Below are 57671 nucleotides of genomic sequence, written 5' to 3'. Positions count from 1 at the left end.
AGGGCCGCTCGGCCCGCACCGCCCCGTCGTCACCCCACCGCCCGCACATGATCGAGCAGCGCCTGCAACGGATGGCGCACCTGTTTCGACGACAGGCGCTTCACCTGGCTGCGGCACGAATACCCGGTCGCGAGCGCTTCGCCTTCCTCGTCCGGCGCATCGACGTGCGCGGCCCACGACTGCGCATAGATCGTCTTCGACGTCGCGAGATTGCGCGCCTCGTGCCCGTACGTGCCCGACATCCCGCAACACCCGGCCGCCTGAACCTGCAGGCGCAACCCGCGACGCGCGAACACCTGCGCCCATTGCTTGCCGCTGTCCGGCGCATTGGTTTTCTCGGTGCAGTGCGGCAACAACCGATATGAAACCGTCGCCCCTCCCGCACCGGCTTCCGGTAGCGCATCCAGCAGCCACTCCTGCGGCAGCGCGACCTTCGGCACGTCGGCGAGCCCCGTCACCTTCAGATATTCCTGCCGATACGTGAGCGTCATCGCCGGATCGAGGCCGACCAGCGCGACGCCCGAGCGCGCCAGCGCGGCCAGTTGCGTCGCGTTGCGGATCGCCGCCTTCGCGAAGGCTTGCAGAAAGCCCTGCACGTGCAGCGCCTTGCCGTTCGGCGCGAGCGGCGCGAGCCACACCTGATAGCCCAGGCGCGCCGCCAGCTCGATCAGCGTCGCCAGTTGCTCGGTATCGAAATAGCGCGTGAACGTATCCTGCACGATGACGACGCTGCGCGCCCGCTGCGCATCGCTCAGCGCGGCGAGCGCATGCGGGTCGGCCGGCTTCACGCGCCACGCGCGGATCACGGCCGCGAGATCGAAGCGGCTCAGCAGCGGGCTGTCGACCATGCCGACCTGACGCTCGAGCAGCGCCCGCACCCAGCCGGATCCCATCAGCCCGTTGTAAAGCGCGGGCACGCGCGCCATCCACGGCATCGTGAATTCGAGCGAGCCGATCAGGTAGTCGCGCAGCGGCCGCCGGTAGCGCTGGTGATACAGCTCGAGAAAGCGCGAGCGGAACTCGGGCACGTTGACCTTGACCGGACACTGTCCCGCGCACGACTTGCATGCGAGACATCCGGCCATCGCGTCGTACACCTCGTGCGAGAAATCCGTGTCGCCACGACGGGCGTGGCGGCTGTTGCGCCAGCGCTCGACCAGACCGCGCAGGAGCGGCTGCCGCGTGCGCGCCGCCGCGACGACGTCGACGCCGGCCTGCCCTTGCAGGCGCAACCATTCGCGCATCAGCGACGCACGCCCTTTCGGCGACTGCACGCGTTCGCGCGTCGCCTTCCACGACGGGCACATCGCGTCGTCCGGATCGAAGTTGTAGCACGCGCCGTTGCCGTTGCAATGCATCGCGGTGCCGTAGCTCTGCCACACGCGCTCGTCGATCTGCCGGTCGTGATCGCCGCGCGTCGGCACTTCGTCGATCTTCAGCAACCGCAGCGTGCGATCCGGCGGCGTCGCGATCTTGCCCGGGTTGAACTGGTTGTGCGGATCGAATGCGGCCTTCAACTGCTGCAGCGACGGATACAGCTCGCCGAAAAACGCCGGCGCATATTCGGAGCGCACGCCCTTGCCGTGCTCGCCCCACAGCAGGCCGCCGTGACGTTGCGTGAGTTCGGCCACCGCGTCCGACACGGGCCGCACCAGCGCCGCCTGCTTCGGATCCTTCATGTCGAGCGCCGGACGCACGTGCAGCACGCCCGCATCGACGTGGCCGAACATCCCGTACTGCAGCCCGTGGCCATCGAGCAGCGCGCGGAATTCGGCGATGTACGCGGCGAGGTTCTCGGGCGGCACCGCCGTGTCCTCGACGAACGGTTGCGGGCGCGCCTCGCCCTGCACGTTGCCGAGCAGGCCGACCGCGCGCTTGCGCATCGCATACACGCGCTTCACCGCATCGTCGCCGGCCGCCAGCGTATGGCCGAGACGCGTCACGCTCGTATCGGTGCGCAGATGCTCGACGAACGCGCGCACGCGCGCATCGACGTCGTGTTCGTCGTCGCCGCTGAATTCGATCAGGTTGATGCCGAGCGTCGGATGCGCGTCGTCCTGCGGGAAATACTCGGCCACGCTGCTCCACACGAAGTCCTTCATCGCGAGCATCAGCACTTTCGAGTCGACCGTCTCGATCGACAGCGGCCGGTGTTCGAGCAGCGCGCGCGCATCGCGCAGCGCGTCCATGAAGCCTGCATAACGCACGTTGACCAGCACCGAAAACTTCGGGATCGGCAGCACGTTGAGCTTCGCCTCGACGACGAAGCCGAGCGACCCTTCCGCGCCGCACAGTACGCTGTTCAGGTTGAAACGGCCGTCCGGTTCGCGCAGGTGCGCGAGGTCGTAGCCGGTCAGACAGCGGTTGAGCTTCGGAAACTTCGCGTCGATCAGCGCCGCCTTGTCGTCGCTGATGCGCCGCGCGGTGCGATACACGTGGCCGACGCGGTCCTGCCGCGCACAGCGGCGTTCCAGCTCCTCATCGTCGAGCGCGTCGCTGTGCAGCCGTTCGCCGCCCATCAGCACGAAATCGAGCGCGATCACGTGATCGCGCGTCTTGCCGTACGTGCAGCTACCCTGCCCGCTCGCGTCGGTGTTGATCATCCCGCCGACGGTCGCACGGTTCGACGTGGACAGCTCCGGCGCGAAGAACAGCCCGTACGGCTTCAGCGCCGCATTGAGCTGATCCTTGACGACGCCCGCCTCCACGCGCACCCAGCGCTGCGCGACGTCGATTTCGAGGATCCGGTTCATGTTCCGCGACAGGTCGACGACGATGCCGTCGGTCAGCGACTGCCCGTTGGTGCCGGTACCGCCGCCGCGCGCGGCCACCGCGACGTCGCGGTGCGCGGGCTCGGCCAGCAGCCGGGCCAGTAACTGGACGTCGTCCGCATGCGCGGGGCAGATCACCGCCTGCGGCAGGCGCTGGTAGATCGAGTTGTCGGTGGCCTGCACGGTCCGGTTCGCGTGATCCGCGCGGATTTCGCCGGCGAAGCCGGCCGCCTGCAGCGCGGCGAGAAAATCGCGGTAGACGTTCGCGGACGGGCTGGCGGGACGAGGCAACGGGACGATCGACATGGGGCGAAAACGCAATGTGGGTGGAGCAGGCCGGTTCGCGCGCACCAAAACATGATTTTTTGGCAAGTTTCCGCGCAACCGGGAATTCCAGTATCTTTCGATAATCCTCTATAAACAAACGAATTCTTCCCCGGCTAAACTTGCATAAAACTCATGAATTACCGCCGCCTCACCCCGTCGATGTCGCTGCTGCTCGTGTTCGAGGCCGCCGCGCGGCATGAAAGCTATACGCGCGCGGCCGAGGAGCTGTCGCTGAGCCAGAGCGCGATCAGCCGGCAGGTGCAGACGCTCGAGGATCAGCTCGGCGTGCCGCTGTTCCGGCGCGAGGGCCGCTCGGTCAAGCTGACCGACGTCGGCCGCCGCTACTTCGGCGAGCTGACCGGCGCGCTCGGACGCATCCGCGGCGCGACGTTGCAGGCGATGTCGCATCGGGCGGGCGCCGGCTCGCTCCGGCTGGCCACGTTGCCGACCTTCGGGTCGAAATGGCTGCTGCCGCACCTGCACGGCTTCTATGCCGCACATCCGGGCGTGACCGTGCACCTTCATTCGCGAATCGGCGCGATCGATTTCCTCAACGACGACCTCGACGCGGCGATCACCGTCGGCGCCGGCGACTGGCCGGGCCTGCATGCGCATCGGCTGTACAACGAGTTCCTGATCGCGATCGCGCCGCCCGTCGCGGGCAGCGGCCGCAAGGCCGACGCGCGCACGCCGGCCTGGGCCGCGAAGCAGACGCTGCTGGGCGTGACGAGCAATCAGCAGGCCTGGGCCGAGTGGTTCTCGCACTATCGGCTCGATCATCGCAAGATGCGCATCGGCCCGAGCTTCGAGCTGACGTCGCATCTGATCCAGGCCGTGCATGCCGGAATGGGGATCGGGCTGGTGCCGAAGGTGCTCGTGGAGGACGAATTGAGCCGTGGCGAGCTCGACTCGATCGGCGACGCGATCACCAGCCAGCGCAGCTATTACCTCGTCTACCCGCCGGGCAACGAAACGCTGCCGTCGCTCGTCGCCTTCCGCGAATGGCTGCTGACGTCGTGCTGACGCGCCGCCGGCGACGGGCCGGTCAGGCGCGCCATTCGCCGAGAATCTGCTCGGCGAGGTAGTCGCACGGCGGGCGCGCGGACTGCGCGCTGCGGGCGAGCACGACCTCGAGTTCACCGAGCGACGGTAGCCCGTGGCTCTCCGTCAGCTGCAACAGGTGATCGGGCACGCAGCAGCGCGCGAGCGGCGCGACGGCGAGGCCGGCCTCGACCATGCTGAGCAGGCCGAGAAAGCTCGGGCTTTCGTATGACATCCGGTACGGAATCTTCCGCCGGTTCAGCGCCCTGACCGCGTGATCGCGGGCCATGCTGCCGCCGTGCGTGAAAAACGCCACCGGCAGCGGCCGCTCTTCCCACACGTCGCGTGTCGGCGAGCCGGCCCAGACGAGCGGCTCCATCCGGATCAGCTCGCCCGTCACGCCCTTGATTCGCGTGAGGCACGCGAGGTCGACCGTGTTGTCCTTCAGCATCGGCACGAGCGCGCTGCTCGGCTGGCCGATCACGCGCACTTCCACGCGCGGATGCATCGCGGCGAACTTGCCGAGCACCTGTGGCAGCAGCGACGAGATGTAGTCGTCGGGCACGCCGATCGTCACGCGGCCGCGCATCTCCGGACGCACGACCGACGCCCACGCCTCGTCGCGCATCGCGAGCATCCGGCGGCCGTAATCGGCGAGCATCCTGCCGTCGTCGGTCGCCGTCACGTTGCGCGTGTCGCGGATGAACAGCGGCTTGCCGAGCGCGTCTTCGAGCGTCTTGATCTGCATGCTCACCGCCGACGGCGACCGGTGCACGGCCTGGGCGCCCTGCGCGAACGATCCGGATTCCGCGACGGCCACCACCATCGCGAGCACATCGAGGTCGAGCTTCTTCATGTCGATTCAGAAAAACTGATCAATCGATTCAGTTTATCCCGTTTTACTGTTCACCTCCATCGCCGGACAATCGACGCCATCGGCACTCATTCGATGCAGGAAGCGGAAAACATGCACACGTCCGGATCGCTCTACGGGTTTCTCGTCATCGGCGGCATGCTCGCGGTCACGCCAGGGCCGAACATGGTCTACGTGATGTCGCGCTCGATCGCGCAGGGGCGGGCGGCCGGGCTCATTTCGCTCGCCGGCGTGATGATCGGCTACCTGTTCTACATGTTCGCCGCCGCGTTCGGCATCACGACGCTGTTCATGAGCGTGCCCTATGCGGGCAGCGTGCTGGGCGCGGTCGGCGCAACCTATCTGCTGTACCTCGCATGGCAGGCGGTGCGGCCCGGCGGCCGCTCGCCGTTCGAGGTGAAGGCGCTGCCGGCCGAGCAACCGCTGCGGCTGCTCGCGATGGGCGCGACGACCAGCGTGCTGAACCCGAAGCTCGCGATGCTGTTCGTATCGCTGCTGCCGCAGTTCATCGACTACGGACGAGGCAGCGTGTTCGGCCAGTCGCTGTTTCTCGGCTCGCTGCTGATCGCCGCGTTCGCGTCGGCCAACGGGCTGGTGGCGCTCTGCTCGAGCGGCCTCGCGACGTTCCTGCACGGCCGCCCGACGCTGCTGCTCGCGCAGCGCTGGGCGATGGGCATCATCCTCGGCAGTCTCGGCGTGCAGATGGTGATCGAGGCATCGAGGCTGGCGGGCGTCGCGTGAACGTCACGCCGCCGCGCGGTCCTGCGCGATCGCGGACCACGCGCGTGCGTCGGACGGGCGTCACGCGGCAACGGCCTGCCGCCGCGCCTCCAGTTCGCGCACGAGCGGCAGCACGCGCCGGCCGAAGTATTCCACTTCCTCGATGAAGTGCAGGAAGCCGGCCAGCACGAGATCGACGCCGATCGCCTTCAGCGCGACGATCCGCTCGGCGATCTGCTGCGGCGTGCCGATCAGGTTCGTGCGAAAGCCGTCGTTGTACTGAACGAGATCCTCGAACGTCGATTTCGCCCAGTTGCCCTCGCCTTCGGGCGACGCCTTGCCGGCCTCCTTCACCGCATCGCCGAACGCGTGCACCGCTTCGACGTGCGCATGCCGGATGATGTCGTCGAGCACGGCCCGCGCTTCTTCCTCGGTGTCGCGCGCGATCACGAACGCATTGACGCCGATGCGCACGCGATGGCCGTTCGCGGCCGCCTTCGCGCGAATGTCGTCGATCTGCGCCTTCAGGTTCTCCGGCGTATTGCCGTTCGTGAAATACCAGTCCGACACGCTCGCCGCGTTGTCGCGCGCCGCGCGCGAGCTGCCGCCCTGGAAGATTTCCGGATGCGGCTTCTGCACCGGCTTCGGGCTCAGCGTGTAATCGTTGAAGCGGTAGAAGTCGCCCTTGAACGTGAAGTTGTCCTGCGTCCAGATGCCCTTGAGCGCCTGGATGAATTCCTTCGAGCGCCGATAGCGTTCGTCGTGCTCGAGCCACGGCTCGCCGATCGCGGTGAATTCGCCCTTGAACCAGCCGCTCACGACGTTGATCGCGATGCGCCCGTTCGAGATGTGGTCGATCGTCGCGAGCTGCTTCGCGACCACGGCCGGATGCCACGGCCCCGGCAGGATCGCCGCGAGCACCTTGAGCTTGGTCGTCGCATGCAGCAGCGCCTGGCTGAACGACACCGATTCGTGCTGGTATTCGGCGCCGTAGCCGGCCGTGAAGCGGATCTGGCTCAGCGCATAGTCGAAGCCGGCCGCTTCGGCCGTGCGCGCGAGCTTCTGGTTGTATTCGAGGCTCCAGTCGGTGCGCTGCTCGATCGTGCTGACGACGAGGCCGCCGCTGACGTTCGGCACCCAGTACGCGAATTTGACGCCGTCGGCGGAAGAGTCGGAAAGGCTCATGAAAGTGTCCTGGTCGAAGGGGAAACGAAAAAGCGGCTTACGCGGCCGCGGCGGAAAGCGCGTGCTGGCGCAGTTGCGGCACCGCGCGGTCGACGGCGAGCGCGATGCGCTCGCGCAACGCCGGGCTCGCGATCTGGTACCGGTCGAAATCGCTTTCGGATGCGTACACGCCGATCGGCAGCGTGCGCGCCTGGAAGAAGCTGAACAGCGGGCGCAGCTGGTGGTCGATCACGAGCGCATGACGCTCGCTGCCGCCGGTGGCCGCGAGCAGCACCGGCACGTCGACCAGCGCGTCGTGGCGCACGAGGTCGAACAGATGCTTGAAGAGGCCCGTGTACGACGCGCGATACACCGGGCTCGCGACGACGAGCGCATCGGCCGTCTCGATCGCGCGGATCAGCGCGTCGAGATCGGCCGGCACCTGCGCGCGCGTGAGCGCGCCGGCCAGCCGGCTGCCGATCTCGCCGAGTTCGATCAGCCGCGCGTCGATCGACAGCGCGGCGCCGAGCGCCGTGACGATCGCGTCGGTCAGCGCCAGCGTGCGCGACGGCCGCTGCAGGCTGCCCGATATCGCGACGACGTTGAGAGGGTGGCTCATGCGATGCGTTCCCGTGGTGAAGCCGCGTGCAGTGCGGCGATACCGGTTCGGGTCAGCAAGGAGCGTGCCATTGGCGCGGATGCGTGAAGGAAATTTCATCCGGATGACGAAATTTTTTGCCATCGCCCGCCGGCACTGGCGTTCCGCCAAATGCGCGATAGTGGCAAGCATCCCGGCTCACGCGTCACATCGATATTCCGCGCCACGATGAACCGGGCGCAGCGGATTTGCTGATGCACTGCTGATCAGGCAGCAACGCATCGCGCGCGCCAGCGTCGAATTCGACGCTTCGACGTCGTCGCACCGCCGCTCTTGCTCGCCATTGCAGGTTCCGCAGCAATCGCGCTTTGGTTATCAGAAATCGATGCTTTTCGCGCGCGGCGAAACGTTCAACACTCTGCTGACTACGCAGCAGCCACACCGCGGCGCCCGCCGGCACGGGCCCGCTTTGCCCGGCCATCCAACGGTTCATCGCCATGACTTCCATTTCCGCATCGCCGCGCCCGTTCAATCTTCGCGTCGTCGCCGCGTCCCGCGACCCGGCCGGACTTCAGCCCGCCGGGCACGCGGCGCCGGTGCTCACGTTGCCCGAACGTCACGCGCCGGCCCGCGCGCATGCGCAGGTGTTCGCCGATCCGCATTCGCTCGCGCTGCTCGAACAGGTTCGCCGCGTCGCGCCGAGCGACGCGAACGTGCTGATCGTCGGCGAGACGGGCACCGGCAAGGAGCTGATCGCGCGCCACGTGCACGCGCTCGGCGCGCGTCGCGACGGGCCGTTCGTCGCGGTGAACTGCGGCGCATTCTCCGACACGCTCGTCGACAGCGAACTGTTCGGTCACGAGAAAGGCGCGTTTACGGGCGCGTTCAGCGCGAAGCCCGGCTGGTTCGAAGCCGCGCACGGCGGCACGCTGTTTCTCGACGAAATCGGCGACTTGCCGCTCGCGATGCAGGTCAAGCTGCTGCGCGTGCTGCAGGAGCGCGAGGTCGTGCGGCTCGGTTCGCGCACGGGCATTCCGGTCGACGTCCGGGTGGTCGCGGCCACCAACGTCGACCTGCAGCAGGCGGTTGCGGCCGGGCGGTTTCGCGGCGACCTGTTCTACCGGCTCAACGTCGTGCAGCTCGCGGTCCCGCCGTTGCGCGAGCGCCCGGGCGACATCCTGCCGCTCGCGCGCCACTTCTTCGACATTTACCGCGACCGGCTCGGCGGCGGGCCACGCCGCATCGATGCGCGCGCCGAGCGCCGGCTCGAGGCACACGGCTGGCCCGGCAATATCCGCGAACTCGAGAACGTGATCCATCACGCGCTGCTGGTGAGCCGGCACGACGCGCTGCAGGACACCGACCTGCACATCGCGCCGTCGTGCCTGCCGACCGCTGCCGCGCCCGCAGCCGGTTCGTCCACCGACGCGCAGGCAGCGCTCGAACACGCGCTGCGCGACCTGTTCGACGAAGGGCACGGCAATCTGTTCGAACGTATCGAGGACACGGTGATGCGTGTCGCGTTCGAATTCAGTCACCGCAACCAGATCCGGGCCGCGCAGTTGCTCGGCATCAGCCGTAACGTGCTGCGTGCGCGGCTGATTCGCGCGAAGGCGATTTCCGCGCTGAAATAGCGGCGCCGCCGCTGCGCCCCCGGGCGCCATCGCGTCGCGATCTGCGCCGCGACGTCCGAACCTGATGTATCGTGGCGCGAAGCGCACGCTTCGTTGCCCGCCCCGCGTCCGGTCGCCCGTCATGCGACCGTCGGCGACCGGCAACGGGTCACGCACGATCCTCCGCAACACGAAAACGAAAGTCGTCCGGCGCCCGTGCGCGCCCGGCCGAACCCCGTTCACCCGTCCGGAATCCGTCGCCATGAAAAAGCTTGTGAACCGCCCGTCCGACGTCGTGCGAGAAATGCTGGAAGGCATCGCGCGGCAATCGCCGCATCTCGCGATCCTCGGCGACGAGCACGTGCTCGTCCGCCAGCCGCTGCCCGAGCCGTCGCAGCGGCCGGTCGCGATCCTGTCCGGCGGCGGCAGCGGCCATGAGCCCGCGCACGGCGGCTATGTCGGCGAAGGGATGCTGAGCGCGGCCGTGTGCGGCGAAGTGTTCACGTCGCCGTCGACCGACGCCGTGCTCGCCGCGATCCGCGCGAGCGCCGGCCCGAACGGCGCGTTGCTGATCGTGAAGAACTACACCGGCGACCGGCTCAATTTCGGGCTCGCCGCCGAGCTTGCGCGCGCGGAAGGCATTCCGGTCGAAACCGTCATCGTCGCCGACGACGTGTCGCTGCGCGGCCGCGTCGAGCGCGGCCAGCGACGCGGGATCGCCGGTACCGTGCTGATCCACAAGCTCGCGGGCGCTGCCGCCGCGCGCGGGCTGCCGCTCGCCCGCGTCGCGAGCATCGCGCGCGACGCGGCGGCCGAGCTCGGCACGATGGGCGTCGCGCTCGACGGCTGCACGATCCCGGGCGCCGACAAGTCCGGCTTCAGCCTCGCCGATCACGAGATCGAGCTGGGCCTCGGCATCCACGGCGAGAAAGGCGTCGAGCGCCGCGCGCCGCTGCCGGCCGATGCGCTGGCCGACACGCTGCTGTCGAGCATCGTCGCCGATCTCGTGCTCGACCGCGACGAACGCGTTGCGCTGTTCGTCAACGGCCTCGGCGCGACGCCGGACATGGAACTCGCGATCGTGCTGCGCGCCGCGTTCGACAACCTGAGCCGGCGCGGCATCGTCGTCGCCCGCGCGTGGGCCGGCACGTTCCTGTCCGCGCTGAACATGCCCGGCTGTTCGATCTCGGTGCTGCGGCTGAACGACGAGCGCGCGGCGCTGCTCGATGCGCCGACGCAGGCGCGCGCATGGCCGGGCGGCGGCCTCGTGAACACGCGGATCCGCGTGGCCGCGGCCGCGTCGCAGGACGCGCCACCGCCGCCGCTCGATGCGGCCGGTCGCGCGTGGGCCGCGCGCCTGCAACCGGCGCTGCACGCGGTCGCGCAGACGCTGATCGATCACGAGCAGACGCTGACGGATCTCGATGCGGCAGCCGGCGACGGCGATCTCGGCGCGAGCATGCGGCGCGCCGCGCAGACGATCCTCGAATTGCCCGACACCGCGTACGGCACGCCATCGGGTGCGCTCGCGGCGCTCGGCGCCGCGTTGCGCCGCGCGATCGCCGGCAGTTCCGGGCCGTTCTACGCGACCGCGCTGCTGCGCGCGTCGCGCCGGCTGGCCGACATCGCCGAGCCGTCGCCGCGCGACTGGGCAGCGGCATTCCGCGCGGCGGTGGATTCGATCGGCGAACTCGGCGGCGCGCGGGCGGGCGACCGGACGATGCTCGATGCACTGGTGCCGGCCGTCGACGCATTCAGCCGCGCGCTGGACGGCGATCGCGATCCCGCGAGCGCATGGATGGCGGCCGTCGAAGCGGCCGAGCAAGGTGCGCAGGAAACGGCGCGCATGACGCCGCGCGCGGGGCGGGCAAGCTATCTGGGCGAGCGGGCGATCGGTACGCCGGACGGCGGGGCGGTGGCCGTCGCGTACTGGTTGCGGGCGTTGCAGCCGCACGTCCGGTAACGACGCGCGGCCGCGTTCAGACGCCCTCGACCAGCACCGCGCGATAGCGGGCGCCCTTGAACCGATGCTGGACGACCCGCTGGTATTCGGGGCCGTGATACCACGCGTGCGCGGCCTCCTTCGACGGGAACTCGACGATCACGACGCCTTCCGGGCCGTCCCCCTCGAGAATTTCCTGCGGCCCGTATGCGGCGAGCACCTTCACCGGATGGCCGGCAAGGGTCGCACCGACCTGGCTCGAATAGGTGTCGAGCTCATGCTGGTCCTGCGTGCTTTCCCGCGTAAAAACGATGTAGGTCGCCACGATACGCGCTCCTGATGGAAGGTGAAAAAAGGGACGCCACGCGCTGCACGGTCCGATCGACCTGCATGGCAGCGTGCAGCTTACCGCCGTTCGCCGCCCGGCGCCGCGAAGCGCCAGCCGCGGCCCGCGCCAGCCCCCAGCCCGGCACGGGAAAACCCCGATCCCCACATCGTCCTATGACATCCGGCATCGCAAATTGGCGGGATTACTTTGATCCTCGTCGGCGCCCGCCCGGGCGCATGCTGATAGCGAGGATCCCTCATGCGATACGTGCCATCGTGGACTTCCGTTTCCGCCGCGTCGTCGACTCCCGACGACGCGACCACCCAACGCGGCGACGAGCCGCACTGTCTGCCGCGGGTCGCGATCGCGGCCGCCGCCCTCGGCAATGCGACCGAATGGTTCGATTACGGTATTTACGCGTACGGTCTCGCGTACATTTCCGCCGCGCTGTTTCCCGGCAACACCGCGAGCGCGACGCTGTTCGCACTCGGCACGTTCGCGATCTCGTTCCTGATCCGCCCGCTCGGCGGCCTGTTCTGGGGGCCGCTCGGCGACCGGCTGGGCCGCAAGCGCGTGCTCGCGCTGACGGTCCTGACGATGTCGGGCGCGACGTTGCTCGTCGGCCTGCTGCCGAGCTACGCGACGGCCGGCTGGCTCGCCCCGGCCGCGCTGATCGTGCTGCGCATGGTGCAGGGGTTCTCGACCGGCGGCGAATACGGGGGGGCGGCCACCTTCATCGCCGAATACGCGCCCGATTCGCGGCGCGGCCTGTGCGGCAGCTTTCTCGAATTCGCGACGCTCGCCGGCTTCTCGCTCGGCGCGTTCCTGATGCTCGGCTTCGCGCTGCTGCTCGGCGATTCGGCGATGCATGCGTGGGGCTGGCGCCTGCCGTTCCTGGTCGCGGCGCCGCTCGGCCTGATCGGCTTCTATCTGCGCTCGCGCCTCGAGGAAACGCCGGTGTTCCGCGAACTCGAGGAACAGGCGCACCGCCGCGAGAAAAACGTCGCCGCCGCGCTGCCGATCCGGTTGCTGCTGGTGCGCTACGCGAAGCCGCTGCTGCTGCTCGGCGGGCTCGTCGTCGCGCTGAACGTCGTCAACTACGTGCTGCTCGCGTACATGCCGACCTACATGCACAAGGAGCTCGGCGTCAGCGAGAACATGTCGCTGCTGATTCCGCTGATCGGCATGCTCGCGATGATGGTGCTGCTGCCGTTCGCCGGCTGGCTGTCGGACCGCGTCGGCCGCAAGACGATGTGGTGGATCTCGCTCGTCGGGCTGTTCGTCGCGGCCGTGCCGATGTTCACGCTGATGACGCACGGCCCGCTCGGCGCCTTCATCGGCTTCGCGGTGCTCGGCGTGCTCTACGTGCCGCAGCTCGCCACCATTTCCGCGATGTTCCCGGCGATGTTCCCGACCCACGTCCGGTATGCGGGAATGGCGATCGCGTACAACGTGTCGACGTCGCTGTTCGGCGGCACCGCGCCGATCGTCAACGACTGGCTGATCGGCAAGACCGGCAACGCGCTGATTCCCGCCTACTACATGATGGCCGCCTGCGCGGTCGGGCTGATCGCGCTGCTGGCGGTGATCGAGACGCGCGGGTGTTCGCTGCGCGGCGACACCCTTCCCGGTCAGCCGGGCTGACCCGCGCGCCGGCGGCGCCCGGCTTCCCATAAACGGCATCCATTGCATCGCCCGTCGTCCGGCAACGGACGGTGGGCGATGTGCATTTCGGGCGGCGAAGCCCCACTATCGGATTGTTGTCGCCCGGACAACACGATGTGCACGCGTGCAACGCTGTTGGCGTGTGTCGGCCGTCACTACAATCGCTGGCAACGTTCGATCGAAATCCGGTCGAACCGAAGCGCGCGATCGTCACGATCGCGCTCGCGAACCGCGCAGCGTCGCGCGGCTCGATCCCCACTCGACGAACAGGATTACTGAACATGAACGCACCCATCCGCAACGTCCAGCCCGTCATCGCCCGCCTGGGCAACGAAGGTTCGGGCGAGCTCGTTTCGTCCCGCTACGCCGTGCGCATCGGCGAAGTCGATGTCGTGCTGATCAGCGACGGCGTGCTGCCGCTGCCGACTTCCACCATGTCGACCAATGTGAGCGAAGCGGACCGCAACGCTTGGTTCGACGGCCGCTTCCTGCAACGCGACATGTTCGACTGGGCGCTCAACATCGCGCTCGTGCGCAGCGGCGACCGTCTGATCCTGATCGACTCGGGCGTGGGCGACGGCTTCGAATACTTCACGCGCGCCGGGCGCTCGGTCATGCGTCTGGAATCGGCCGGCATCGACCTGGCAGCGATCACCGATATCGTGATCACGCACATGCACATGGACCATGTCGGCGGGCTGAACGTCGAAGGCGTCAAGGCGAAGCTGCGCCCGGACGTCCGTATTCACGTATCGGCCGCGGAAGTGGCGTTCTGGAAAAATCCCGACTTCAGCAAGACGGTGATGCCGGAAACCGTTCCGCCCGCACTGCGCAAGGCGGCGGCGCGGTTCGTGGCACTCTATGGCGAAAACATCGTCCAGTTCGACCGGACCGTGGAAGTCGCCGCGGGCGTGTCGGCGCGGGTGACGGGCGGCCATACGCCCGGGCACTGCGTGGTCGACGTCGCATCGAACGGAGAAAAGCTGACGTTCGCGGGCGACGCGATCTTCGAGGTCAACTTCGACCATCCCGACTGGCAAAACGGCTTCGAACACGATCCGGACGCGGCGGTCGACGTGCGTATCGCGCTGTTCAACGAAGCCGCGGACACCGGCGCGCTGCTGGCCGCGGCCCATGTCGCGTTCCCGTCCATCGGCCATGTTGCAAGGCACGGCGACGGGTTCCGTTTCGTTCCGGTCGTGTGGGACTACTGATGATATGTCGGTAGCCGACGTGCACCTCAGGCGATGCACCGACGCCTTTTCCAGACCGTATCGGCAAGAAAAAACGCCGCCGCACTTGCATGCGGCGGCGTTGCATCGCGCGCCGAAGCGCGCATCAGGACCGCGTGAACATCACGCGACGGCCGACAGGTTCCGCTCGGCGACCTCGTCCACTGCATCCTTGACGATCGCGACGATCTCGTCGGCGTCTGCCCGCGTCATCACGAGCGGCGGCGCGAAACCGAGAATGTCGCCGTGCGGCATCGCACGCGCGATCACGCCGCGCTGCAACGCGGCCGCCGACACCTGCGCACCGATCTTCAGCGCGGGATCGAACGGCGTGCGTGCGTCCTTGTCGGCCATGAACTCGAGCGCGGCCAGCATGCCGACGCTGCGTACCTCGCCGACGAGCGGATGCGCGCCGAACGCGTCGCGCAGCTTCGCGCCAAAGTAGCCGCCGACGTCGGCTGCGTTGCCGACCAGGTTCTCGCGCTCCAGGATCGCGAGGTTCGCGAGCGCGGCGGCCGCGCATACCGGATGGCCCGAATACGTCCAGCCGTGCCCCATCGGCCCGTGCTCCTGCGAGCCGCGCGCGATCACGTCCCACACCTTCTCGCCGACGATCACGCCCGACAGCGGCGCATAGGCGCTCGTCAGGCCCTTCGCGACCGTGATCAGATCGGGCGCGATCCCGAAGTGCTGCGCGCCCATCTTCGAGCCGAGACGCCCGAACCCGCACACGACTTCATCGGAGATCAGCAGGATGTCGTGCTTGCGCAGCACGGCCTGGATCGCGGGCCAGTAGCCGGCCGGCGGTTCGATGATGCCGCCCGTGCCCATCACCGGCTCCGCGATGAAGGCGGCGATCGTATCGGCGCCTTCGCGGGCGATCAGCTTCTCGAGTTCGTCGACGCAGTACGCGACGAACTGCGCTTCGTTCATGCCGGCCGGCGCCTTGCGATACCAGTGCGGACACACCGTATGCTTCACGCGGTCGATCGGCAGATCGAAATGCTGGTGGAAGCTCGGCAGGCCCGTGAGGCTGCCCGTCACGATGCCCGAGCCGTGATAGCCGCGCTCGCGCGAGATGATCTTCTTCTTGTTCGGGCGGCCGAGCACGTTGTTGTAGTACCAGACGAGCTTGACCTGCGTCTCGTTCGCGTCGGAACCCGACATCCCGTAGTAGACCTTCTTCATCCCCGCCGGCGACCAGTCGATGATGCGCGACGACAGCTCGATGATCGCGTCCGACGCGTGGCCGACGTACGTGTGGTAATACGCGAGCTGCTTCGCCTGTTCATAAATCGCGTCGGCGACTTCGGTGCGGCCGTAGCCGATGTTCACGCAGTAAAGGCCGGCGAACGCGTCGATATAGCGCTTGCCCTGGTGATCCTCGATGCGGATGCCTTCGCCGCCGCGCACGATCTTGCCCGGCAGCGCGCCGGTCTCGTGATCGTATGCGTGCGTCGACGGGTGCATGAAGTGGGCGCGGTCCTCGCGCAGCAGTGCGTCGATCGATTTTTGCATGATGTGCTCCTTTGAATGGGTCAGGCCGTCGCCGCAACCGGCAGGCCGAGATTGCCGAGGCAGAAGTACTTGGTTTCGGTGAACGGCTCGAAGCCCTCGGTGCCGCCTTCGCGCCCGAGGCCCGACGCCTTCATCCCGCCGAACGGAATCGGCGCGCCGGTGAATTTCACGCCGTTGACCGACACCATCGCGAAATCGAGCCGCCGCACGAGCTGGAAGATCGTGTCGATGCGCGTCGCGCATACGTAGGCGGCGAGGCCGTACTCGGTGTCGTTGGCCGTTTCGACGGCTTCGTCGAGCGTGTCGAACGCGCTGACGGCCGAGATCGGCGCGAAGTTTTCCTCGTCGACCACGCGCATGCCGGGCGCGGCATCCGCGATCACGGTCGGCTCGTAGAACCAGCCGCCGAGCGCATGCGGCCGGCCGCCCGCGACGATGCGCGCGCCGCGTGCCCGCGCATCGTCGACGCGCGCCACCGTCGCGTCGAACGCGGCCTGATGCATCAGCGGACCGACGTCCACGCCCTGCTCGAACGCCGGCCCCGTCTTCAGCGCGCGCACCGCGTTCGCATACCGTTCGACGAACGCGTCGTACAGCGGGCGCGCGACGAGTATCCGGTTCGCCGCGCAGCAGTCCTGGCCGGACGTCTGGAACTTCGCGCCGACGGCGATCCGCACCGCCTCATCGACATCCGCATCCTCGGTCACGATGAACGGCGCATTGCCGCCCAGTTCGAGCGCGATCTTGCGGATGCCGGCCTTCGCGGCGGTTTCGGTCACGAGCCGTCCGACGCGCGTCGAGCCGGTGAAGCTCACCGCACGCACGCGTGCGTCGCCGACCAGCGTTTCCATCGCCATCTGCGGCTCGCCGAGCACCACGTTGAACACGCCGGCCGGGAAGCCTGCCTCGTCGGCGAGCTGCGCGAGCGCGAACGCCGAGAACGGCGTTTCGTGCGCGGGCTTCACGACCACGGTGCAACCGACCGCGATCGCGGCCGCCGCCTTGCGCGTGATCATCGCGGCCGGGAAATTCCACGGCGTGATCAGCGCCGCGACGCCGACCGGCTCCATCACGGTGCCGAGATGCGCGCCGTCGATGTGAGTCGGAATCGTGCGGCCGGCGACGCGCTTCGCCTCGTTCGCGAACCATTCGACGAAGCTCGCCGCATAGCGGATCTCGCCGCGCGCTTCGGCCAGCGGCTTGCCCTGTTCCAGCGACAGCAGCGCGGCCAGATCGTCGACGTGACGCAGGATCAGCGCGTGCCAGCGCAGCAATGCCGCGCTGCGCACCGCTTGCGGCGTCCAGCGCCAGCTTCCGTACGCGCGCTGCGCGGCGTCGACGGCCGCGACGATCTGCGCGCGCTCGAGCATCGGCACATGGCCGATCACCGCCTGGTCGGCGGGGTTGACGACGGCGACCGTCGCGGCACTGTCGCTGTGGATCCAGCGACCGTCGACGTAACAGGTCGACTTGAACAGAACGGGGTGTCCGGGCAGCATGCTGCGTCTCCTCGTTGGTGGGCACGGACTTCATTGTGTCGCGCCCGCGCATGCGGAAATTTCGGTTTGCACCGCCGGAAATGCCGGTTTTTTCCGTATTGCCGCGCGTCGGCGCGAACTTTCACAGCCAATCCGGCGCGCCGCCGGATCCGCACTTCACCACCTTCGTCACGATGTACGTGAAGTAGCGCTCGATGCCGAGGTCTTCCATCAGCAACGCATCGATGAAGCGCTGGTAATGGTCGATGTCGCGCGCGACCACGTGCAGCACGTAGTCGACGCCGCCGCCCGTCGCATAGCACTGCGCGACCTCGGGCGCCGCGGCCACGCGATCCTCGAAGCGTCGCATGTCGGGCGCGGTGTGCCGCGACAGCGTCACCTCGACGACGATGCGGCTGCCGGAGAACGCGCCGATCCAGTCGACGTCCGCGCGATAACCGCGGATCACGCCGCTTTCCTCGAGCTTGCGCACGCGCTCCCACGCCGGCGAAATCGACAGGTTCACGGCCTCGGCGAGCTTCGACTTCGTGATGCGCCCGTCGCGCTCGAGCAGGCGCAGGATCGCGAGGTCGTATCGGTCGAGCTTGATCACGTTATGCGTCGCCCCAGGTCGCCACCGGGATGTTGCGCTCGACGATGTCGGCCACCACCGCGATCGTGTCGCCCGTCTGCACGATGCCCGGAAAATGCCGCGCGGCGAGCAGCCCGCGCCGCCGTGCGACGTATTCGACCGGCGTGACGCCCGTGCGGTCGATGTCGTGCACGCGCGCGAGCACGTCGCCGGCCTCGACCTCGCTGCCCAGATCGACGCACATCTCGAGCAGGCCGCGATGCTCGCTGGTCGTGTAGCAGGCGCCGTCCGGCATGTCGAGCAGCGTCGTCGTGCGCGGCGCGCCGCCCGCGCCGGCGCGCGCGCCTTCGCGCCGCGCGAGCACGCCGGCATGCGCGAGAAAGCCGCGCACGCCACGCTCCGCGATCGCGACGCTCGCCGCCGTCGACGTGCCACCGCCGCCCAGCTCGGTCGACACGAACACCTTGCCGGCTTCCTCCGCCGCGCTGTCGTACAGGCCGACGCTGTCGAGTTCCAGCATGCGCATCGAATACGGCGCGCCGAACGCGCGCATCGCACGCTCGCAACGCGCTTCCTGGTCGCGGTCTTCCAGCACGTGAATCGCCGCGAACGGCACGAAGTCGAGCGTACGGCCGCCCGCGTGAATGTCCAGCACGTGCGTCGCCAGCGGCAGCAGGTGGCGCTGGAAGTAATCGGCGATCTTCTCGGTCACGGTGCCGTCCGGCCGGCCCGGGAAGCTGCGGTTCAGGTTGCCGGCATCGATCGGCGACGTGCGGCAACCGGCGCGGAACGCCGGGTAGTTCATGAACGGCACGACGATCACGCGGCCCGTCACGTCGGCCGCCTTCAGCGAGCCGGCGAGCTTCGACAGCGCGACCGGCCCTTCGTATTCGTCGCCGTGATTGCCGCCGGTCAGCAGCACCGTCGGCCCGTCGCCGCGCTTCACGACGGTCACCGGAATCATGATCGCGCCCCACGCGGAATCGTCGCGCGAGTAAGGCAGCTTCAGGAAGCCGTGCTGTTCGCCGTCCGCGTCGAAATCGACGGTCGGCGTAATCGGGGAAGCACGCATCGCCTACTCCTTCACGAACAGCTTGCGCGGCACGTTGCAGAACGTCTCGACGCCGGTCTCGGTGATCAGGATGCTTTCCGTGATCTCCAGCCCCCAGTCGTCGAGCCACAGCCCGGGCATGAAATGGAACGTCATGCCGGGTTCGAGTACCGTACGGTCGCCCGGACGCAGGCTCATCGTGCGCTCGCCCCAGTCGGGCGGATAGCTCGCGCCGATCGGATAGCCGCAGCGGCTTTCCTTCTCGATGCCCGCGCGGCGCAGCACCGCGAAGAATGCGTTCGCGATGTCCTCGCACACGTTGCCCGGCTTCGCGGCCGCGAGTCCCGCTTCGATGCCCTCGATCACCGCGCGCTCGCCGTCGATGAAGTGCGCGGGCGGCTTGCCGAGATAGACGGTGCGCGACAGCGGGCAGTGATAGCGGCGGTAGCAGCCGGCAATCTCGAAGAACGTGCCGGCGCCGCGCGAGAACGTCGAGTCGTCCCAGGTCAGGTGCGGCGCGGCCGCGTCCGCGCCGGTCGGCAGCAGCGGGACGATCGCCGGATAATCGCCGCCGAAGCCGTCCGCGCCGCCGATGCCGGTCGCATAGATCTGCGCGACCAGGTCGCTTTTCTTCATGCCCGGCTCGATCGTCTCGACGATGTGCGCATGCATCCGCTCGACGATGCGCGCGGCCACGCGCATGTACTCGATCTCGCGCGGCGACTTCACCGCGCGCTGCCAGTTGACGAGTGCGGTCGCATCGAGCCAGCGCGCGGCCGGCAGATGCTTCTGCAGCGACGCGTACGCCGCCGCGCTGAAGTAGTAGTTGTCGAGCTCGACGCCGATGCGCAGCGTGCTCCAGCCGCGCGCCGCGATCACCTCGGTCGACAGGTAATCCATCGGGTGGCGCGCGGTCGACTGCACGTAATGATCGGGATAGCCGACGATATTCTCGTGCGCCATGAACGCGGTGCGCTTCGCGCCGTTCGCGTCCTGGCCGCGGCCAAACCACACGGGTTCGCCGTCCAGCGCCAGCAGCACGCACTGGTGCACGTAGAACGACCAGCCGTCGTAGCCGGTCAGCCAGCCCATGTTGGTGGGGTCGGTGACGATCAGCAGGTCGATGCCGGCCCGCTCCATCGCCGCGCGCGTCTTCGCGATGCGCGCGGCATATTCGCTGCGCGCGAACGCGAGACGCGGCGCGGCGTTCTGGGTTTCGATGACTTCGGTCATCTGTCTCCTCTCAAGTCGTGAGGTCGTTGTGAAAAATCGTGCCCACTTCCGCCGCGCGGGCGCGTTGCAGCGCGAGCACGGCAATCGCGGTGTCCTGCGCGCCGGTGCCGGTCAGGTCGCAGATCGTGATGTCGTCGCGATGCGTGCGGCCGTCGCGGCGGCCGGTAATCACTTCGCCGAGTTCGGGAAATACGGCGTCGGCTGCGACGGCCCCGGCCGCGATCGCGTGCGCGAGTTCGCCGGCCACGCGGGTCTGCTGCAGCCGGTCGCAGAAATAGCGTGCGGCGCCGAACACCGACGGCGCGAGTTCGGTCTTGTAATCGGCGTCCGAACCCATCGCCGTCACGTGCAGCCCGGGATGCAGGTCTTCCGCGTGCACGAGCGGTGCGCGGCTCGGTGTGGTCGTCACCGCGATGTCCGCGTCGGCCACCGCCGCTCGCACCGAGCGCGCGACCGTCGCGTCGATGCCGTGCGTCGCGCGCACGTCGGCCGCGAATGCCGTGGCCCGCGCGGTATCGCGCGCCCACACCGTCACGTGCGTGATGTCGCGCACGAGCCTCAGCGCGGCGAGCTGCAACCGCGCCTGCTCGCCCGCGCCGACGATCGCCGCGCGGTGCGCATCGGCCCGCGCGAGCCGGCGCGCGGCCACCGCGCCGGCCGCCGCGGTGCGTACGGCCGTCAGGTAGCCGTTGTCGAGCAGGACGGCCTCGGTCAGGCCGGTGCGCGCGGACAGCACGAGCATCAGCCCGTTCAGGCTCGGCAGCCCGAGCGACGGGTTGTCGAAAAAGCCCGGGCTGACCTTGATCGCGAAGCTGTCGAAGCGCGGCAGGTACGCCGTCTTCACGTCCACTTCGGCGTGGCGCTCCGGCAGCGCGAGATTCAGAATCGGCGGCATCACGACCGCGTCGGTCGCGAGCGATGCGAACGCGGCCTCGACCTGGTCGATCGCGGCGAGATCGAGCGGCACCAGCGCACGCAGTTGCGCCTGACCGAGCAACGTGACGGGATGGGCCATGTCAGTTCTCCGAAACGAGCCGGCGATGCACGGCCATGTCGATGTTCGCGCCGCTCACGACGACCACGATCGGACCGTTGCGGTCGCGGCGCACGATCCGCTCGTCCAGCAACGCGGCGAGGCCGACCGCGCCCGCACCTTCGACGACGAGCCGCTCTTCCCGATACGCATGCGCGATGCCGCGTGCGATGGACGGCTCGTCGAGCAGCACGACGTCGTCGGCCAACGCGCGCGTCATGTCGAACGTGTAGCGATTGTCGAGGCCGATGCCGCCGCCGAGCGAATCGGCCAGCGTGGGCTGCTCGTCGACGTCGACCGGGCGGCCGGCCGCGAGGCTCGCGTGCATCGCGGCGCCGCGCACCATCGATACGCCGATCACCTCGATCGGCGGCCGGATCGCCTTCGCGGCAAACGCGACGCCGCTGAACAGGCCGCCGCCCGACAGCGGCACGACGAGCGTCGCCGTATCGGGCAGCGCCTCGAGTATCTCGACGCCGATCGTCGCCTGGCCCGCGATGATGCGCGGATCGTCGAACGGCGGCACGTACGCATGGCCTTCGTCGCGCGCGAGGCGCCGCGCTTCGACCTGCGCGTCGTCCTGGCTGTCGCCCGCGATCACCACGCGCGCGCCGAGCGCCGCGACTGCGTCGACCTTGTTGGCCGGCACCAGCGACGACATGCAGACGGCCGCGTCGATGCCGAGCGCGCGTGCCGCATGCGCGACCGCGCGGCCGTGGTTGCCGGTCGACGCGGTGACCACGCGCGTCACGCCCTGCGCCGCGAGTTCCGCGAGCGCGTTGGTTGCGCCGCGCAGCTTGAAGCTGCCGGTCGGCTGCAGCGTTTCGAGCTTCAGGTGGACGGGCGCGCCAACGCGCGCGGACAGCGCGGCGGACGCGACGAGCGGCGTACCGTCGGCGCGCCCGGCGAGGCGGCGGCGCGCACGGTAGACGTCGGACAGCGACAGGAAGGACATGGAACGCACGCCTCGCGACGAATGTGATGCGATCCAGTCTAATGTTCCAAATCGCGCTTTCGAATGTCCTGATACATTGCGCGCGACGTCGCGGCAGCGCCGCCGGTTCAGTGGAAATCGTTCAGGTGTGGATACTGTTCGAACACGCCCGCGATGGTCTCGAGCGCCGCGTTGCATGCGGCATCGGACGTTTCGGCGCCGATGCAGACGCGCACCGCGTTCGGCCGCTCCGTGCCGCCGACGAGAAACGGATCGGGCGACGTCACCGCGATCTTGCGGGTGCGCAATTCGCGGACGAGCCGCTCGGCCTGCCAGTAGTCGGGCACGCGCAGCCAAGCCGAAAGCGCATTCGGGTGCGCGCCGAGCACATACGGCCCCAGCGCGGACTTCACCATCTCCTGGCGTATCGCGAGCCGCCGGCGCTGCAGTTCGACGAGCCGCCGCGCGGTGCCGTCGGCGATCCAGCGCGTCGCGATTTCCGCGATCGGCGACGTCGCCATCCAACTGCTCACGCGCAGCACGCTCTCGACGCGCAACGCGAGCCGCCGCGGCATCGCGAGATAGCCGGTGCGCAACCCGGTCAGCACCGATTTCGTCATGCTCGTGCAGTAGAAGCCGAGCTCCGGAATCAGGCTGGCGATCGGCGTGCCCGTCTTCTCCGGGAGCGGGCCGTACACGTCGTCCTCGATCACGTACACGCCGTAGCGCGTCGCGATGCGCGCGATCGACCGCCGCCGCGACTCGGTCATCAGCGACACGGTCGGGTTATTGAGGGTCGGCGTACACACGAGCGCGCTGATCCGCTCGCCGTCGCACATCTCCTCGAAATGTTCGGGACGAATGCCGTGCTCGTCCATCTCGAGCCCTTTCAGCGTAAACCCGAGCACGTTCGCGGAGCCGATCACGCCGTGATCGGTCAGGCTCTCGCACAACACCGTATCGCCCGGCCCGACGATCGACGCGAGCGCGAGAAAGATCCCGTGCGCCGCGCCGTTCGTGACCAGCAGCGATTCGCGATGCACCGGCATGTTCAGCGACGCGAGCCACGCGGCGCCGGCGTCGCGATGCGCGTCGAGGCCGGCGATCGGCCGGAACGAGCGGATCCACGGCTGATCGTCGGTGCCGGCCAGCGCCGCGCACACGCTTCGCCACGCGGCATCGTGCTCCGGCGTGTGCACGATGCGGGCGATCGAGAAGTCGACCAGTTCGCGCTCGGTCGTATCGAGGATGTAGTTCGACATCGATTCGGTCACGCGCGCGGCCACGAAGCTGCCGCGGCCAACCTCGCAGCGGATCAGCCCCTGGCGCTCCAACTCCTTGTATGCGTTGGTGACGGTCTGCACGCTGACGCCGAGGCTCGACGCGACGTCGCGCTGCGGCGCGAGCCGCGCGCCCGGCGCAAGCGCGCCGTTTTCGATGTCGCTGGCGATCGCCTTCACGAGCCGCTTGTATTTCGACTCGATGCCGTGCACCGCGCCGATCGCGTCGCGCCAGCCTGCCGATACCTCGGTCCGTCCCATCTCGATGTCTCCGTCGTGGCTTGCGCATGGTCGCTCAGAAAGCCACCCCGAAAATATTGTCCTAGTGCAATCGCGCGCGAAAGCAGGACTTGCGGGTCGAATCGGGCGGTGCAATCGGCGTGCCCGACAAGGGGACGGGCCGGCCTTTTATTGTTCGGACGAATCTCGCGGGCTGCCTACCCGCGCAGAATGGGCCAGAATGCGCCGCGCCTTCAGGATCACCGGCGTGTCGATCATCCTGCCGTCGAGCGCGACCGCCGCGCCGCCGCTCGCCTCGACGGCATCGAGCACGCGCCGCGCCCACGCCTGTTCCGCGTCGGTCCACGCATAGGCGCGGTGCACCGCGTCGAGCTGCTTCGGGTGAATGCACAGTTTCCCGCCGAAACCGAACCGCCGCGCGTCGCGCGCATGCCGCTCGATCGCGGCGGGATCGTCGATGAACGTCGACACGCCGTCGACCGGCGGCGCGATCCCCGCCAGCCGCGACGCGAGCACGATCCGCGAGCGGAACGCGTTCAGCGCTTCGCCGTCGCCGTCGATCCCGAGATCGACCTGGAAATCGAGCGTGCCGAACGCCACGCGCACGACGCGCGGCGCGGCACACACCTGATCGAGCCCCGCGATGCCGGCCGCCGTCTCGACGATCGGCAGCAGTTCGAGCGCACGATGCGCGTGAGCGAGCACCGCGTCCACCTGCGCACGCGTGTCGCACTTCGGCAGCATCACGCCGGCCACGCCCGGATGCGCGGCGATCACCGCGATGTCGTCGGCGAACCATGCGGTGTCGGCTGCATTCACGCGCACCCACACGGGCCGCGCGGCATCGAGTTGCGCGACGACCGCGTCGCGCGCCGCCGGCTTGCCGTCCGGCGGCACCGCATCCTCGAGATCGACGATCACCGCGTCGGCGCCGGCCGCCCGCGCCTTCTCGAAGCGTTCCGGACGATTGCCGGGAACGAACAGCCACGAACGGGCGGACGCGGACGTCATGCCGAGGCCTCCGGAAACAGCGTGCCGATCGCGTCGCACGACGCGGCCTGCCGCGCGTCGGCAAGGAGCCGCTCGACCTCGGCGTCGGGATAGCCGCGCGCGTCGTCGATCCGGCGGAAATACTCGCCGGGAAACGGGCTGCACAGGTCGCGCACCGCTTCGCGGATGTCCTGGCACGGGTCGTGTTGCGTCGTCTGCATGTCCGTCGTCGATGAAGGAAGGAAAGGCAGCAAGCGCGTCATACGAGGGTCGCCGTGGCCTGCATCGCGAGCCAGCCGTCGCGATCTTTCGCCCACAGCTCGATCGTGCGGCCGTCGTCCGACGGCTTGCCGCACAGCGCGAACGGCTCCGAATCGAAGGTCGGGCGCACCGCGCGGAACGCGAAGCTCGCCAGCATCGCGTCCGGCCGTTCGCGGTGCACGAGATCGACGAGCAACGTCGCGATCAGCGGGCCCTGCACGACGAGCCCCGGATAACCCTCTTCCTGCGTCACGTAGCGGCGGTCGTAGTGGATGCGATGGCCGTTGAAGGTCAGCGCCGAATAGCGGAACAACATCACCGCGTCGGCCGTGACCGTGCGCGACCACGTCTCGCCCACGGGCGGCGCGACCGGCTTCGGCGCAGGCGCACTTGCGTGCGGCGCGTCGCGATAGACGATGTCGTGCTCTTCCTCGACGCACAGCGCGCCGCCGGATTCGATCCGGTGCTGCACCGTCACGAACACGAGCCGGCCGCTGCGGCCCGTCTTGTCCTCGATGTTCGCGATCGTCGATTCGCGCGTCGCGCGCTGCCCCGCACGCAGCGGCGCATGGAACGTCAGCCGGCCGCCGGCCCACATGCGGCGTGGTAGCGGCACCGGCGGCAGGAAGCCGCCGCGCTTCGGGTGACCGTCCGGGCCGACCTCGGCCAGCGGCGCGATCGGCAGGAAGTAGAGCCAGTGCCACATCGGCGGCACGACGTCGCCGGGCGACGGGCGATCGAGCGTGGCGGCCAGCGCGTTCAGCGGGAACGCGGTGACGTCGTCGCCGAGCGTTTCGGTCTTGCCGAGCCACGCGTCGAGCGATGCGGACGTGGCGGGCTGCGAGGATGAGGTCGACACGGGCGGAGCCTCCGGTGCGCTTGCAATGGCCCCAATATGCACGCCGCGCGCGGGTTCGTGAAGTCGGCTTTCCCGAACCGGGACTTCGTATTTGCTTGACGCGGCCGTGCGTCGCGCTTCCGGGCGGTTCTCGTCTGACTATTCAATATAGTCGCCGCGTGGGACGTGGGCGGTTCGGGGTCGCCAGCCTTACGGCTTGCCCCCGGCCGGCACGCCGCCTAAATTGCTTCAGACGGGTCGGCCGTGCCGCATACGACGTGTCATCCGGGTGACGAAAAACGATAGTTTGCTATCGAATGTTTTTGCCCCTATCATCTCGCCCATGACCAATCTGCACGACCTCCGCCTCGCCGTCAGCAGCCTGCTCGTGCTCACCGCGCGCAAGTGGCGCCGCACCAGCGACGGCGTGCTGACCGCGTACAACGTATCCGAGGCGTGCGCGACGCCGCTGCTGATCGCCGGCCGCCTCGGCGAAGGCGTGCGGCAAGGCACGCTCGCCGAGCACGTCGGCATCGAAGGGCCGTCGCTCGTGCGCCTGCTCGACCAGCTGTGCGCGGCCGGCCTCGCCCGCCGCGACGAGGATCCGCACGATCGTCGAGCGAAGACGATCTCGCTGACGGCCGCCGGCCGCGCAATCACCGCGAAGATGGAGGAAGACCTGCGCGCGCTGCGCGCACAGGTGCTCAAGGGCGTGTCGCGCGCCGATCTCGAAGCGACGCTGCGCGTGCTGAACGCGTTCAACGCGGCCGATCTGCATCCTTCGGCGTCGCACCCGTCCCGCCCCGTCGATTCCGCGTCATGACCTATCCGAGCCTTCGCGACTGGCTGTTTTCGGGCAAGACGTTCGCCGCGTCGATGCTGGCGCTGTACCTCGGCCTGTATTTCCAGCTGCCGCGCCCGTATTGGGCGATGGCGAGCGTCTACATCGTGTCGAACCCGTTCGTCGGCGCGACGCGCTCGAAGGCGCTGTACCGCGCGCTCGGCACCGCGCTCGGCGCGGCCGCCGCGATCTTCTTCGTGCCGCCGTTCGTCGAGACGCCGCTCCTGTTCAGCATCATCGTCGCGACCTGGTGCGGCACGCTGCTGTACCTCGCGATCTCCGACCGCACCGCGCGCAGCTACGTGTTCATGCTCGCCGGCTATACGATGCCGCTGATCGCGCTGCCGACCGTCACCGATCCGTCCACGGTGTTCGACGTCGCGATCGCGCGCACCGAGGAAATCGTGCTCGGCATCGTGTGCGCGAGCGTGGTCGGCAGCACCGTGTTCCCGAACCGGCTCGCGCCGACGCTGATCGAGCGCACCGACGCATGGTTCAAGGACGCCGCGTTCTACGGCCGCGAAACGCTGTCCGGGCACCTGGCCGGCAAGGCGCTGTCCGCGTGCCGGCAGCGGCTCGCCGCGACGATCACCGGCCTCGAATTCCTGCTGAGCCAGCTGGGCTACGACCATGCGCATCCGCGTGTGCTCGCGCGCGCGCAGGCGCTCGCGGGCCGGATGCAGCTGTTCCTGCCGCTGATGTCGTCGCTCGCCGATCCCTTGATCGCGCTGATGCGCGACCTGCACGTGCGCCCGCCCGCGCTCGACGCGCTGCTGGCCGACGCCGCGAAGTGGTTCGACGCGCCGCTGCCGGCCGTCAAGACCGGCTCCGACGGCGACATGGCGCACGATCCGGTCGCGGACGACCTGCGCGAGCGCATCGCCGCGCTGCAGCCGCCCGACAGCGCGCTGGCGAGCTGGGACGGCGCGCTGCTGTCGAATGCGCTGTGGCGGCTGCGCCAGGTCATCGACATCTGGCAGGACTGCCGCTCGCTGCGCGCGCTGATCGCGAACGAGTCGGGCGTGTGGCAGCCGCGCTACCGGCACTGGCGGCTCGGCGGCACCGAGCGCTTCTTCGATCGCGGGATGATGCTGTTCTCGACGCTGACCGTCGTGTTCGCGATCGTGTTCGCGTGCTGGCTGTGGATTTCGTCCGGCTGGCACGACGGCGCGGCCGCCGTCACGCTCGTGGCCGTGTCGTGCAGCTTCTTCGCCGCGCTCGACGAGCCGGCGCCGCTGGTGTTCAAGTTCTTCCTGTCGACCGCCGCGAGCGTCGTGTTCGCGGGCCTGTATCTGTTCGTCGTGCTGCCGCACGTGCACGATTTCGCGATGCTCGTGCTGATGTTCGCGGGCCCGTTCATCCTGATCGGCACGCTGCTGCCACGCCCGCAGTTCAATATGGTGACGATGCTCGTCGCCGTGAACACGGCCACCTTCATCAGCATCCAGAGCGCGTACGAAGCCGATTTCTTCGTGTTCCTGAACAGCAACCTCGCGGGTGTCGCCGGGCTGCTGTTCGCCTACGTCTGGACGCGTGCGACGCGCCCGTTCGGCGCGGAACTCGCGGTGCGGCGCCTGCTGCGCTCGGGCTGGGAGGACGTCGCGCGCTCCGCGTCGACGCAGCCGCTCGACGATCAGCGCAACCACGCATCGCGGATGCTCGACCGCGTCACGCAACTGCTGCCGCGCCTCGGCGCGTCCGACGACCATCGCCATCCGTCTATCGAGAGCTTCCGCGACCTGCGCATCGCGTTGAATGCGCTCGACTTGCGCCGCTCGCGCCGCCGGCTGTCGGGCGACGTGCCCGACGCGATCGATCGCGTGCTGGCCGGCGTCACCGATCACTACACGCGCTGCGCGGCCGCGAACGCGCGCCAGCCCGCGCCGCCCGCGCTGCTCGCGACGATCGACGACGCGCTGCAGCGCGTGGCCGGCCGCACCCTGCCGGGCGCCGCGCCGGCCGACGGCGCGCCCGCACCCGCGGCGCCAGCCACGCACCGCCGGCTGCGCGACACGCTGCACGCGCTCGTCGGCCTGCGCCTGTCGCTGTATCCGGCCGCGGCCGCGCAAGCGCCGCAGGCGCCGGACGGAGCGCGCGCATGAGCCGGCTTTCCACTCTGTCCTTCCGACCGCGACCATGATCGGCGAAATCGATATCTTCGGCGTGTTCGTGCCGGCCCCGCTCGTGCTGATGCTGATCGCTTACCTGATCAACATCGTCGTGCGCGCGGTGCTCGAGCGCGTCGGCTTCTACCGCCTCGTCTGGCACCGTTCGATCTTCGACCTCGGCATCTACGTGTTCGTGCTGGCCGCCGTCGTGATCGTGTCCCACCAACTCGTGGCTACCTAACGTGAAAAAAACCTGGCTCTCGGCAGGGCAAGTCCTGCTCACCCTGATCGTCGTCGTCGTGGCCGGCCTCGTGCTGTGGCGCATCATCAACTACTACATGTTCTCGCCATGGACGCGCGACGGGCACGTGCGCGCCGACGTGATCCAGGTCGCACCGGACGTGTCGGGCCTCATCACGTCGGTGCAGGTCGCCGACAACCAGGCCGTCAAGCGCGGCCAGGTGCTGTTCGTGATCGACCAGGCGCGCTACGCGCTCGCGGAGCGGCTCGCCGAAGCAACCCTCGCGCAGCGCCGCGCGACGCTCGCGCAGGCGAAGCGCGAATACGCGCGCAACCTGCAGCTCGGCAACCTGGTCGCGAGCGAACAGGTCGAGGAAAGCCGCACGCGGGTCGAGCAGGGCGAGGCCAGCGTCGCCGATGCGCAGGTGTCGCTCGACACCGCGAAGCTGAACCTGCAGCGCACGACGATCGTCAGTCCCGTGGACGGCTACCTGAACGACCGCGCGCCCCGCGTCGGCGAATACGTGCCGGCCGGCCGCGCGGTGCTGTCGGTCGTCGACCGCAACTCGTTCCGCGTCGACGGCTACTTCGAGGAAACCAAGCTGCGCGGCATTCATATCGGCCAGCCGGTCGACATCATCGTGATGGGCGAGCCGCATGCGCTGCGCGGTCACGTGCAGAGCATCGTCGCCGCGATCGAGGATCGCGACCGCACGCAAGGCGCGAACCTGCTGCCGAACGTGAACCCGGCGTTCAGCTGGGTGCGGCTCGCGCAGCGCGTGCCGGTGCGGGTCGTACTCGACGAGGTGCCGGACGATTTCCGGATGATCGCGGGCCGCACCGCGACCGTGTCGATGCGCGGCGCCGAAGCGCGCCGCGACGACAACGCGAAACCGGTTGCCGCCAGCGCCGCGGGTGCGTCCTCGACCGCATCCGGTACGGCCGCGAGCGCCGTGGGAGCATCGCAATGAAGCGGTACGGTCTGCGCGTCGCGGCGACGCTCGCCCCGCTTGCGCTCGCACTCGGCGCGTGCAAGTCGGTCGGCCCCGACTACAAGCTGCCGCAACAGGCGTACGTCAATGCGCCGCTCGCGAACCATGCGCTCGACGACGCGAACGGTGCGCTGGTGTCGCGCGACGCGGTGCCCGGCAACTGGTGGCAACTGTACGACGACCCGGTACTCGACGGGCTCGTGCGCGATGCGCTGAAATCGAACACCGACCTGCGCGTCGCCGCGGCGAACCTCGCCCGCTCGCGCGCGGCGTTGGTGGTCGCCAACGAACAGGGCGGCTTCTCGGGCCGCGCGGAAGCGGCCGTGCAGCGTGCGCAGGAATCGGCCGAGCAATACCTGCTCGAAAACAAGCTGCCGGTCGTCAACGAAGGCGCGGTCGGCATCAACGTGTCGTACGAACTCGACCTGTTCGGCAAGCTGCGGCGCGGCGTCGAAGCCGCACGCGCGGACAGCGAGGCCGTCAAGGCGGCCGGCGACCTGGCGCGCATCACGGTCGTCGCCGACGTCGTGCGCGCGTACGTCGAGGGATGCTCGGCCGGCGACGAACTCGCGATCGCGAAGCAGTCGCTCGCGCTGCAGAAACAACGCGTCGCGCTGTCGCAGCGACTGCGCGACGCCGGGCGCGGCAACCAGACCGACGTGACGCGCGGTGTGACGCAGGTGCGCACGCTCTCCGCCGACATTCCGCGCTTCGAAGGCCGCCGCAAGATCGCGCAGTACCAGCTCGCCGCGCTGCTCGCGCGCGCGCCGGCCGACCTGCCGAAAGCCGCCGCCGAATGCGAACGCCTGCCGAAGCTGCGTCAGCCGATTCCGATCGGCGACGGCGCCGCGCTGCTGCGCCGCCGTCCCGACGTACGCGAGGCCGAGCGGCAGCTCGCCGCCGCGACCGCGCGGATCGGCGTGGCGACCGCCGCGCTGTACCCGTCGGTCAGCATCGGTGCGTCGGCCGGCTCGGTCGGCGTCGCCGCCGACCTGTTTTCGTCCACCACGAATCGCTGGTCGTTCGGCCCGCTGATCAGTTGGTCGTTCCCCGTCAACGGCCAGCGTGCGCGCGTGCGCGAAGCCGAGGCCGCGACGGGCGGCGCACTCGCGCACTTCGACGGCGTCGTGCTGAATGCGCTGCGCGAAACGCAGTCGAGCCTCGCGACCTATGCGGCCGACGTGCAGCGCGCGGATGCGCTGCGCACCGCCTACGAATCGGCCCGCAATTCCGCTGCCGAAACGCATCGCCTCTATGCGGCTGGCCGCGAATCGTTCCTCTCCGATCTCGACGCGACACGCACGCTGACGAGCGTGCAAGCGCAGGTCGCGGCGGCCGAAGGCCAGGTCGCGGCCGACCAGGTGCGGCTCTTCCTCGCACTCGGCGGCGGTTGGGACAGCGATGACGCAACGGCCGCAGCGGACGCCGGCGCCGCCGCCGCGGCACCCGCGACCGGCGCGTCGGCGCCGTAGCATCATCGCCGTCGGCACGAAACGCATGCATGGTGCAACGTGCCGTGACGGTGGGGGTTCCTGATTCGCGCGATAACAGCCGCGACGCGCTGCGCTCCCGCTTTGACGGTACACTGGCCGATGGATTTCCATTCATCTGCCACGCGGCCGCCCCGGCCGCGGCATCCACCCGGAGAGTCATCATGCGAACCAGCGCCCGCAACCAGTTCGCCGGCCAGATCGGCGCCGTCAAACCCGGTGCCGTCAACGACGAAGTCACGCTGCGCACGCAGGACGGCCTCGAGATCGTCGCCGTGATCACCCACGGCAGCGCCGCGTCGCTGGGCCTCGCGGCCGGCACGAAGGCGTTCGCGCTCGTCAAGGCGTCGTCGGTGATCGTGATGGTCGACGTCGACAGCAGCAAGGTGTCGGCCCGCAACTGCGTCGCGGGCACCGTCGCGTCGGTCGCGAAGGGCGCGGTCAATTCGGAAGTCGTGATCAAGTCCGCAGGCGGTGCGGAGATCGTCGCGATCGTCACCAATGACAGCGTCGATCGTCTCGGCCTCGCGAGCGGCACCGCCGCATCTGCGATCTTCAAGGCATCGAGCGTGATCGTCGGCGTCGAATGATCGCGTGACGAACGCGATGGCGAATCATCGTGCGCCGCGTAGAAGTGCTAACGGACTCTTGCCCGGAGACTGACGATGACCGCTTCGGCCGATCGCATGCATGAACGGGTGTTGCAGTCGTTGCAATCGGCGGCGACCAACGTCGATGTGCCCGACGCGCAGTTGTTCGGTACACTCGTCGCGGCACGCGCGGGTCGCAACGAACTCTCGCTGCTGGGCTTGTCCGCCGGCCAGTTCGCCGGCCTGCTGGCCCGGCAGTTTCCGCATCTGCGATCGATCGATACCGCCGCGCTCGCGCCGACGGTCGCGCCGCCACCGTTGCCGGCCGCCCACTCGGCATTCGTCGCGACGCTGCACGCACGGCTGATGGCCGACGCGAATCCTGCCGTCGCCCGCGACGATGCCGACTGCCTCGCGTCGATCGTCGCGCATGCATGCCTGCGCCCCGATCATTTGTGGCGCGACCTCGGGCTCGATGGGCGCGATGCCGTATCCGCGATGCTCGAGCGATTTTTCCCGGCGCTCGCCGCGCGCAACGTCGCTCATCTGCGCTGGAAGAAGTTCCTTGCGCAGGAAGTGGCTGCGTCGCTCGGCGTGCCGCCCGGGCCCGCACCCGGATGCCCGGGTTGCGAGGATTTCGGTTTCTGTTTTCGTCGAGCGTGATGGTCGTCGCGGCGACGTGCGTGCCGATGTCTGTTGCGTCGCATCGTCAGCCGGGACCCGTCGTGATGCGACTTCGACGCCACATTGCGCTTTCGCGAACCCCGCAGACCGCCGATATTCGCGCAACGACGACCGGATGTTCGTCAAACGCGCAGACCGGTTGTCGGAGTTGGTCCCGCACCTCCAACGCGATCCGGCGACGAGCGGCGTCCAGTGCGCGAAGCCCGCATCTGCCTCGACGACGTGACGGCAATCCGCATGCCGGGACCTACGTTCGGCTGTGTGCGTTCCCATGAATGGTCACCTTGAAATGCGCAGCGTCCATCGCTGACGACACAGTCAGTTGTCGATGCCGGTGATGAATGTCAGGAAAATGCGCGTGGCTGTGCGTGATCGGCAGATGCACGTGCGAATGCGAGTGCGATTCATCGCCGTTATTCGGAAAGTCGCGTGCGTGCTGATGAGGGTCGTCGTGCCGATGCCGATGCTCGAGCCGCTCGTGCGCATGCGTGTGTTCGTGCCGTTCGCGCACATGCAGCCAGATACCGAACGCCATCAGCGCGGCCGCGATCCAGCACGTCGCGGGTAGCAGCGCGGGCAAGGTCAGCAGCGACAGCACGACCCCGAACAACGGGGCGACGTGCCGAATAATCAGAGATGCATATTATTTCGCAATCGAAACGTCGCACGCGCCAACGTCGATCGATGAACGTCAGTCGTCCGGTTGCGTTGTCTGTTCGACGAGGGAGGTAAGGGAGATGAGGTACCGGCAGGTTTTACGGCGGAGGAGGCAGTTCCGACCTGCCTCTGTCGAGGCAGGTCGGTCTGTCGTGTCATGCACTGCATGCGACTTGCATGCGGGGAAGCACCGTAGGGTCGACGCGCGTCGTGCGAATTACTCGTTGCCGGCCGCTTGTTGTTCCACTTGCGGCGCGGCGTCGGCCTGGACCTTCGCTTCCGCTTCGGCTGGCGCCGATTGCGGCGCGGCAGCGGCCTCGGCCTGCTGCTCGGCCTTCGGCTGCTGCGGCGCCCCCTTGGCCGATTGTGCCGCGCCCTTGCCGGGGCGACGCGCCTTCAGGCGGCGCGCACGCGCCGCGTCGTCGTGCGTCACGCGCCCGGCTTCGTTGCCCTGCAGGTCGACGCGCACCGCGTCTTCGACGAGGCAGGACCAGTAGCGGTTGCCGCGGCACCACGTCGACATTGCTTCGCGCAGTTCGGCTTCGTTGAGGCCGACCGCCTGCGCTTCGCGTGCGAGGTCGTCCCAGATGCCGACCTTGAGCGGCACTTTGGGGGCCGGATTCTTCGGGAACGCGCGCGGAAACTTCCGCTGCAGTTTGCCGATTGCGACGATGACCGGATCGACCGGCGCCGACGGCTTCGCCGAAGCAGGCTTCGCCCGGTGCTGCGCCTTCGCGCCGGCAGCCGGCTTGGCGCCGCGGGACGGCTGGTCGCCGGATTTCGGCTTCGCGCCGGCGCCCGTCGGCGCAGCCGGCCGCTTCGCGTTGCGCTCCTGCTTGGCCTTCGCCGCGAGCTGCGCCCGCAATTCGGCAAGTTGTTCAAAACCCATAAATTCAATCCACCAGGAATATAAGGTGTGGTTCGCGCGGCCGTGCCGTGGGGCACGAAAGCGTCGCCGCCATGCGTGCGGCCGGCCTGCCGCCGGTGCGGAATACTACGGGGCCGCATCGTGCACGCCACTCTGTTTTCAGGCACCCGGCCTCGATGCCGGACAAGACAGGATTGGAAGTATACCGGTACGCGGGACGGCCGGTTGACTCGCCGGTCTGCATTTACCCGATCCGCGACGCCGAAAATGCGTCCGCGCGGTCGTGTTGCGCATTATATGGATACGTTTCCGGATGTCACGCCATTCGCGGCCGCTACCGGAAATGGGGCTGTGTGCGCACCCGGTCCGCAATCTTCCGCACGGCTACCGACGAACAGTGTCGTGCCGCATCCGCGACGTGTTGCGTGGCCCCCGACGTCGCGCAACACGCCCGCCCGACCGTCGTTTGCGCCGGCATCGGTTCCCGACTCGTTGCGTCCGCATCGATCTCGCCGCGAACGAAGATATCGGAAAGTGCGTAGTATGGCCGAATCGAGTTCGTTGGCAGCATGTCGCCGCAGCTTTTCGCCGCGCGCCCGATCGGCCGTCCGTGCGCGATCCCGTTGCCTGCGAAAAGACCCGGTTACTCACGATGGAGCGGATGCATGGTTTCCCAAGACGACACCCCGCACGACGACGTCACGCGCGAGGAGATTCACCATCGGCAGATCGACATGCGCGGCTATCGACGCAGCGATGGCCTGTTCGAAGTGACGGCCTGCCTCGCGGACCGCAAGACCAGCGATTTCACGCCACCCGGCGGCACGCGGACGGTCGCCGCGCTGACGCCGCTCCACGATCTCGGCGTGACACTGGTCTTCGACATCGACATGGTCGTGCGCGCCGTATCCACGTTCATCCGTTCGCATCCGTATGCGCAGTGTCCGGGCGGCGGCGACTCGCTGCAGGCGCTCGTCGGATTGAACATCGGCGCCGGCTGGAACAGCGAGGTTCGCAAACGCCTGCCGTCCTGCGATACGTGCACGCACCTGAAGGAATTGCTCGGCCCGATCGCCACGACGGCCTATCAAACGATGGTCGGCATGCGGCGATCGTCGCTCGATTACCGCGACGGCGACGGCAAGCCGCTCAAGATCGACAGTTGCTACGCATACGGCGCATCGCGCGATCTCGTGAAAAGTCTTTGGCCCGAATATCACCAGCCTCCGGCGACGGCAAAGGGCAGCTAGCGCGCCGGCATTCGGCCGGTTCGGCGTTTGCGGAATGAATGGCATCGAGCGAACGGCCGCAGAGCCTGCCTTCGTCGATTCGGCGCAGCGGCGCCGCCGCAGCCGTCATCAGAAAACACCTAGCGCCAGCCCGGCGGCAAGCCCTGCACCCAGTTCGGCGCAACGCGCGAGCGCGTCGCGGTCGATCGTCTTCGTCGCGAGAATCCGCTCCGGCGTCTGTGCATGCGTGCAGACGATCAGGCCGGGCGCGACGTTCTTCAGCCGCCATCCGGTCGCGATCCGGTCGATCTGGCGCAATGCATTCTGTCCGTCGCTTCCCGCGCAGATCATCGCCGCATACGGACGGCCGTTCACGCGATCGAGCGCCGCGTAGTAGCAGCGATCGAAGAAATCCTTCATCAGCCCCGACATCGCCGCAAGATTCTCCGGCGTCGCGAACAGGTATGCGTCGGCGGCCAGCACGTCGTCCGCGCTCGTCGCGTCCGCGCGCTGCAGCCTGACGTCGACGCCGGGCTGCTCGCGAGCCGCGCCGGCAGCCGCTTCGGCCATCTGCTGCGTGCCTCCGGTCATCGTGTGATAGACGATCAACAGCGTCTTCATGGATAGTTGCTCGCAATCGGCTTCGGATGCGCCGACGGTATCGTCGAGTTTGGCCCGATGGCCGGTCGGCACGGGTGGGCGCCATTTTTCGGGCGTCTTCCCCGGATCGGCCGGTTTCGCGCATTGCAACGATTTCGGTTGGCCCGCGCTTGCGGATGCTTCCGGCCGCGCATTCAGTCCTGCATGCGATGCGATGCTGTGCCGTCGTCCGGTCACGCGTAGTACGCGAGGAACATGTCGGCGGCCGATTCCGCCACTTTCTGCTGTTCCTGCGCCGTCAACGGCGGCTGGCCCATCGTGATCTGCGGCCAGAACGCGAATGCCTTCACGGCCCCATGCAGTTGATGCGCGGCGAACACCGGATCGGCGACCGACAGACGACCGGCGGCCGCAGCCGCACGCACCCAGGTCGTGACGTCTTCCTCGCGCTCGCCGAGGCGTTCGACCATGTCGCGCGCCCGCTCCGGCGAATGGATGGCCGCGCCGATCGCGACACGCGCCAGCGCGATGAACGCCTCGTCGTTCATCAACCGCAATTTGCGGTCGAGCAGCGCGAGCAGTTGCTCGCGCAGCGGCACGTCGGCGCGATAGGTCGGCGAGTTGCCGGTCCGCGTCGCATCCCACAGCTTGTTCAGGATCGCGGCGAACAGCGTCTCCTTGCCCGGGAAGTGGTTGTAGACGGTGCGCTTCGACACGTCCGCGCGCGCAGCGATGCGATCCATGCTCGTCGCATCATAGCCCGCTGCAAGAAATTCCTCGATCGCCGCGTCGACGATGGCCGCGCGCTTTCGGTCGGTCAGACGCTGAGGGGGAGTGCTGTTGTCCATTCGGAAATTTTACACTGGGCAGTTTACTTATCCCAAAAATAAACTACACTGTTTAGTGTACTTTGTTCTCCGGATGAACCGACATGGCATCGCCTCTCGTTATGATTCACCGCATCCTGGGGTTCGCGGCAGCCCGACGTGGCCGGACGCTGTCCGGCAGTTCGCCGCAGCACAATGGCGAGCGCTTTGCCAATGTCGCCCCGCGACCCGCGGAAGGATTGGGGAAGACGTTGAGAATCGCATGGAACATGCTGATCAACAAGCCGCGTCATACCGTGCCCGCCGGTGCGTTGCCCGTCGATTCGCTGACCCGCGCGGAACTCGACGCGGCGCCCGATTGCAGCCTGTACCGGCTCGGCCATTCGACGCTGTTGCTGAAATTGCGCGGCGAATTCTGGCTGACCGATCCGGTCTTTGCCGAGCGCGCGTCGCCGTTTCGGCGCATCGGCCCCAAGCGCTTTCATGCGCCGCCGATCGCGTTGGAAGATCTTCCGCCGCTGCGTGGCGTGATCCTGTCGCACGATCATTACGATCACCTCGACCGCGACACGGTGCTCGCGCTCGCCGCCACCACGGGCGTGTTCGTGACGACGCTGGGCGTCGGCGATCGGCTGATCGAATGGGGTATCGACGCGAACAAGGTCCGCCAGCTCGACTGGTGGCAAAGCATGGACGTGGCCGGGCTGACGCTGACGGCGACGCCGGCGCAGCACTTCTCGGGCCGTAGCCTGTTCGACGGCAACAGTACGCTGTGGGCGTCGTGGGTGATCGTCGACGACGACCTGCGTCTGTTCTTCAGCGGCGATACGGGTTATTTCGACGGCTTCCGGGAGATCGGCGAACGCCTCGGGCCATTCGACGTCACGCTGATCGAAACAGGCGCCTATGATGCGCAATGGCCGTACGTGCACATGCAGCCGGAAGAAACCGTGCAGGCGCACATCGATTTGCGCGGACGCTGGCTGATCCCGATCCACAACGGCACGTTCGATCTCGCCATGCATCGCTGGCAAGAGCCGTTCGAGCGTGTGACGGCGTTGGCGCTCGTGCGCGGCATCGAGCTGTCGACACCGAGGATGGGCGAACGCGTCGATCTCGGCGCACCGCATCGTGGTGAGCGCTGGTGGCGCACGGTCGACGAGCGCGCGGCAGCGCCGGCGACGAAATCGCGACGCTGGCAGCTTTGCGCATCGCAGGCAACGAAGTAGCCCGCCCGCTGCACGTGCCTCCCGAGTAGATGGCGGCGCCGCGATTCCGGGTGGCGCACGCGTTGCCGGCTTCGCCGCACGTCGGCGGGCTGTCTGTCGATCCGATTACCCGAGTAGAGAAGGCATGCATCCGGTACCCGTCCGATACATACCCGGCCAACGAGACGATGATGTCGGCATCGCGACATTCGATCACGCAGGCCACCGTTCGACCCGCCGCAGCCGCGAGAACGAGCTGCGACAGATGCTCGCGGAACGCGTCGCGAAATGGACCGAAGGCGTCGATCACCTCGACACGGCCATTCCCAACCTGAGCTTTCATCGAAGGGAAGCGCCAACGCTGCCGATGGAATGCATGGTCGAACCGAGCTTCGGCCTCGTCGTTCAGGGCGCGAAGCGAGTCATGCAGAGCGGAGACGCCTATATTTACGACGCCGACCGCTTTCTGATCACGTCCCTCGATCTGCCCGGTTCGACGCAGATCATCGAGGCCAGCTCCGATAAACCGTTTCTCGGGCTGGGTCTCAAGCTCGATTTCCGCGTCATGGCCGAGTTGATGATGCAAGTCGCACCGGATCACGACGATACGCCTACAGGCCGCGGGCTCGTCGTCGGCGACATGACCGAACCGCTGTACGACGCGCTGAACCGGTTACTCGCGCTGCTGGACGACCCGAACGCCATTCCCGTTCTCGCACCGTACGTCGAGCGGGAAATTTACTATCGGCTGCTGACGAGCGACCAGGGCGCCCGGCTACGCCAGATTGCGTCCACCGGCAGTCAGTGCAATCGCGTGTCACGCGCGATCCGATGGTTGCGCGCTCACTATGACGAGTCGTTGCGCGTCGATGATCTCGCGGCGCAGGTTCAGATGAGCAGTTCGACCTTCCATCACCACTTCCGTCAGCTCACCGGCATGAGTCCGTTGCAGTATCAGAAATGGATACGGCTCAACGAGGCACGTCGGCTGATGCTGGCTGAGCGGCTCGACGCTGCGTCGGCGGCCTTCCGCGTCGGGTATGCGAGCCCAACCCAGTTCAATCGGGAATATAGCCGGCTGTTCGGCAATTCCCCGCGAAGGGATATCGATAGCCTGCGAGGGGGCGCGGACGTCGCGCTATCGATCGTGGCGAGTTATTGATCGCGCTGGGCGGAAAATGTGCCGGCATTGGACGGGGCCGTGAAGTTGGGATCGGCTTCTCGCATGTGGGGTCAAGCGGACATACTCGTCGTTCGAAGATTACGGTGCACGGGCCGCGCTCCGGATTCCTTCCCCTCCGGCCTGAGCGTCTTCTCGCGATGCTCTGAGATTCCAGGAATCGGGTGCCAACATATGCGTTGTCACGTGACAACTGGCGCTAGATATAGGCGCACGTGGCGCCGAATTGGCGGCTCGACGCGACTCAGCGGAGCCTCGGCCTTCCGGCACATCGACAACTTTCTGCGGCGTCTGTCGAGAAATGTATCAAAAATCACAAATCACGTATCGATAAGAACAAATCCGCACGCGATCTCACCAACTTTCTCCGTCGGGGCGCTGAAATAGCATACGCCCCCCATTTCCAGGCGCCGTCGCGCTCATTTTGCGTGAAACAACATGAAGAATGTGGCGCAAGCCATTGCCGTACAAGGATTTCCGGCGGACTGCGATTTTCAGAGAATGTTTCACGACCCGGCTCGTTTGGGTTGTCCCGCCGATCTGACACACTGATTCGGCGCCAATTGCAGCCTATATGCGCGGCAATCTCGACACTGTGCAGTCCTCGGGCGCAGAGCACCACTGCCTGTAACGAAGCTATCCCCTGCCCTACTGATCGGCGCCTGTGACAACGCCCACTCCCTCTCACTAAATAGGGACACATCATCGCCATTGCGATATCCCGTTTGAAGCATGCCACGACAATCGCCCCCGGTATTGTTTCAGCACGCGAGCGCACGCGCGACGATAGAGGAGTCAAACGTCCGGTCGTGTCCCGATCTCGCTAAACCAGAGGTCGATTGCGCGTCGCTTCATATTTGCCTCCCGCTGTGCGAGCTTCCAAACATCGGCTCCTGTTGTCACGTGACAACTCGCCGATTCACTGACGGGCTCGGCGGACCTAAAGCGATCGACGACATCTTTTTCTGAGCATATGCCTGCTGCATAGTGAAGATCGGCCCAGCCGCGACAACTCCTTTGAGGATCGCGAAGTAGTGCCGAGTGCGTGCGGGTGGAGGCGTTTGTCACGTGACAACTCATCTCGTTGCCGGATAAGCATATGCGGTCATGGGCTGCGCACTAGGACTGGGACAAAGCAATTTCTCCCCGTTCGAGTCGCAATTGCATCGAAGATTCCTCAAGACGTATGTCCGTGGAGGAAGCCGGTGTTCAGCGGCTTGTCACGTGACAACTATTCACACTCTCGACAACATCAAGGGCTCGGATCCGTATCGAGCCGCGGATGAAATCAATGCACGATGAGGCACCAAATGCTCGTGCAATGTTTTCACTATCAATGTCGAAGAAAGTTGTATTCCTCCAACTTATGTTCTTTCTCAATCATGATCGAGCGCCTTTATCACGCCATTGCCTACGAATAGCGTCTTGGCCATTTGGCCTATTTGTCACGTAACAACAACGATCAATAAAAAGTCCGCGATCTCGAGTACTTTTCTGGACATTTCATGAATAACTCCATATATTACGCAAAACTCCGTGGAGAAATTCAATGGCTTTCAAGATCGCCGTCAGTAATCAAAAAGGTGGAACTGGAAAGACGACCATCTCCGTCAATATCGCGGCTGCGTTCGAAGCCGGCGGCAACAAGGTCGCGCTGATCGATGCCGACCCCCAAGGCACTTCTGTCCGTTGGGTCACGAGTGGCGAGAACACACTCCCCATGACGGTCCTGTCGCTGGCGCCCGCCGGCCGCGGCATCGGCGGCGAGATCAAGAAGCAGGACGCAAATTTCGACGTGATCGTCGTCGACTGCCCCGGCAACCTCGAAGATCCGCGTATTGCATCCGTCCTCGAAGTGGCGGACTTCTGCCTCGTGCCACTTTCGCCGTCGCCGGCCGATCTGTACAGCACCGTCGCGATGATCCGCATGATCGAGTCAATGCGCGCCGTTCGAAATCCTCAACTTTCTTCCGCATTAATGCTGAATAGCGTCAATGGAAAAACTAAAATGCGTGAAGAAATTTTAAAAATTCTAAGAGCTGAAGAAATAGGGGAGCATCTGCTCGATAGCCAGATCGCGCAACGCGAGGTCTATCGTCAGACGTTCGCACTCGGCACCACGATCCATCACCACAATCGATATCTGAAGGGCCTGAAGGAAGCCCGTGCGGAAATCGAAAAGCTGGTCACGGAAATGGCCCAATACATCGCGTCGACGCGCGCTACCGGAGCTGCCCATGGCTAAGGACACCTCGAAAGACAAGAAGCCGGCCGGCAACCTGCATCTGGCAGCCGGCCTGTTGCGCGGGCTCGCGCAGGAAAATGCGGCGCTTGAGACGCGGCTGCCCGAACCGGCGGCCGCATCGGCTGCCGTCGTCGAAGCGACGCCCGCCAGTGCTCCGGCAGCAACCGCGCCCGCCGGTACGTCCGATCTGGGCGCGCCGCAGAAGGTGCTGGTCAGGGACTGCATCCCGAACCCGTTCAACCCGCGCGTGTTCTACTCGGAATCGAGCCTGCACGAGCTCGCACTGACGTTGAAACGGGAAGGGCAGATCGAGCCGATCAAGGTCACGCGGCTCCCCGAATTTCCCGGCAAGCTCGTCGTGATCGACGGGCAACGCCGGCTGCGTGCGACGAGCATCAACGGCGACGAGACGATCAATGCGACGTTCCGCACGGATCACACGCCCGAGCAGCTCTATACGATCGCGTATCGGGCAAACCACGACCACGAACGCCAGACGATCTTCGACGATGCGGTCGCGTGGAAACGCCTCCTGGACGAAAAAGTCTTTGCCGACCAGAACACGCTGGCGGAGAAAATCGGCAAGGACAAGGCATCGATCAGCAAGACGCTGTCGCTGAATGCGTTGCCGAACACGCTGCTGGAGCGGATGGCCAGTGCGAGCGACGTGGTCGGTCTGCAGGCCGCGTACTTCCTGAAGCTGATCTTCGAACGTCTGGGCGAGCCGACGGCCGACCGGCTGCTGACGGCCGTGATCGACCGGAAGAAATCTGTCCGCGATCTCGAGAATTTCTTGCGGACGCAGAGCGACGGCGCCAAGAAAGCCGGACGCACGCGCTACAGCGTTCGCCATGACTTCGCGCTCGAATCGCGCGCGATCGGCCAGTTGAAGACTTATCCGGACGGGCGTCTGGACCTGCAACTCAAGGGAGTCGACGCATCCCACCAGGAAGCGCTTGCCGACAAGCTCAAGACCGTCATCGACGCGTACGTCGCCGATCTGGCAACGGCCACGTCGAAGTAACGCGCCACCGGCACAAGGCCTCGCCTCCGCGCGGCGCCGCGAAGCCGAACCGCACGACGGTCCGGCACACGGTGCACGACAGCGAGGCCTCGCTCAGTTGCCTGCGAGGCTGCTTTTGAGCAGGAATTCCAGCAGGTCGTCCGAGGTCGGCTCCCCCCAGGTGTCGAGCGCCAGCCATCGGAAGAAGCTGGTCTGCGCCAGCTTGCTCGCCTTCTTTTTCGGCGACAACGTCAAGTCCTTCGAACCCGCCACCGTCTCGTTGTAACGCTCGATCAGCTTGGTCTGGTCGTCGATCTCCAGTTCGCGGAAATACGCGCCGGCTTCCTCGACCTTCGCCGCAAGATACTTGTCGCGAATCTGTTCCTGCTTGCTCTGCGCGGATTCCTTCGCCGGCGCAACCGTTTCGGTTCCCTGCCCGTCAGCCAGCGTGTAACCGTGCGTCAAGGCCTTGCGGAAATACGCGGCCACGTTGTCGACGGGCGCCGCATTCTTCTTCGTAGTCCGATTGAGCGTATAGGCGATCGCCGCCTTGATGCGCTGCACGCCGTATTGCGTGATCAGCCGGCGCGCTTCCGAGCGCGGAATACCGAACTTCGCGACCTCGTCGACCAGCGCTTCGTTCTTGACGTCGCCGTCTTCGACCGTATCGGTGCTCTCCTTGCGTGTCACCTTGAACTGCACCGCTTCCACGCTGCGGCCGGATTTGTGTTCGATCAGCTCGAGCGTGTGGTCCGATACTTCGTTCACCTCCTGGATGCACGGCACCAGGACCTTGCTCTTGAACAGCTTGTATTCCTTGTACGACTGCGATGCTTTGTCCTGGCCGAGAATGAGGTCGCGGAATTTCGGCAGCGGAATCTTCGCGGTGATGCCGATCCCTTCGTAGCGCACGGTGTTTTCCCACAGCGCGAGCGAGTGCGACCGCCGGAACTCGCGAGCGATTCGCATATCGATCAACGCGTAGATTTCGGGATTGAGCAGCTCGCTGCGGATCTGGTCGGAGAAGCTGTACTTCAGCACCGATTGCTCGAGTTCCGCGCCGGCAAGCAGGCCCGACGCTTTCCAGACCGTCGAACGGTCCGCGGCCAGGTAGTCCCAGTTGACGACGGTACTGATCAACGAGTTGACCGTGTCCTTCACGTACTTCGTGTTGTTGCTGTTCAATCCGCTCTCATGCGACAGCGACGCGATCGAGATCGAGAAGCTCGTCCGACCCGGTTCGAACGCCTCCTGCCGAAGCGCGTTCTTGATCAACGAGCTGAACATCTTGCGCTGCTGCAGACCGATCTTTCCCGACTTCGGCGCGATATGAATCGCCTGGACCGCCTTGCGCAGCAAGTCGGGAGGCTCGGGTGTCTGAAACAGCGAAACCTGTTTATCTGAGCCTTTGCTTGCGGGCTTGCGCGGCATCGTGGTGTCCGGGTAAGGTTGCCTTATTGAAATCGGACTTTATACCTTTTCGTGCCGCGGAGCAACGCCCTTATTCCAGCATCACTTTCAATATCTCGCCTAACCGACTGATACAGAAGGGAAAATTGATATTGTTCTGTTTGTGCGGGACCCCATATCCGTCTACCTTTCGATCAAAAAGCCTCCCAAAAGTCGCTACCTTTCCCGGGTGGCCGGAGAAACCCGGCACAAGATTTGCCACCGCAAAGGTACCCGTCCATGGGGGCAAATGGGCGAAATCGATAGCGCCGGGTGGATGCGTGATGCCCCGCAACATGACCGCGGTTTCTCCCATAACTTGCTACCTTCATCGATTCCCATAGGAGGGTACCTGTCACTACCGTCGACGGTATTGCTTTCTATCCCGACGGTAGAAATCGCTCCCATAAACGGCAACCATTCATTTTTCCCATAAAAGGTAACCTGTCTGCGGTCCTGGTCCTGTCTATGGGAATGCTTCACGGGGCCATCGAGCAAAAGGCAGCGAACGGATTGAGAACGTATCCCATGAATGGGTACCTTCGAGATCTCCCATAACGAGCTACCTGACGAAAATCGCTGTGGAGACATCGGACTACCGATCGAGAAATGCATCCCAGAAAAGGCTACCTTCGTGTGTTCCCATAGATGGCTACCCAGCTCGATTTACGGTCGATTTCCCATAACCGGATACGTTCGCCCCATATCCACAACCCTGATTCCCCACAACCTGGTACCCCAAACCCCAAATCCACAGACCTGAAACCCCACACCCTGCCACCTGTGCTCCCATAAATGGGTACCGAACACCGCTCAAACCCTTACCAGACAAGGATGTGAGCCGTCTAAAAGTAGTTAAAGAAGTAAACGTGGTTTACCAAAGATGTAAACACACGTGTGCTTGCACAGAAAGACGAACCCCATAAACCGCTACCAATGGGAGCCGTCTGTGGGACACCAGCCGCCCAGCCCGGCCGCCTCAGGCTGACTTGCCTCTATTTGAAGCCCTGTTCTTGGAGAACGCCTTGCCTGACAAGGCATCCCCGAGAGGTGAGTGCCCACTCACAAGCTCCCAAACGTAGAAACTTATGGGAGGAAATCCCCCGATTCGGCATAGAGGTTCCCGTCTATGGGACCCGAAATCCTGCTCCCGGCCGGCTCGGTACCCTGTGATTGACCCGCGGAACGGATCCCGTCACTTTCCTTCACGGCAGTTCGAAATCACCCTGGACTGCCTGCGAGAAGTTTTTTGTACTCGCGCAGCCTCGTCTATAGACAAGTTTTTGTCGATCGCCTGTGACGTCGCTCGCCAGATTTAGCCTGTGAACTGTGCCCGGAGGCATCCGGGCCGAACTGTTCGTCATCCCCGCGTCCCGTCCGTTTTCTACCTTTGGAAGCCCCCGGGAAGTCATGCCGAACCCGTCACGGGCAACGAGAGGACCCGGACCCCGCAGGAAAACGGGCTCGGACCGAGATGCCACCGCATCGAGTCCGGGGCCGGACGATCGTGGCGAGCCAACGTGAAGATGCCGGCGGTACCGAAGCTCACCGCAATCGACTTCCACGATGCTCCCGAACATGCTCACCTTTAAAAAACCGGACTCCCGGAAAAGCTCACCGATCGGGCTGAGCACAGGTATCAGCAAGCGGTGTAGATTGCCGCTCCGTTCGTATAAGGAATCGTCGATCCGAGCGACAAGAAACGATCGGTATCCCTGTGTGACGCCTGATGCGTCGACAAGCACGGTCGCATGGGCGGACAGACTTTCGCAGCCATGTGCGCATCCGTCAGACGAGCGCTGCTCGTTCATGTTGGTTTCGGCTCGTTCGCGTAATCGATCATGCGACGTCTTCACCGCTCGCACAGCCTCCGCCATTTTTCGTCGGACCTTGCCAGTCGACAACAAGCCGCGCCTCCACGGCTAGCCTTCTGCATTGCAAGGCGGCAAGGATTGGCGGACGAATCACCGCGCGCCGCAATGACGCAACGTAACCGTGATCGCAGACCACGCGAATCGTGGTCGTTTATGGGAGGAACCGTCGTTCGAGCCGCGTCGAACGATGACGCGACGCACGGATCGACTACTGTGCGGCGATCGTGCCAGCACGACGATAGTCACGTCGCACATCAGCGTGTCGATATCACCACCAGTGAAACAACCGCCGACGCCGTGCGTCGTCGCGTATCCAACGATTCCCGTCATCGAACGCACGAACCACGGCGTCTCCCATACGTGTATCCCAATTCCGTCAGCACGTTGGCGCCACATTTTTTGCGACACGGTTATGATGCTCTGGTCCTGATCGCGACATGACGACCGGTCAGGGCAGGGGCGGTATCTCGATGGTTTTTCAAACCGTGATGGTCATCAAAAAAGAGAGTTCAGCGATGCGAATCCAGATCAGAAAACTCACGCTGGCTGCGACTGCGGCCGCTTTCCTGTTCGGCTCGGCCGTTCCGGCGTTTGCGCAGACCGACGCCGCCAGCGCACCGGCTGCGCAGGACGCCAAGGCCGCGAAGAGCGAAGCGCGCAAGGCGGCCAGGGCCAAACGCAAGGCCGAGCACAAGGCTGCGCGTGCGAAGAACACCGCCGAACTGAAGAAACTCGAAGACGCCGGTTACAAGCCGGCGGCCAATGATCCGAACTATCCGCAGAATCTGCAAAACGCGGAAAAGAAGGCCGGCGCCGCAGCAAGCCAGTAAGTCAGTAAGCGTCGGCAGGCGGCAAGCCACGGTTCGATCCGCGGCTTGCCGCGTGCGTCGCGATCATGCATGCACGCATGACAAGCATGTTCCGCACGTTTACGCGATTCGATTCGGAATCCTGCTTATTATGAAGATGCCCGACACGCATGCGGGGGCGGTCAGCGCCGCCCTCCCGATGCAGTTGCGCTTCCCGTTGCTTTCAACCAGTCCTTGAACGCGCGTACGGCGTCGTCGTCCGCCCGCGCCGACGCCACATACGTGAAGTAGCGCCACGGCGGCAGCGCCGGTTCGCTGAACGGCTGAACGAGGCGGCCTTCGGCGATGTCGTCGGCCACGAGCGCGATCGGCCCCATCGCGACGCCGAGACCGTCGAGCGCGCCTTGCAGCGTCAGGTAGAAATGCTCGAGCGTGAGCGAGTGCCGCGGAACGAGATTCGGGTGCCCGGCCGCGGCGAGCCATTCCGGCCACATGCCCGGATAGGTTGCCGCGTGCAGCAGCGTGAAGCCCGCGAGATCGGCGGGCGTATCCAGCGACCGGCCCTCCAGCAACTTCGGCGCACACACCGGCAGACGGACTTCGGACAGGAATTCTTCCGCGACGTATCCATCGATGGCCTGCGGGCCGCCGCGAACGATCAGGTCGACCTTGTCGCGCAGCTTTTCGATCGGCTCGTTCGACGTCGACAGCCGCACCTCGATGGCCGGGTGCGCAACCTGGAACGACGACAGCTTGGGGACGAGCCAGCGCAGCGAGAACGTCGCGGGCGCGCTCACACGCAGTACGCGCTGCTGTGCGCGGCCGAAGTGCTGCGCGGTGGCGAGTGCGATCCGGTCGAACGAAGCGCCGACCTCGGCGAGGTACGCGCGGCCGGCCGCGGTCAGTTCGACGCGCCGGTTGTGGCGTTCGAACAGCGGCCGGCCGAGCCATGCTTCCAGTTGCTGCACATGCCGGCTGATCGCGCCGTGCGTGACGCACAGCTCGTCGGCGGCCAGCGTGAAGCTGCCGAGCCGCGCGGCGGCTTCGAACGCACGCAGCGAATTCAACGGAGGGAGTCGTCGGGCCATTGCATCGGTTCGCGTGAAATTTACTCACACGATGGTTCAGGTTTAATCGTTTGATCGGGCGATCCGGCTACGCCAATATGGCACACAAACGGCCGATCTGGGCTGAACGAGTGTCTGAATTTCTCACATGGAGTACGGAACATGCCGAACGTGGTGGTCGTGGGCGCCCAATGGGGTGACGAAGGCAAGGGGCGCATCGTGGATTGGCTGGCGGCGCAGGCCGATCTCGTCGCACGCTACAACGGCGGCCACAACGCGGGTCACACGCTGGTCGTCGGCGGCCGCACGTACAAGCTCGCGCTGCTGCCGAGCGGCATCGTGCGCGGCAAGCGCGGCGTGATCGGCAACGGCGTGGCGCTCGACCCGGAAGCGCTGCTCGCGGAAATCGGGCGGATGGCCGCGCTCGGGTTGTCGGTGACGCCGGACAACCTGTCGATCGCGGAGAACGCGACGCTGGTGCTGCCGATTCACCGTGCGATCGATCAGGCGCAGGAGCGTTTGCGCCGCGAACCCATCGGCACCACGCTGCGCGGGATCGGGCCGGCCTACGAGGACAAGGTCGGGCGTCGCGGGCTGCGCGTCGGCGATCTCGCGGAACCGGGCGAGCTCGCAGCCAAACTTGACGTGCTCGTCGACCATCACAACGCGTGGTTCCGAGGCCTGGGGCTCGACGAGTACGATCGCGATGCGATGCGGGCGACGCTGGTTGCGCTTGCACCGAAGATCCTGCCGTTCGTGCGTCCCGTCTGGGCCGACCTCAACGACGCGACCGATCGAGGCGAGCGCATTCTGTTCGAGGGTTCGCAGGCCGTGATGCTGGACATCGACTGGGGCACGTATCCGTTCGTGACGTCGTCGGGCACCGTCGCATCGGCCGCGGCGGCCGGCACCGGGCTCGGTGCGGCGAAGCTCGGCCACGTGCTGGGTGTCACGAAGGCGTATGCAACGCGGGTCGGCGGCGGCCCGTTCCTCACCGAGCTGACCGATGCGACCGGCGAAACGCTGCGTGCGCGCGGACAGGAGTTCGGCGTCAATACCGGCCGGCCGCGACGCTGCGGATGGCTCGATGCCGCGCAACTGCGTCAGGCCGTCAGGGTCTCGGGCATCGATTCGCTGGCGCTCACCAAGCTCGACGTGCTCGACGGCTTCGAGTCGATCGAGCTGTGCGTCGGTTACGAATTCGACGGCGTGCGTGTCGACCATCTGCCCGCGAGCCTCGATGCGCAGTCGCGCGCGAAGCCGCTCTACGAACGGTTCGAAGGCTGGCAAGGTTCCGTGAAGGGCGTGCGCGAGCGTGCGGCGCTGCCCCGAGCCGCGCAGGACTTCGTCGCGCGCATCGAAGCGGTGGCGGGTGCGCCGGTTTCGATGATCACGACCGGCGCGGAACGCGACGATACGATCGTGTTGCGCAATCCGTTCGATGCGGCGGGCGCCGCGTAACGCGCGAGACGCGAAGGGTGTCAATCGAGAGGGGGATCATGGTCGGCGGGTAGTTTTTGCCGACCGCTGCCGTTGGCCTGTCGGCACCTTCGATACGCATGTACGAGCGGCCCGGCAGCCCGATTCCGCATCCGGATCGTGCCGCATACGGCGAACTGGACACGCCTGCAACGCTGCTGTACTGTTCCGCACGATTCGCGCCAGACCGGCGTGTGCCGGCGCCGCCGGCACCCCGGCGGCACGGTGGCGCGACGTGACAATCCCGGGGACAGGTCGATGGACACGTTACAGATGATGCGCATTTTCGTCCGGGTCGCGGAGGAGGGCAGCTTCACGAGCGCGGCCCAGCGCCTGGACATCACGACGGCCTATGCATCGCGCTCGGTCGCGCAGCTCGAAACGCATCTGCGCACGCGCCTGCTCAACCGCAGCACGCGCCGCATCGCGCTGACCGACGCTGGGCAGCGCTATCTCGACCGCTGCCAGCGTATCCTCGGCTATATCGACGAAGCGGAAGCCGAGGCGGCCGATGCGCAGGCGAAGCCGTCCGGACGGTTGCACGTTCACGCGACGACGAGCTTCGGCCAGTCTTACGTGGTCCCCGCGGTCGTGCGCTACCGTGAGCGCTATCCGTCGGTCGCGGTCGAGCTGACGCTGTCGCAGCACGTGCCCGACATCATCGACGAAGGCTACGACGTGTCGCTGCAGTTGAGCACGACGGAGCTGCCCGATTCCGGGCTGGTGTCGCAGCGGCTCGGCGACGTGGGCAGCGTGTTGTGCGCATCGCCTGCCTATCTGAAGACGCGCGGCACGCCGCGCACGGTGAGCGATCTCGCCGGGCATGCGTGCCTGCAGATCGTCACGCCGCTTTTTCCGCGCGACCGCTGGCATCTCGACGGCCCGAACGGCCGCGAAACGTTCGAACTGCCGGTGCCCGATTTCCAGGTGAATATCGCCGATGCGCTCGGCGCCGCGCTGCGCGCCGGGCTCGGTATCGGCTCGCTGCCGATCCCGGCTGCGCTGCCCGCGCTCGCGAGCGGCGCACTGGTGCGCGTGCTGCCCGACTACCGGCTGCAGAAGCTGACGGTCTATACGTTGTATGCGTCGCGTCAGTATCTCGATGCGAAGATCCGCACGTTCGTCGATTTCCTGCGGGAATGCGTGCCCGAGCTGCTCGCCGCCGACGAGGCCGCTTTGAACGCTTGCTGCCCGTCCCGTCACGCCTGATAGACGCAAGGTCGGTGTCGTGAGTACCGCGCATCGTCTTGCGGCTCGACGTAATTGATTCGGAGTCCTGCGTTAAAAGCGGGCAACGAATGCACGTGCACACGGACGGTTCCTGACAACGCTGCTCGTGCTGCCGTCAAGTCCTTATGAAAACGCTTGCTTTCGATATCGAACATCGTTGGTTCGGCGTGCGGCGGCCGCCTTTTAGAATCGGTTCGACCTGATTCATCGCATGCGTGCGCTCCGCTCGCGCCCACTTCATCGAACCCGAAACGACATGGCAGATCGATACTCCAGTACCCGCCGCCGGCTGCTTCATGCCGGCCTGGCGATCGCGGCAGGCGCCGCCGCCCACCCGGGCCTTGCGCTGGCTGGCACGGCCGCTACGCGTACTTTGCGCATCGGTTATCAGAAAGGGCCGCTCAGCCTGCTGAAGGCGCGCGGCACGCTGCAGGGCAAGCTCGCGACACTCGGCGTGAACGTCACGTGGACCGAATTCCCGTCGGGCCCGCCGCAACTCGAGGCGCTGAACGCGGGATCGATCGATTTCGGCGATGTCGGCGAAGCGCCGCCGATCTTCGCGCTCGCGGCCGGCGCGCCGCTCGTCTACTACGCGCAGACGCCGGCCGGTCCGGCAGCCGAAGCCGTGGTCGTCGCGAAGGATTCGCCGGTCAAGACCTTTGCCGACCTGCGCGGCAAGCGCATCGCGCTGGTGAAGGGATCGAATACGCACTTCCTGCTGGTCCGGCTGCTGCAGGCCGCGAAGCTCGGCTATACCGACGTCACGCCGGTCTGGTTGTCGCCGTCCGATGCGCGGGCCGCTTTCGAGAATCGCTCGGTCGATGCGTGGATCATCTGGGATCCGTTTCTCGCAGTGGTCCAGCAGGCGTTCGGCGCGCGCATCGTCGCGGACGGTACCGGGCTCGTCGAGAACCGCGGCTACTACTTTGCGTCACGCACGTATGCGCAGCGCAATGCGGACGTGCTCGATGCGGTCGTGTCGGAACTGGCGACGATCCAGCGCTGGCTCGATGCGAACCGCGCGCAGGGCGCGGCCGAATTCTCGAAACTGTGGGGAATTCCGGAGCCGGCCGTGGCGCTCGCGTTTCGCCGCGCACGCTTCGGTGTCGAGCCCGTCACCCGCGACACGCTCGCGTACCAGCAGCGCATCGCGGACGTGTTCCATCAGGCCGGCATCCTGCCGAAGCGCGTCGACGTCAGCCTGGCTGCACCGCCCTCGCTCGCATGAGCCGGGAGCCGGCCCGACGATCGGGTTCGCGGTGAGCCGCGAACCCGTCGCGATATCCGTTCATGGTGCGACGCGCGACAGCGGTACCGCTTCGCCGCGCAGTCTCGCGACGTCGCGGCCCGGCGCGTCGCCGAACAGCCGCGCGTATTCGCGGCTGAACTGCGACGCGCTCACATAACCGACGCTTCGGCACGCCTGCCGCGCGTCCATCGCCGACAGGCACATCAGGCGGCGTGCCTCCTGCAGCCGCAGCACCTTCTGGCATTGCAACGGGCTCATCGACGTGACCGCACGGAAGTGATGGTGGAAAGTCGACGGGCTCATCTCCACCCGTCGCGCGAGCGAGTCGACCGCTATCGGATCGAGGTAGTGGTCGCGAATCCATGCGACGGCGCGCGAGATCCGTTGAGTCGTCGAACCGGCGTCGCCGATCTGCGCGACGCGCGCGCCCGACGGGCCGCGCAGCAGCCGGATGAGGATTTCGTCGACGATCAGCGGTGCGAGCAGGTCGAGGTCGTCGGGCTGTGCGATCAGTTGCATCAGCCGCGCGACGGCGTCGACGATTTCGGGCGTTGCGTCGAGCGTGTCGAGCGCGCGGCAGTCGACGGCTTTCGGCAGCCCGCGCGGAAAGACCACCGGCGTGAGCGCCGCGATGCGGCGCGGATCGAGCGCGAGTTGCGCGTAAAGGAACGGCTCGGCGGGGTTTGCGCGGGTCACGCGTCCGGTCACGGGCAGATCGGCGGTGGCGACCAGCATCCGCGATTCGTCGATCGGGTAAGTCTCGTCGCCGACGCGCATCGACTTCGCGCCTTGCCCGACGATGCTCAGGCACGCGTGGTGCACGCCGTGGTTCCACTGCGGCGACGGCGCGCCAGCGCGCGCGACGCGCATGCCGCGCAACGGGAGGTCGAACATGCCGTCGTGCGGCGCGTACGCGGCGATCAGCGCCGCGAGCCGGGCCGCGGGCGACCGGGCGCGCGTCCGAGCATCGTGATCGGGCGGGTGGCGCGGTTGCGGCGGCGTTTCGGCGTCGATTTCCATGTTGCGTAAGCGGGTGGCGGAGTGGTCGATGCAATGGGCGCGGCTGCGATCCGCTGTCGAGGTGCAGGCACGGCGGTCACATCGTACGGCCAGTTGCGTGCGCGGGATTGCCTAAACCTGTCCGAAATTAGCCCGATCATCCGGACCTGCATGGTCGGCGACCGCGTCGTCGTCGTTGCACGATGTGCGGCGCACAAATTCGGAAATTAAGGCAAAACAATCGCAGGATCGGGCAAGCCATTTTTCGGTGGTTTCCCTACCATTGCACCTGCTGAAGGAAATGCGATTCAGCGCGCCCGGATGATGCGGGCAAACATCGTCCGCGTGATGCGCGGCCGCCGCCATGCCGCGTGCGTCGCCCCGCGAATCGCCGGAAAAGACTCAGGACTGCTATCGAACGATCGTGCATCGGGCTTGCCGAGGCCGGTTTGCGTCCGCTGCAAGCCGGCCCGTGCGTGTCGCGCGTGCCGACCGACCCGGCCGAGCCGGTGTCGGTGCCGCCGCATTGGCCGGGCCGATGCGGGGCCGGCCGCGGCGCGGCGGCGGGTGCAGGCATACGGGCAGTCGTCCGCGCAGGGAAATCCGGACAAATGGACCAACTTCAATCGATTCGGGCATTCGTGACGGTGGCAAGAGAAGGCGGGTTTCGCCGGGCGGCGACGCGGTTGCGCGTGTCGACGGCGATGGCGAGCCGGCTGGTCGATGCGCTCGAAACGCGCCTCGGTGCGCGCCTGCTTCAACGCAGCACGAGCCACCAGTCGCTCACGGAAATCGGCGAGCTGTATCTCGCGCGCGTCGAGCGGATTCTCGGCGCGATCGACGAGATCGACGGCCGCTTCGTCGCGATGGGCAGCAAGCCGGAAGGCGTATTGCGCGTGGCCGCGCCGGTCGCGTTCGGGCTCAGCCAGTTGAGCGCGTTGCTCGATCGCTTCGTGCACCGGTTTCCGGACGTGCGGCCAACCGTGACGCTGACCGATACCCACGTCGACCTGGCCGCCGAGGACATCGACGTCGCGTTCCTGACCGATGACATGCCGGTGTCCGGCGCCCATGCGCTGCATACGCTGGCCGCGTACGAAACCGTGCGGGTCGCGGCGCCGGGTTACGTCGCCGCGCACGGCGGCGCGGCTGCGTCGGGCGACTGGCCGGACATCGCGGCCGTGCGGCTGGAACTGCCGGCGGCCGACGACGGTCCCGCGGCCGGGATTCGATCCGGCGCGGCGCCCGGCAATACGGGCGTCGGCCATCTCGAGATGGCGCGGCGGCTGGCCGTGGCGGGCATGGGTGCGACGGTGCTGCCCGCGTATCTCGTCGACGCCGATCTGGCGGCCGGCACGCTGGTGCGCGTTGCACCGGTCTACCCGCTCGCGCCCGTCACGCTGAAGCTCGCACATGCGCGTGCCGCGCGTTTGCCGGCCGCCGCGCGCGCGTTCATCGAATTCGTCGGCGCCGCGTTCCGGCCCGCGAGCCAGCGGTCAGGCTGAACCCGCGGCAACGCGAGCCCGCCGGCCCGCGGGCTCGCCGTTCTTTATCGGAAGCAGTTCGGCACACGAACGCTTCGCAGGGTGCAACGCACACCCGCAACACGCGTCCGCATCCGCGGTGAACAGGAAGCTGCAAGTCCGCCGCGCGTCAGGACCATGAGGAGATCTGGTGATTCCCATTGAAGGTCGTCTAATTGTGAGAGGTCGCTACATGCGCGTCGAACGGGTTCCATACCGCTTAATCACCGCCGCAACGGCTGCCGTTTTCCTGGCCGCGTGCGGGAAAAAAGAATCGGCACCGCCGCCGCCAACGCCGGAAGTCGGCGTCGTCATCGTGCAGCCGCAAGCCGTGCCGGCGGTGGCGGAGCTGCCGGGCCGCACCAGTGCATTCCTCGTCGCGCAAGTGCGTGCGCGGGTCGACGGCATCGTGTTGCGCCGTGAATTCACCGAAGGCACCGACGTCAAGGCCGGTCAGCGCCTCTACAAGATCGATCCGGCGCCGTACATCGCCGCGCTGAACAGCGCGAAGGCGACGCTGGCGAAGGCGCAGGCGAACCTCGTCACGCAGAACGCGCTGGTCGCGCGCTACAAGGTGCTGGTCGCGGCGAACGCGGTCAGCAAGCAGGACTACGACAACGCGGTCGCCACGCAAGGCCAGGCCGCGGCGGACGTCGCGGCCGGCAAGGCGACGGTCGACACCGCGCAGATCAACCTCGGCTATACGGATGTCGTGTCGCCGATCAGCGGCCGCGTCGGCATCTCGCAGGTGACGCCGGGCGCATACGTGCAGGCGAGCCAGGCGACGCTGATGTCGACGGTGCAGCAGCTCGATCCGGTGTACGTCGACCTCACGCAATCGAGCCTCGAAGGGCTGAAGCTGCGTCAGGACGTGCAGAGCGGGCGTTTGAAGACGAGCGGCCCGGGCGCGGCGAAGGTGTCGCTGATCCTGGAAGACGGCAAGACGTACTCGGAGCCGGGCAAGCTGCAGTTCTCGGACGTGACGGTCGACCAGACCACGGGCTCGGTGACGATCCGCGCGGTCTTCCCGAACCCGGGCCGCGTGCTGCTGCCGGGGATGTTCGTGCGTGCACGGATCGAGGAAGGCGTGAACGAGAACGCGTTCCTGGTGCCGCAGATCGGCGTCACGCACGACCAGAAGGGCCAGGCAATTGCACTGGTCGTGACTGCGGCCAACAAGGTCGAGATGCGTCCGTTGACGACCACCGGCACGTACGGCCAGAACTGGATCGTCGAAGGCGGTCTGCAGGCGGGCGATCACGTGATCGTGCAGGGCGTCGACAAGGTGCGCCCGGGCGCGACGGTGAAGACCGTGGCCGCGCAGCTCGCTCCGGCGGCGGACGCCGCATCCGCCGCGCCGGCAAGCGCCGCGCCGGCGAGTACCGCGGCCCATGCCGCAGCGAGTTCGGCCGCCGCGTCGAGCGCGCAATAACAGGGAGTCCGTTTCATGGCCAAGTTCTTTATCGATCGCCCGATCTTCGCGTGGGTGATCGCGATCGTGCTGATGCTGGCCGGCGTCGCATCGATCTTCAAGATGCCGATCGCGCAGTATCCGACGATCGCACCGCCGACGATCCAGATCCAGGCGAACTATCCGGGCGCTTCCGCGAAGACGGTGGAAGACACGGTGACGCAGGTGATCGAGCAGCAGATGAGCGGACTCGACAACTTCCTGTACATGTCGTCGACGAGCGACGATTCGGGCAACGCGACGATCACGCTGACCTTTTCGCCGGGCACGAATCCGGACGTCGCGCAGGTGCAGGTGCAGAACAAGCTGTCGCTCGCGACGCCGAACCTGCCGCAAGTCGTGCAGCAGCTCGGCATGCAGGTCACGAAGTCGAGCAGCAACTGGCTGATGTGGTTCGCGTTCAACTCCGAGGACGGCCGGATGTCGAAGGAGGACCTGACGAACTACGTGGCGTCGCACGTGCTCGATCCGCTGAGCCGCGTCAACGGCGTCGGCCAGACGCTGCTGCTCGGTTCGCAGTTCTCGATGCGGATCTGGCTCGACCCCGTCAAGCTGACCAACTACAGCCTCACGCCGACCGACGTGACGGCCGCGATCACGCAGCAGAACGTGCAGATCGCGGGCGGCCAGATCGGCGGCACGCCGGCGAAGCCGGGCACCGTGCTGCAGGCGACGATCACCGAATCGACGCTGTTGCGCACGCCCGAGCAGTTCGGCAACATCCTGCTGAAGGTCAACCAGGACGGCTCGCAGGTTCGCCTGAAGGACGTCGGCCGCGCGGCGCTGGGTTCGGAGAACTACACGTTCGACACGAAGTACATGGGGCAGCCGACGGCCGGCCTCGGCATCCAGCTCGCGACCGGCGCGAACGCGCTGGCGACCGCGAACGCGCTGCGGGCCAAGATCGACGAGCTGTCGAAGTATTTCCCGCATGGTCTCGTCGTGCACTACCCGTACGACACGACGCCGTTCGTGCGCCTGTCGATCGAGGAGGTGGTCAAGACGCTGATCGAGGGCATCGTGCTCGTGTTCCTCGTGATGTATCTGTTCCTGCAGAACCTGCGGGCGACGATCATCCCGACGATCGCGGTGCCGGTCGTGCTGCTCGGCACGTTCGCGATCATGGGCGTCGTCGGTTTCTCGATCAACACGCTGTCGATGTTCGGCCTCGTGCTCGCGATCGGCCTGCTGGTCGACGATGCGATCGTGGTGGTCGAGAACGTCGAGCGCGTGATGGCCGAGGAGGGGCTGTCGCCGAAGGAGGCGACCCGCAAGGCGATGAGCCAGATCACCGGCGCACTCGTCGGCGTGGCGCTCGTGCTGTCGGCGGTGTTCGTGCCGGTGGCGTTCTCCGGCGGCTCGGTCGGCGCGATCTATCGCCAGTTCTCGCTGACGATCGTGTCGGCGATGGTGCTGTCGGTGCTGGTCGCGTTGATTCTGACGCCGGCACTGTGCGCGACGATCCTGAAGCCGGTCGAAAAGGGGCATCACGAAGAGAAGAAGGGTTTCTTCGGATGGTTCAACCGGACCTTCGATCGCAGCCGCGATCGCTACACGGGCGGCGTGAACCACGTGATCCGGCGCTCGGGCCGCTGGCTCGTGATCTACCTCGCCGTGTTCATCGCGGTCGGCGTGATGTTCGCGCGCCTGCCGAAGTCGTTCCTGCCCGACGAGGACCAGGGCTACATGTTCATGATCGTGCAGACGCCGTCCGGCTCGACGCAGGAAACGACCGGCAAGACGCTCGACAACATCAACGCGTACCTGACGACCGCCGAGAAGGATGTGGTCGACTCGGTGTTCACGGTCAACGGCTTCAGCTTCGCGGGCCGCGGCCAGAACGCGGGCCTCGTGTTCGTGAAGCTGAAGCCGTACGAGCATCGCCAGCGTTCGGACCAGAAGGTGCAGGCGCTGATCGGCCGGACCTTCGCGCACTACTCGCAGTACAAGGACGCGATGGTGATTCCGTTCAACCCGCCGTCGATTCCCGAACTCGGTACCGCCGCCGGCTTCGACTTCGAGCTGACGGACAACGC

The 57671-nt window shown here is 66.7% G+C and carries 47 protein-coding genes and 2 pseudogenes; 25 read left to right on the top strand and 24 right to left on the bottom strand.

Features of this window, described 5'->3' with window-relative positions; all coding sequences use genetic code 11:
* Window positions 1-29: 29 nt before the first annotated feature.
* A complete protein-coding gene (locus WT53_RS03565; RefSeq protein ID WP_060258515.1) occupies window positions 30-3077 on the bottom strand; it encodes an FAD-binding and (Fe-S)-binding domain-containing protein in 3048 nt (1015 codons plus the stop codon).
* Between the two features lie 153 nt (window positions 3078-3230).
* On the opposite strand from WT53_RS03565, the gene WT53_RS03560 reads away from it, so the two are divergent.
* A complete protein-coding gene (locus tag WT53_RS03560; protein ID WP_060258512.1) occupies window positions 3231-4121 on the top strand; it encodes a LysR substrate-binding domain-containing protein in 891 nt (296 codons plus the stop codon).
* A gap of 22 nt (window positions 4122-4143) precedes the next feature.
* On the opposite strand, the gene WT53_RS03555 is transcribed toward WT53_RS03560, so the two are convergent.
* Window positions 4144-4995, bottom strand: a complete 852-nt coding sequence (locus WT53_RS03555; RefSeq protein WP_034208866.1) for a LysR substrate-binding domain-containing protein — start codon at window positions 4993-4995, stop codon at window positions 4144-4146.
* Window positions 4996-5106: 111 nt separating this feature from the next.
* Here WT53_RS03555 and WT53_RS03550 point away from each other — a divergent pair, with 111 nt between their 5' ends.
* The gene (locus WT53_RS03550) at window positions 5107-5754 is read left to right on the top strand and encodes a LysE family translocator (protein ID WP_034209446.1); all 648 of its coding nucleotides are present in this window, start codon (window positions 5107-5109) and stop codon (window positions 5752-5754) included.
* Between the two features lie 60 nt (window positions 5755-5814).
* On the opposite strand, the gene sfnG is transcribed toward WT53_RS03550, so the two are convergent.
* From sfnG to WT53_RS31805, 3 genes are all read right to left on the bottom strand, one after another.
* On the bottom strand, window positions 5815-6918 hold the full coding sequence (gene sfnG, locus WT53_RS03545) for a dimethylsulfone monooxygenase SfnG (RefSeq protein WP_034208865.1): 1104 nt from the start codon (window positions 6916-6918) through the stop codon (window positions 5815-5817).
* A 37-nt stretch (window positions 6919-6955) separates the two neighbouring features.
* Window positions 6956-7516 (bottom strand): FMN reductase, encoded by a 561-nt coding sequence (msuE, locus tag WT53_RS03540; protein WP_059781976.1) that lies wholly within the window; start codon window positions 7514-7516, stop codon window positions 6956-6958.
* A 184-nt stretch (window positions 7517-7700) separates the two neighbouring features.
* Window positions 7701-7994, bottom strand: a complete 294-nt coding sequence (locus WT53_RS31805) for a hypothetical protein (protein WP_080747843.1) — start codon at window positions 7992-7994, stop codon at window positions 7701-7703.
* On the opposite strand from WT53_RS31805, the gene WT53_RS03535 reads away from it, so the two are divergent.
* Together WT53_RS03535 and WT53_RS03530 are read left to right on the top strand one after the other, a co-directional pair.
* Window positions 7993-9129, top strand: coding sequence for a sigma-54-dependent Fis family transcriptional regulator (locus WT53_RS03535; protein WP_082725101.1), 1137 nt, complete (start codon window positions 7993-7995; stop codon window positions 9127-9129). The genes WT53_RS31805 and WT53_RS03535 overlap by 2 nt on opposite strands.
* A gap of 241 nt (window positions 9130-9370) precedes the next feature.
* Window positions 9371-11071 carry a dihydroxyacetone kinase family protein gene (locus WT53_RS03530; RefSeq protein ID WP_034208863.1) on the top strand — a complete coding sequence of 567 codons (1701 nt, stop codon included), beginning with the start codon at window positions 9371-9373 and terminating at the stop codon, window positions 11069-11071.
* A gap of 16 nt (window positions 11072-11087) precedes the next feature.
* On the opposite strand, the gene WT53_RS03525 is transcribed toward WT53_RS03530, so the two are convergent.
* Window positions 11088-11375: a DUF1330 domain-containing protein gene (locus tag WT53_RS03525; protein WP_034208862.1), complete on the bottom strand. Its 288-nt coding sequence runs from the start codon at window positions 11373-11375 to the stop codon at window positions 11088-11090.
* A gap of 261 nt (window positions 11376-11636) precedes the next feature.
* Between WT53_RS03525 and WT53_RS03520 the strand changes: the two genes are divergently transcribed.
* Together WT53_RS03520 and WT53_RS03515 are read left to right on the top strand one after the other, a co-directional pair.
* The gene (locus tag WT53_RS03520) at window positions 11637-13022 is read left to right on the top strand and encodes an MFS transporter (RefSeq protein ID WP_034208861.1); all 1386 of its coding nucleotides are present in this window, start codon (window positions 11637-11639) and stop codon (window positions 13020-13022) included.
* A gap of 302 nt (window positions 13023-13324) precedes the next feature.
* Window positions 13325-14257, top strand: a complete 933-nt coding sequence (locus WT53_RS03515; RefSeq protein WP_034208860.1) for an MBL fold metallo-hydrolase — start codon at window positions 13325-13327, stop codon at window positions 14255-14257.
* A 141-nt stretch (window positions 14258-14398) separates the two neighbouring features.
* On the opposite strand, the gene WT53_RS03510 is transcribed toward WT53_RS03515, so the two are convergent.
* From WT53_RS03510 to WT53_RS03460, 11 genes and pseudogenes are all read right to left on the bottom strand, one after another.
* Entirely contained in the window at window positions 14399-15793 is a 1395-nt protein-coding gene (locus WT53_RS03510; protein ID WP_034208859.1) for an aspartate aminotransferase family protein, read from the bottom strand.
* A 20-nt stretch (window positions 15794-15813) separates the two neighbouring features.
* On the bottom strand, window positions 15814-17292 hold the full coding sequence (locus WT53_RS03505; protein WP_034208858.1) for an NAD-dependent succinate-semialdehyde dehydrogenase: 1479 nt from the start codon (window positions 17290-17292) through the stop codon (window positions 15814-15816).
* Between the two features lie 121 nt (window positions 17293-17413).
* A complete protein-coding gene (locus WT53_RS03500) occupies window positions 17414-17884 on the bottom strand; it encodes an Lrp/AsnC family transcriptional regulator (RefSeq protein ID WP_034208857.1) in 471 nt (156 codons plus the stop codon).
* Window position 17885: 1 nt separating this feature from the next.
* Window positions 17886-18935, bottom strand: a complete 1050-nt coding sequence (gene doeB, locus WT53_RS03495; protein ID WP_034208856.1) for a N(2)-acetyl-L-2,4-diaminobutanoate deacetylase DoeB — start codon at window positions 18933-18935, stop codon at window positions 17886-17888.
* Between the two features lie 3 nt (window positions 18936-18938).
* Window positions 18939-20147: an ectoine hydrolase DoeA gene (gene doeA, locus WT53_RS03490; RefSeq protein ID WP_060258510.1), complete on the bottom strand. Its 1209-nt coding sequence runs from the start codon at window positions 20145-20147 to the stop codon at window positions 18939-18941.
* Window positions 20148-20157: 10 nt separating this feature from the next.
* Complete coding sequence (locus WT53_RS03485) at window positions 20158-21162, bottom strand: cyclodeaminase (RefSeq protein WP_034208854.1); 1005 nt, start codon at window positions 21160-21162, stop codon at window positions 20158-20160.
* Window position 21163: 1 nt separating this feature from the next.
* Window positions 21164-22135, bottom strand: coding sequence for a hydroxyectoine utilization dehydratase EutB (gene eutB, locus WT53_RS03480; RefSeq protein ID WP_034208853.1), 972 nt, complete (start codon window positions 22133-22135; stop codon window positions 21164-21166).
* A 107-nt stretch (window positions 22136-22242) separates the two neighbouring features.
* Window positions 22243-23655, bottom strand: coding sequence for a PLP-dependent aminotransferase family protein (locus WT53_RS03475; protein WP_034208852.1), 1413 nt, complete (start codon window positions 23653-23655; stop codon window positions 22243-22245).
* Window positions 23656-23802: 147 nt separating this feature from the next.
* Window positions 23803-24645, bottom strand: coding sequence for a CoA ester lyase (locus WT53_RS03470; RefSeq protein WP_060258507.1), 843 nt, complete (start codon window positions 24643-24645; stop codon window positions 23803-23805).
* Between the two features lie 65 nt (window positions 24646-24710).
* Window positions 24711-24845: pseudogene (locus tag WT53_RS03465) on the bottom strand (acyl-CoA dehydrogenase); the annotation flags it as partial.
* A gap of 38 nt (window positions 24846-24883) precedes the next feature.
* A complete protein-coding gene (locus WT53_RS03460; RefSeq protein WP_034208850.1) occupies window positions 24884-25744 on the bottom strand; it encodes a MaoC family dehydratase N-terminal domain-containing protein in 861 nt (286 codons plus the stop codon).
* Window positions 25745-26066: 322 nt separating this feature from the next.
* Between WT53_RS03460 and WT53_RS03455 the strand changes: the two genes are divergently transcribed.
* From WT53_RS03455 to WT53_RS03425, 7 genes are all read left to right on the top strand, one after another.
* Entirely contained in the window at window positions 26067-26546 is a 480-nt protein-coding gene (locus WT53_RS03455) for a MarR family winged helix-turn-helix transcriptional regulator (protein ID WP_034208849.1), read from the top strand.
* A complete protein-coding gene (locus tag WT53_RS03450) occupies window positions 26543-28666 on the top strand; it encodes an FUSC family protein (RefSeq protein ID WP_034208848.1) in 2124 nt (707 codons plus the stop codon). Before WT53_RS03455 ends, WT53_RS03450 begins: the two co-directional genes overlap by 4 nt.
* Window positions 28667-28700: 34 nt before the next feature.
* Complete coding sequence (locus WT53_RS03445; RefSeq protein WP_006481008.1) at window positions 28701-28913, top strand: DUF1656 domain-containing protein; 213 nt, start codon at window positions 28701-28703, stop codon at window positions 28911-28913.
* A 1-nt stretch (window position 28914) separates the two neighbouring features.
* Complete coding sequence (locus WT53_RS03440; protein ID WP_034208847.1) at window positions 28915-29883, top strand: HlyD family secretion protein; 969 nt, start codon at window positions 28915-28917, stop codon at window positions 29881-29883.
* The gene (locus WT53_RS03435; RefSeq protein WP_034208846.1) at window positions 29880-31376 is read left to right on the top strand and encodes an efflux transporter outer membrane subunit; all 1497 of its coding nucleotides are present in this window, start codon (window positions 29880-29882) and stop codon (window positions 31374-31376) included. The genes WT53_RS03440 and WT53_RS03435 overlap by 4 nt, the downstream gene beginning before the upstream one ends.
* Before the next feature lie 182 nt (window positions 31377-31558).
* Window positions 31559-31984, top strand: coding sequence for a molybdopterin-binding protein (locus tag WT53_RS03430; protein WP_034208845.1), 426 nt, complete (start codon window positions 31559-31561; stop codon window positions 31982-31984).
* A 75-nt stretch (window positions 31985-32059) separates the two neighbouring features.
* Complete coding sequence (locus WT53_RS03425) at window positions 32060-32647, top strand: nitrogen fixation protein NifQ (protein ID WP_034208844.1); 588 nt, start codon at window positions 32060-32062, stop codon at window positions 32645-32647.
* 343 nt (window positions 32648-32990) lie between these two features.
* Here the strand turns inward: WT53_RS03425 and WT53_RS34030 are convergent.
* Window positions 32991-33287 (bottom strand): annotated as a pseudogene (locus WT53_RS34030) (EamA family transporter); the annotation flags it as partial.
* 255 nt (window positions 33288-33542) lie between these two features.
* The gene (locus WT53_RS03415; RefSeq protein ID WP_034208842.1) at window positions 33543-34214 is read right to left on the bottom strand and encodes a ProQ/FinO family protein; all 672 of its coding nucleotides are present in this window, start codon (window positions 34212-34214) and stop codon (window positions 33543-33545) included.
* 644 nt (window positions 34215-34858) lie between these two features.
* Here WT53_RS03415 and WT53_RS03410 point away from each other — a divergent pair.
* Window positions 34859-35443, top strand: a complete 585-nt coding sequence (locus WT53_RS03410; RefSeq protein ID WP_034208841.1) for a DUF2889 domain-containing protein — start codon at window positions 34859-34861, stop codon at window positions 35441-35443.
* A gap of 108 nt (window positions 35444-35551) precedes the next feature.
* Here the strand turns inward: WT53_RS03410 and WT53_RS03405 are convergent, their stop codons facing one another.
* Window positions 35552-36043 (bottom strand): flavodoxin family protein, encoded by a 492-nt coding sequence (locus WT53_RS03405; protein ID WP_027786281.1) that lies wholly within the window; start codon window positions 36041-36043, stop codon window positions 35552-35554.
* Between the two features lie 212 nt (window positions 36044-36255).
* The gene (locus WT53_RS03400; RefSeq protein WP_060258504.1) at window positions 36256-36870 is read right to left on the bottom strand and encodes a TetR/AcrR family transcriptional regulator; all 615 of its coding nucleotides are present in this window, start codon (window positions 36868-36870) and stop codon (window positions 36256-36258) included.
* Between the two features lie 83 nt (window positions 36871-36953).
* On the opposite strand from WT53_RS03400, the gene WT53_RS03395 reads away from it, so the two are divergent.
* The 4 genes from WT53_RS03395 to WT53_RS03380 all read left to right on the top strand — a co-directional run bounded on the left by WT53_RS03395 (window position 36954) and on the right by WT53_RS03380 (window position 42506).
* A complete protein-coding gene (locus WT53_RS03395; protein ID WP_034208839.1) occupies window positions 36954-38078 on the top strand; it encodes an MBL fold metallo-hydrolase in 1125 nt (374 codons plus the stop codon).
* 124 nt (window positions 38079-38202) lie between these two features.
* The gene (locus WT53_RS03390) at window positions 38203-39219 is read left to right on the top strand and encodes an AraC family transcriptional regulator (protein WP_034208838.1); all 1017 of its coding nucleotides are present in this window, start codon (window positions 38203-38205) and stop codon (window positions 39217-39219) included.
* 1567 nt (window positions 39220-40786) lie between these two features.
* Window positions 40787-41482: a ParA family protein gene (locus tag WT53_RS03385; protein ID WP_006497839.1), complete on the top strand. Its 696-nt coding sequence runs from the start codon at window positions 40787-40789 to the stop codon at window positions 41480-41482.
* Window positions 41475-42506: a ParB/RepB/Spo0J family partition protein gene (locus WT53_RS03380; protein WP_034208837.1), complete on the top strand. Its 1032-nt coding sequence runs from the start codon at window positions 41475-41477 to the stop codon at window positions 42504-42506. The genes WT53_RS03385 and WT53_RS03380 overlap by 8 nt, the downstream gene beginning before the upstream one ends.
* A gap of 93 nt (window positions 42507-42599) precedes the next feature.
* On the opposite strand, the gene WT53_RS03375 is transcribed toward WT53_RS03380, so the two are convergent.
* Window positions 42600-43916: a replication initiation protein gene (locus WT53_RS03375; RefSeq protein WP_034208836.1), complete on the bottom strand. Its 1317-nt coding sequence runs from the start codon at window positions 43914-43916 to the stop codon at window positions 42600-42602.
* 2407 nt (window positions 43917-46323) lie between these two features.
* Here WT53_RS03375 and WT53_RS03370 point away from each other — a divergent pair.
* Entirely contained in the window at window positions 46324-46638 is a 315-nt protein-coding gene (locus tag WT53_RS03370; RefSeq protein ID WP_059498804.1) for a hypothetical protein, read from the top strand.
* 161 nt (window positions 46639-46799) lie between these two features.
* On the opposite strand, the gene gcvA is transcribed toward WT53_RS03370, so the two are convergent.
* Window positions 46800-47705, bottom strand: coding sequence for a transcriptional regulator GcvA (gene gcvA, locus WT53_RS03365; protein WP_034208834.1), 906 nt, complete (start codon window positions 47703-47705; stop codon window positions 46800-46802).
* 141 nt (window positions 47706-47846) lie between these two features.
* On the opposite strand from gcvA, the gene WT53_RS03360 reads away from it, so the two are divergent.
* From WT53_RS03360 to WT53_RS03350, 3 genes are all read left to right on the top strand, one after another.
* A complete protein-coding gene (locus tag WT53_RS03360) occupies window positions 47847-49145 on the top strand; it encodes an adenylosuccinate synthase (RefSeq protein WP_034208833.1) in 1299 nt (432 codons plus the stop codon).
* A 276-nt stretch (window positions 49146-49421) separates the two neighbouring features.
* Window positions 49422-50372 (top strand): LysR family transcriptional regulator, encoded by a 951-nt coding sequence (locus WT53_RS03355; protein WP_034208832.1) that lies wholly within the window; start codon window positions 49422-49424, stop codon window positions 50370-50372.
* Between the two features lie 277 nt (window positions 50373-50649).
* A complete protein-coding gene (locus WT53_RS03350; RefSeq protein WP_034208831.1) occupies window positions 50650-51621 on the top strand; it encodes a sulfonate ABC transporter substrate-binding protein in 972 nt (323 codons plus the stop codon).
* A gap of 60 nt (window positions 51622-51681) precedes the next feature.
* Here the strand turns inward: WT53_RS03350 and WT53_RS03345 are convergent, their stop codons facing one another.
* Window positions 51682-52662: an AraC family transcriptional regulator gene (locus WT53_RS03345; protein ID WP_060258502.1), complete on the bottom strand. Its 981-nt coding sequence runs from the start codon at window positions 52660-52662 to the stop codon at window positions 51682-51684.
* Between the two features lie 590 nt (window positions 52663-53252).
* Here WT53_RS03345 and WT53_RS03340 point away from each other — a divergent pair.
* The 3 genes from WT53_RS03340 to WT53_RS03330 all read left to right on the top strand — a co-directional run.
* Window positions 53253-54146, top strand: a complete 894-nt coding sequence (locus tag WT53_RS03340; RefSeq protein WP_034208829.1) for a LysR family transcriptional regulator — start codon at window positions 53253-53255, stop codon at window positions 54144-54146.
* Window positions 54147-54357: 211 nt separating this feature from the next.
* Window positions 54358-55596 carry an efflux RND transporter periplasmic adaptor subunit gene (locus tag WT53_RS03335; RefSeq protein ID WP_060258499.1) on the top strand — a complete coding sequence of 413 codons (1239 nt, stop codon included), beginning with the start codon at window positions 54358-54360 and terminating at the stop codon, window positions 55594-55596.
* A 15-nt stretch (window positions 55597-55611) separates the two neighbouring features.
* On the top strand, window positions 55612-57671 hold a 2060-nt coding region (locus tag WT53_RS03330), incomplete at its 3' end, for an efflux RND transporter permease subunit (protein ID WP_156447852.1).

The organism is Burkholderia sp. MSMB2157WGS (assembly GCF_001532755.1).
In the GTDB taxonomy this organism is placed as follows: Bacteria; Pseudomonadota; Gammaproteobacteria; order Burkholderiales; family Burkholderiaceae; genus Burkholderia.
The sequence above is the reverse complement of the archived record's forward strand: the minus strand, read 5'-3'. Positions and strand labels throughout refer to the sequence as shown.

Coding starts and splice junctions, on each gene's coding strand:
- WT53_RS03565 (WP_060258515.1), bottom strand. CDS start 3,077: ATGTCGATCGTCCCGTTGCCTCGTCCCGCCAGCCCGTCCGCGAACGTC.
- WT53_RS03530 (WP_034208863.1), top strand. CDS start 9,371: ATGAAAAAGCTTGTGAACCGCCCGTCCGACGTCGTGCGAGAAATGCTG.
- WT53_RS03345 (WP_060258502.1), bottom strand. CDS start 52,662: ATGGAAATCGACGCCGAAACGCCGCCGCAACCGCGCCACCCGCCCGAT.
- WT53_RS03395 (WP_034208839.1), top strand. CDS start 36,954: ATGGCATCGCCTCTCGTTATGATTCACCGCATCCTGGGGTTCGCGGCA.
- WT53_RS03390 (WP_034208838.1), top strand. CDS start 38,203: ATGCATCCGGTACCCGTCCGATACATACCCGGCCAACGAGACGATGAT.
- WT53_RS03415 (WP_034208842.1), bottom strand. CDS start 34,214: ATGGGTTTTGAACAACTTGCCGAATTGCGGGCGCAGCTCGCGGCGAAG.
- WT53_RS03355 (WP_034208832.1), top strand. CDS start 49,422: ATGGACACGTTACAGATGATGCGCATTTTCGTCCGGGTCGCGGAGGAG.
- WT53_RS03485 (WP_034208854.1), bottom strand. CDS start 21,162: ATGGCCCATCCCGTCACGTTGCTCGGTCAGGCGCAACTGCGTGCGCTG.
- WT53_RS03385 (WP_006497839.1), top strand. CDS start 40,787: ATGGCTTTCAAGATCGCCGTCAGTAATCAAAAAGGTGGAACTGGAAAG.
- WT53_RS03555 (WP_034208866.1), bottom strand. CDS start 4,995: ATGAAGAAGCTCGACCTCGATGTGCTCGCGATGGTGGTGGCCGTCGCG.
- WT53_RS03375 (WP_034208836.1), bottom strand. CDS start 43,916: ATGCCGCGCAAGCCCGCAAGCAAAGGCTCAGATAAACAGGTTTCGCTG.
- WT53_RS03350 (WP_034208831.1), top strand. CDS start 50,650: ATGGCAGATCGATACTCCAGTACCCGCCGCCGGCTGCTTCATGCCGGC.
- WT53_RS03430 (WP_034208845.1), top strand. CDS start 31,559: ATGCGAACCAGCGCCCGCAACCAGTTCGCCGGCCAGATCGGCGCCGTC.
- doeA (WP_060258510.1), bottom strand. CDS start 20,147: ATGACCGAAGTCATCGAAACCCAGAACGCCGCGCCGCGTCTCGCGTTC.
- WT53_RS03510 (WP_034208859.1), bottom strand. CDS start 15,793: ATGCAAAAATCGATCGACGCACTGCTGCGCGAGGACCGCGCCCACTTC.
- WT53_RS03520 (WP_034208861.1), top strand. CDS start 11,637: ATGCGATACGTGCCATCGTGGACTTCCGTTTCCGCCGCGTCGTCGACT.
- WT53_RS03515 (WP_034208860.1), top strand. CDS start 13,325: ATGAACGCACCCATCCGCAACGTCCAGCCCGTCATCGCCCGCCTGGGC.
- WT53_RS03435 (WP_034208846.1), top strand. CDS start 29,880: ATGAAGCGGTACGGTCTGCGCGTCGCGGCGACGCTCGCCCCGCTTGCG.
- sfnG (WP_034208865.1), bottom strand. CDS start 6,918: ATGAGCCTTTCCGACTCTTCCGCCGACGGCGTCAAATTCGCGTACTGG.
- WT53_RS03405 (WP_027786281.1), bottom strand. CDS start 36,043: ATGAAGACGCTGTTGATCGTCTATCACACGATGACCGGAGGCACGCAG.
- WT53_RS03455 (WP_034208849.1), top strand. CDS start 26,067: ATGACCAATCTGCACGACCTCCGCCTCGCCGTCAGCAGCCTGCTCGTG.
- gcvA (WP_034208834.1), bottom strand. CDS start 47,705: ATGGCCCGACGACTCCCTCCGTTGAATTCGCTGCGTGCGTTCGAAGCC.
- WT53_RS03380 (WP_034208837.1), top strand. CDS start 41,475: ATGGCTAAGGACACCTCGAAAGACAAGAAGCCGGCCGGCAACCTGCAT.
- WT53_RS03360 (WP_034208833.1), top strand. CDS start 47,847: ATGCCGAACGTGGTGGTCGTGGGCGCCCAATGGGGTGACGAAGGCAAG.
- doeB (WP_034208856.1), bottom strand. CDS start 18,935: ATGCGTGCTTCCCCGATTACGCCGACCGTCGATTTCGACGCGGACGGC.
- eutB (WP_034208853.1), bottom strand. CDS start 22,135: ATGTCCTTCCTGTCGCTGTCCGACGTCTACCGTGCGCGCCGCCGCCTC.
- WT53_RS03450 (WP_034208848.1), top strand. CDS start 26,543: ATGACCTATCCGAGCCTTCGCGACTGGCTGTTTTCGGGCAAGACGTTC.
- WT53_RS03550 (WP_034209446.1), top strand. CDS start 5,107: ATGCACACGTCCGGATCGCTCTACGGGTTTCTCGTCATCGGCGGCATG.
- WT53_RS03560 (WP_060258512.1), top strand. CDS start 3,231: ATGAATTACCGCCGCCTCACCCCGTCGATGTCGCTGCTGCTCGTGTTC.
- WT53_RS03370 (WP_059498804.1), top strand. CDS start 46,324: ATGCGAATCCAGATCAGAAAACTCACGCTGGCTGCGACTGCGGCCGCT.
- WT53_RS03445 (WP_006481008.1), top strand. CDS start 28,701: ATGATCGGCGAAATCGATATCTTCGGCGTGTTCGTGCCGGCCCCGCTC.
- WT53_RS03475 (WP_034208852.1), bottom strand. CDS start 23,655: ATGGGACGGACCGAGGTATCGGCAGGCTGGCGCGACGCGATCGGCGCG.
- WT53_RS03335 (WP_060258499.1), top strand. CDS start 54,358: ATGCGCGTCGAACGGGTTCCATACCGCTTAATCACCGCCGCAACGGCT.
- WT53_RS03535 (WP_082725101.1), top strand. CDS start 7,993: ATGACTTCCATTTCCGCATCGCCGCGCCCGTTCAATCTTCGCGTCGTC.
- WT53_RS03410 (WP_034208841.1), top strand. CDS start 34,859: ATGGTTTCCCAAGACGACACCCCGCACGACGACGTCACGCGCGAGGAG.
- WT53_RS03340 (WP_034208829.1), top strand. CDS start 53,253: ATGGACCAACTTCAATCGATTCGGGCATTCGTGACGGTGGCAAGAGAA.
- WT53_RS03425 (WP_034208844.1), top strand. CDS start 32,060: ATGACCGCTTCGGCCGATCGCATGCATGAACGGGTGTTGCAGTCGTTG.
- WT53_RS03400 (WP_060258504.1), bottom strand. CDS start 36,870: ATGGACAACAGCACTCCCCCTCAGCGTCTGACCGACCGAAAGCGCGCG.
- msuE (WP_059781976.1), bottom strand. CDS start 7,516: ATGAGCCACCCTCTCAACGTCGTCGCGATATCGGGCAGCCTGCAGCGG.
- WT53_RS03505 (WP_034208858.1), bottom strand. CDS start 17,292: ATGCTGCCCGGACACCCCGTTCTGTTCAAGTCGACCTGTTACGTCGAC.
- WT53_RS03470 (WP_060258507.1), bottom strand. CDS start 24,645: ATGACGTCCGCGTCCGCCCGTTCGTGGCTGTTCGTTCCCGGCAATCGT.
- WT53_RS31805 (WP_080747843.1), bottom strand. CDS start 7,994: ATGGCGATGAACCGTTGGATGGCCGGGCAAAGCGGGCCCGTGCCGGCG.